Below are 57,671 nucleotides of genomic sequence, written 5' to 3'. Positions count from 1 at the left end.
CCACGCATGCGTTTCAGCTCTGGAAGCATTTGTGAAGCAGTTCATGGAAAAGGAAAAGGTGCCGGGGCTCTCCATTGGCATCTCCCGGGATGGGGAGACCATCTATCAAAAAGGCTTTGGTGTCACCGATCTGGAGACGAATCAGCCAGTAACACCTGATACCATTTTCGGCATTGCTTCGGTTACCAAATCGTTTACGGCTGCAACCATCATGCAGCTCGTGGCAGAAGGCAAGCTGACTGTTGACGACTCGATTCGCAACTATTTGCCTGATTTACAAGTAAAGGGGGACATACATACTGACAACATCACGATTCACCATTTGCTCTCTCACACTTCAGGTGTTCCGCCGCTATTGCGCCGTGAAGAGCTGACGAGACTCCCCGAGCATATTGCCTATTTGAACGAAGTCCAGTTTGCCCCCCTTGGTGTGCCGGGTGAGTATATCAGTTACAGTAATGACATGTTTCTCCTCCTGGGAGCGATTATCGAGCGTGTCACTGGGCAGCGCTATCGTACCTATGTAACAGAACACCTGCTAGCGCCACTCGAAATGAGTCGCTCGACCTTTAACCTGGAAGAAGTCGCTCGCTTTGCCGATGTCTCCGTCCCTTATGTCAAAGGGGAGGATCAGCAATTGAAAAAGGTAACGTGGCCCTCGCTCGGCAACTATGAAGTGGGGGGAGGCATCCGATCCTGCGTCGTTGATTTGCTGAAATACGGACAGCTCTATATTAATGCCGGGCGCTATAAAGAGAAGCAGGTAGCAGATGGAGCCTCGCTTAGCGCCATGTGGCAGCCTGTTCATCGAGTGACAAAGGACGCGTGGTATGGCTATGCGCTCAAAACAACTCCCCATTATGCAGGAATAACGCTAGTTGAGCATGGGGGCGGCCAGCCCGGGGTATCGTCGAACTTCGGGTTTGTACCGGAAAAAGGGCTAGTCGTCAGCGTTCTTTCTAATCTGGAAAACGTGCCGATCCGCAACGTCTGGCTGGCTGTTGTGAATGCTGCCCTTGGTTTACCGCTTGCACACAAAGAAGAGGAACCTCCGCTCTATACGCCAACGAGAGAAGAGCTAGAGAAGCTCGTCGGGACGTACACGTCAGGGGAAGGCGGAAGATTGCGACTCTTCCTTCGAGATGATGCTCCTGTTGCAGAGGTAGCTGATATTGAGTACGAGTTACGGGCCAGCAGCCACGATACGCTGATCGATGTACAAAACGGTCAACCGCTACGCTTCTTTTTCAAAAAACAGCAGCAAGCATGGGCGGTCCTCATGGGGCTGAGGATGCTTTGTAGGAGCGAGTAGGTTATGTATTTTGTTGACATACCAGCGGCGACCTAAGACATGATAATAAAATCTTGGACTCGCCACTGGTATGACTGTATCCTCAGTTTGGTTGGTATTCCCCTCCCTAGGTTAAAAATGATACGTCGAGATTAAAAAGGAGAGAAAGCAAAGAACGAGCGCCGGTATTGCTTTCGGAAAAGGATCTCTAGCAATCACAAGTAGGATGAAGGCAGCTACCAACATGGTCACGCCTAAAAGCAATCCAGATAGTAATGCAACGGTCGAAAACCATATGCCAATAATCAAGCCTATGGAACTGATGATTTCAATAAAGCCAGTTAAGAAGTTAAAGAGGGGAGGGAGTCCAAATCGATCAAATTCATTCGCCATTTTACCGGAAATAATTTTTGTACCTGTAAACATAAAGAAGATCGCAACGATGACTTGCAAAATGATTATGGTCATGACGGCTTCCTCACTTTCGTTATTCAGTATCAAATTCAATATATGCTATAGCATGTATTTGGCGGAGAAAGTATCTGCCTCTCCATTTATTCATCCTTTACTACTTGATATAGTTTGTCGAGCAAAGCATGCAATTCCGCAATCTCTACATCGGTAAGTTTTTGCGTGACATGATTATGCGCTTCGGTAACGACGGGTATAAGCATTGATTTTAACTCCATCCCTTTGCCACTCAGCAACAAGTTATGAGAGCGTCTATCCTCGTCATTTAAAGTGCGAATGACGATTCCCTTTTTTTCAAGCGAGTAAATCATTCTGACGACGGTGGTTTGATCTCGGTCAATAGCATCCGAAAGTTCCTTTTGTGTTATCGCTCTTTCTCCATCCATTACACTAAGAATTCCCCATTGCTCTGGCGTGATCTCAAATTGTTTTAACCTCTTCTTAAAATAGTTCGTCATTTTCATATCTGTGCGGTGAAGAAGAAATCCGGTCAGATTGAATAATTCCATAGAAAATCCAAGCTCCTTTGTTTACATGCTATAGCATATAAAATGCTAGCTTATTTATTCCAGTTAGTCAAATAAAATAGTGTCGGGAAAGCCTCAGTGAAAAAAGAGTAAAGAAAACGAAAAAACTGGTAAAGATATTAAAACTTATAATTCAGAATATTTAATATAATACGAACTATCTCGCAAAAAGATCATGAGGGGGTTCGTGTATGGGATTTCGTTCCTGGATTTCTGTGGCGCTCCAATTAACGATGGCGACAGCATTGCTTGTAGGCTGTAGTCAGCCGGCGGCCACTCCTGACTCAGCATCGCCGTCAGGTGCGAATGGCGTCACGCTAAAAATGGTCGAGAGCATTACTAGCCCACAACGAACTGCGCTGTTAAAAGAAATGCTAGCCCAGTTTGAAGCAAAGAATCCGGGGATCAAAGTCGATCTGATTTCACCTCCCTTTGAAGGAGCGGATCAGAAGATCACACAGATGCTGATGGCAAAAGAAGAGCTGGACGTACTGGAGGTTCGTGAATTCAATGCCAAGCAGTTTTCGATGAACGGCTTTATTGAAAATTTGAAGCCCTACACAGACAAATGGAAAAATTACGATCAGCTGACCGACGTTGCCAAACGTCGAGCCACTTGGGTGGACAAAACTCCTTATTACATTCCGAATGGACTGTACCAGCGCGTCTTATATTATCGGACGGATTGGTTTAAGGAAGCAGGGATCGAGGTGCCGAAGACGTGGGATGAGCTCTTGGTCGCAGCCAAAAAGCTGACGGACCCAGCCAAAAACCGCTACGGGTACAGCTTCCGGGGAGGTGCGACCGGGTGGGATTACGCGCTGATCACCATGTGGGCCTACAACGGGACAGAGGTCGACCCTGACTCTGCCTTTTTCATGAAGGATGGACGCACGATCTTCTCCACGCCGCAATCACTAGAAGCGATGCAGTATTACAAACAGCTTTACAAGGAAGGTTCTCCAAAAGATTCGGTAAGCTGGGGCTTTCAGGAGATGGTACAGGGCTTTGTAGCTGGCTCGACTGCCATGCTGATTCAAGACCCTGACGTCATCGATGGAGCCAAGGAGAAGATGCAGGAAGGGACGTGGGCGACCGCTCCGATTCCGATTGGTCCTTCGGGCGTCGCTCAACAAGTAGTCGGTGGGCCGGGTTGGGGAATGACGTCATACTCGAAGCACAAGGAAGAGGCGTGGAAGCTAATTGAATTCCTCTCTGATCCAGAACAGAGCACTCATTTTGCGAAAAAGACTTCCACGATTCCTGTCGTGAAAAGCGCGGCAGAAGATGAATTTTACAAGACTGGTTACTTCCAGCCGTTTATTGAGATGAGCCAGCAGCCGACGAAGTTCCTCGATGTTTCACGTCCTGTGGACTACAAAGGTTGGGGAGCTTGGCAAAGCACGGCGGATAAAGATATTCAGAGTTTTTTGCTCGATCAGCTCACCGCAGAGTACCTGCTGAAAAAATGGGATCAATACTGGACGAAAGAAAAAGCCGAACGAAAGTAGACGTGGGGGGATGGTAGCTTGGACACACAAAAACCCATCGTCATGACGACGAAGCAGGTTGTGCCGGAAGGGAAGAAATCGTTCCGGATTTCCAAAGAAGGTCGCTTCATATTTTTGTGCCTCTTGCCCGCCATTTTGTTTGTTTCGGTCTTTACGTATTATCCACTCGTGCGTGGAATCATCATGTCTTTTCAGAACTACACGCTCTTTGACTTGATGAATATTCAGTTCATCGGGCTGGACAACTTTGTGAACGTACTGACAAGTCCAGACTTCCCGCGAGTTGCCATGAACAGCTTTTACTGGGTGTTTTTCTCCCTCGTCTTTCAATTGCTGTTTGGCTTTATGCTGGCCCTCTTGATGCGTAAAAAATTTCGTGGAAGAGGGATTTACCAGGCATTTGTTTTTTTCCCGTGGGCGATGTCCGGCTTTCTGATTGGGCTGATTTGGCGGTGGATGTTCAATGCCCAGTTTGGCGTCATTAATGATTTGCTCTTGAAAACGGGTCTGATCGATGCGCCGATTTCCTTTTTGGCGGATGGCACTTGGGTGATGGCTGCCGTCATTATCGCGAATATTTGGTATGGCGTCGCGTTTTTTGCCATCATGATTCTAGCTGCCCTGCAATCGATCCCAGAGGAGCTGTACGAAGCGGCGGCAATGGATGGAGCGGGGCGGATTCAGCAGTTGTGGAGTGTGACACTGCCGTATATCATGCCTACGATGCTGGTGACAATCCTGTTGCGGGTCATATGGATTCTCAACTTCCCAGATATTATTTATGCGATGACAAATGGAGCTCCTGCAGGCTCCACGCATATTTTTGCTACCTACATGATCGATAAAGTCATCTTTGGACAAGACTACGGGCAAGCCTCGGCAGTAGGTGTCATCATCGTGCTGATTTTGATGTTGTTCACGATCTTTTACGTGAAAGCGACCAAAGTAGAGAAGGGAGGGGACTTCTGATGCACCGTGAACATCTAGGGTGGAGGACTGGCAGAGCGATTGTATTGACCCTGTTTCTTGCTTTTGCGATTTTCCCGCTGTATTGGATTATCATTACGTCGCTCAAAGGTCAAAAGGAAATCTTTTCGCTCCCGATTCAATATTGGCCGGAACAGGTGACGTTGATCAACTACTTGGAGATCTTTCAGATTTCCCACTTTCAGGTGTATATCTGGAACAGCTTTCTCGTTTCCTTGGTCGCTTCGGCTATGGTCGTATTCATCGCGATGCTCGGTGGTTACGTATTGGCCCGCTTTTCGTTTAAAGGAAAGCGGCAGGTGATGTTCGGATTTCTCGTCACCCAAATGATCCCGATGTTCATTGGCATGGCGCCGTTGTATATGATGATGTCCAAGATGCACATCTTAAACAGCCTGTTTTCGTTGATGCTCATCTACACGGTCATGCTGATTCCATTTTGTACGATCATCATGTCTGGCTTTTTCCAACGGATACCCAACGCTTTGGAGGAAGCAGCAATGATGGACGGCTGTTCCCGGTTGAGCGCCCTGTTTCGCGTCATCGTGCCGATCATGCTCCCCGGAATTGCAGCCACGTTTATTTTCGCGTTCGTCCAATGCTGGAACGAGCTGATTATGGCAGTTCTGTTCATTGATGAAGAGTCAGTCAAAACGATTCCCGTCGCGATGAATGCCTTCATCAAAAAGTACGATATCGAATGGGGAGCGATGTCGGCAGCTACGGTGCTGTCAGTCATCCCGACGATGCTGTTGTTTGCCTTTTGTCAAAAGTACTTGGTGGAAGGGCTCACACAGGGTGCTGTAAAAGGCTAGAGGTAGTCCCGCATGCCGGCCTGATACGCTGTCTCATCGTTGTTTTCCAGACCGAATAGCGCTTCCTCCAAGGCGAATGTACTACGGTAAAATCGCATCCTTGTCATCACCTGCTCAAGCTGGGGGTACACCGGAGTGAAGTGCTGCAAAAACGGTTCCCCGTAGCTCGCGCAGAGTCCTGCGAGGTCGTATGCCGGATCGCCCACACCCGAGCCACCAAAGTCAATGATGCCTGTGATGCGCTGTTTTATCGGGGAGTACAAGATATTACCTGTGCCAAAATCTCCGTGAGTCAAGCAAGGCTGAAAATCAAAGTGGGCAGGGTTTGCCAGGTACGATTCGAACCGCTCTGCTACATCCTTTTTTGCTTGCTCACGCATAGCTGGGAACAAGTGCGAAACAATCTGTTCATACAGCTCAGTCAACTGCTTGGCCATGTCAAAATCGCCAGGGATGAGCTCCGGGAGCAAGGAGGAGACGGGAAGCTGGTGCAGTTCATGAAGAAATTGTGCCAGTTGGGCAGCGACAGTAGGTACCGAATTTTGACGAGAGGCTACTTGAAAAGCTTCTCGGGTAAAAGGCTCACCTTCGAGTAGCGGATATCCGGCAAACACCCGCCCAGGTATTTCCTCGGCAAAGGACAAATAGATCGGAGTCGGAATCGGCAGGGAGAGGTATGGTTTTACCATGCATAAAATGTTCGTTTCGACCTTCAGTTGCTCGATTCCGGGGGTATATTTCGGGAAGCGAAACACGTACGCGTCATTGACGATGAGCACATCATTGTTTTGGCCCATCTCGTTAAAGTAGGCGGAAGTGATGGCCAATTCCGGATACGTTGCTTGAATGTGTTGGATATACGCTTGCGTTGTCATCATGATTCTCCTTCCAATACTCCGCATTTCGAAAAAAGAGCACTCTCCCCAAAGGAAAGTGCTCTTTCGTATTTACGATGCTGCCAGTTCAAATCTGACGAGCGTTTCTTTGGTGTCTGCGAGCTTTTCTAGTTCAACAATTCGCCAGTTATGGGAGATTGTCCTGCGCATCCACGTCAATGCATCGTCTGGTAAGCGTACGTGGTGCAGCGCTGTTTCCTCAACGTGATAATCGTGCTCTGCTTGGATGTTGTAGCGTTTGTTCAGCAAAAACTTGATCCCGTTAAAAGTGGTGAACTTGATCTGGTAGCCTTCGCGAATCGCAGCTTCCAGCGTAGTGGGATCATTTTTGGACAGTTCAAAGAGATGGGTGTAATCGTACTTGCCGCCCTCCACGTCCGAAAAAGGCGCAGGGTCACCTGTTCTCAGCTTGTGGATGATTTCCTCATCGACGAATCCATGGGCACGGGCTGCCTCTAAGAGCATCGTTTCCCACTGGGATAGTTTTACGGTAGACATGGACTGTCCCCTCCTCTTATCACGATGTAACGGTACAGACTCGCCCGCTTTCTCCTAGTATAAACCAACGAAATTGTACTTCTCAACTACAATTCCGACTATTTTAGTATGAAAAGTACGGCGAACTGCTTTGATTAGGATGAAAGCGAGGAAAGCTTCTTCTTTTCACGCGGCTCCTTTGAGGTTGTGGTCAAGGTCACGCCTGCAATGATGAGAACCGCTCCGAAAAACTGTACAGCCGTTACAGGCTTTGCCAGCAATAGTAAGCCAAACAGCATGGCAATAAACGGTTCCAGATTGGCAAACATCGCGGCTTTGGCAGCGCCTACCTTCTGTAGTTGACTGTTCCAGATTAGGGTCACAATGCCGTGCATGATGACAGCGGTGACAAACAAGAGAATCCAGGATGAGAGGCTGGTGGTTACCGTGGCCGTAGGGATGCTGATCAGGACAAAAGGCAGCATCGATCCGAAGCCGATCAGATTGGATACGAGCGTCGTCACGAGTGGAGGGAGTCGATGTCCCAACAACCTGACAAGTATGATCGAGGTCGCGAATGTCAGCATCGTCAATACAATCCAAAGGATACCTACATCAAAATGCAGCTCTGCCCCTGTATAAATGACGAATAAAACGCCTGATGTACCGATCACCGAACCGATTGCCATGCGGCCAGTCAGTGATTCTTTCAAGAACAAGGCAGCCAAGAGAGCGGTTGTAATCGGCGTCAGCGCCAGGATCAGAGCAGAGGTGGTTGGTTCAGCTGTTACGAGCCCTTTGTAAAAGGACCACTGGTTGATGAATACGCCGACAACTCCCAGTACCGCGAGCAAGAACCAGTCCGTACGAGTGAGCTTTGGCATTTTCAGACGCCCTCTGGACCAAATGAGCAGAAACAGCACGATAAACAAGAGACGCATAGCCGACAAAAAGAGCGGAGAAAACTCTGCAACGAGCATTTTCCCGAAGACGAAATTGCTGCCCCAAGCGGTTACGCAAAAAATGAGCAGCAAGTAGGAGCGTAGCATAGGATTCGTTCCTTCCTGTGGGTCAGCGAGTGTGATCCGGCGTTCGGATGTACCGTTTCCATAGCCAGGTCATGCACAAGTAGGCCGTTAAGACCAGAGCTGTACATAAGGAGGCAATCCAGATTGCCATCATCGGATCGACGTACATCCGGCTGCTATAGCCTGCGACGAATCCCATTACTGCGCTGATCAAAATGAAAGTAGGTGCCTTCCCCTTCGTCAACACGATGACGATGACAGGCAAAAACAGCGAGGCATACATAATGCCAAAGAAGAACAGCAAATCCAGCAAGGTCGGCTGGAAGTAGATCGTCAAACCATACGAAAGCGCACCGATAGCAATGGCAAGGATGTAGCCCAAACGGATTTTTTGCCGTTCAGAAGCGTCTGGGCGGAACAGCTGATAGACGTTGTTGACCATCAGACTGATCATGGAATGAAGACCTGCACCAAAAGCGGACATGATCGCACCGAAGGCACAGAGGACAAATAATACAAGCAATATCATCGTGTCAATCTTGCGTACGAGATCAAACAACAGCGAGTAAATATCATCAAAGCCGCCCGTAAAAAGAACGATGATGATCAGCGAGGAAAACGCCAGTGGTACGGTGGCAAAAATGAGTCCGGACACCAGAAAGGTAGGGACGATCTTTTTTTCTTCCATCATATAGAGCCGCTGCCACGATGCCTGATCGACAAACACTTGACCAAACCCAATCAACAGCCCGGTAATGATAAAAAAAAGACCCTCGTTGTTGTTGAGCACCAGAAGGTAAGGATGGTAAAGACGCAGTCCGTTATAGACATGCTCGACACCTTTACCGACGAAAAAGTAGACGGGAATCAGGATGATGGCCGCAAACGTAATGACAATTTGCACGATGGCAAAACGATGGATCGAGCGAATACCTCCGATGCCTGCAAACAGCACACAAAATCCAAAAAAGCAGAGCAAGCCGAGCGGGATCGGTAAGCCAAACAAGATGTTCAGCAATACGCCACCAGCCATTCCCTGGACGAACATCGCTTCAATCGTGGTAATCAAAAGGATGATGATCATTAGCCAGTAACCAAACGGATGTAGCTTGTCCCGCATGTAATCCCCGATAGTCATCCCTTCTGATAACTCACGGCGGACCTTACGCCCAAGCAGTCCAAACATACTAAGGGCAAATGCTCCCATCAAAGCGAAGCCGATCCCGCCAAATATCCCGTATTTGACGAGTGCTTCTGGTGAACCGAATATTGTGTTTCCAGTCACCCAGCGGGCGAGGATAGAGACGACCCCAAGCCCAATGCCGATCTTTGCTGCACCTACCACGTATTCGCGAAACGATAAGTAGGTCAAGATGCATTCCCCTTGTCCCGGTATTCTTTCGGGGTTTTCCCCACTACCTTGCGAAAAATGGTGCTGAAATAGTGTTGGCTGTTGAAGCCAGTCCGCTCGGCAACCGTCGATATGCTCCAATCAGGATGAGCAATCAGGAACTTCTTCGACATTTGAATGCGGTACTGCATTAAATACTCGGAAAATGAGACACCTACTTCTTCATGAAAACGGCGACTCAAATAGGTAGGATTGATATGGACCTCTGCGGCAAGATCAGCCAGATTCAGCTTCTCCGCGAATTTTTGATGAATGATGTTCATCGCATCGGAAATAATTCGGGTGTAAGCGGAGAGGGCAGGGCTCTTCTGATATTTTTGCAGAATGTCGACCAGCTCGCTCTCAATGACGGGCTTCGTGATGTAATCCACGACACCGAGGCGGATCGATTGCTTGGCATAATGAAAATCTTGATAAGCCGTGACAATGATGAGCTCGATGTCTTTGTGCTGGGCTCTCAGCTCTTCGCCAAGCACCAGCCCGGATTTCCCCGGAAGATTAATGTCCAGAAAGGCGAGATGAAGAGGAACCTTCTGGCTGATCGCCATGGCTTGACTGCCATCTGCGGCCTTGTAGAATTTCCACAAGGGGAACATGGGCTGAATCAAATACTCGAGCTGGTCCAGCTCCAATGGTTCGTCATCCACGAGTAGTACGTTCATCTTCTCACCTCAGATCGATTTGTTCATAAGTACAGGGCCACCTGACAGACACAAGAGTTCCTCCCTCAGATATCGGAGCAAGCTCCAGATGTGCATGATCACCAAAACAAAGGTGGAGCCGCCTGCGGATGTTGTCCAACCCGTGACCGCTCTTCTCATGTGGCTGTTCCGTTTCGATCTCACTTTCATTCTGGAAGGCTGTGAGTCCGGAAGAACCGTTGTCGATGACCGTAAGCAGGACATCGTCATCTTTTCGGCTTATGCGGATGTCTAAGATAGCTTCGCCCATTTTTCTTTCTAATCCATGCTTAAATGCGTTTTCCACAATCGTCTGCAAGACGAAAGGGGGAATGGATGCTTGCAAGAGATCATCTGCACAATCTAGTTGAATCCGGAGCCGATCGCCGAAACGCAGCTTTTGAATCTCCAAATATTGCTCCGTGTACGTAATCTCCCGCGCCAATGAAATCAATGGCTCTGTGGATTTATATTTAAATTTGAGAAACTGGGAGAGGACTTCGAGCGCTCTCACCAGTTCCTTCGTTCGGTTCAATCGCGCCAGACTCAGAATGACATTTAGCGTATTAAACAAGAAGTGAGGCTGGATTTGTTGATTCAACTGATTGTAAAGCGCTTGCTGCAACTCTTTTTCCAGCTCGATCTTCAGATTTTTGTTTTCTAACAGATCAATCCGCTTCTCGAAAATGAACAGAAACAATAAAGCAATAGCTCCTATGATAGGAGCCAAAATAAACAGCAGAATGAGCAATGTGAAACCTTCGAAGCTTATCATGAGATCCCTTCTGTATGGATAGATTTTGCAGTTACCATCATATCATGCTGCTTCGTGATCTCTTGCGTTTTTAGAAAATTTTAATCTCTCTATACTAGACTTGGACGATGTGGCACGCAACTTGGTGTGTGTTGTGCAGGTTGGTCAAGCCAGGCACTTCTGTTTTGCAGCGATCAATCGCATACGGGCAACGCGTATGGAAGCGGCAGCCCTGCGGAGGATTGATCGGAGAAGGTACATCGCCGCGCAGAATGATCCGCTCTTGCTTTTTGCTTACGTCCGGTACCGGGATCGCAGACAGGAGTGCCTGCGTGTAAGGATGCTGCGGGTTGTCGAACAGCGACTTTTTATCCGCGATCTCTACCACTTTACCGAGGTACATCACCATGACGCGATCCGAGATGTGACGAACGACGCCGAGGTCATGAGAGATAAACAAATACGTCAACTTGAACTGCCTTTGCAATGATTTCAGGAGATTCAGCACTTGAGCCTGAATGGATACGTCGAGTGCCGATACGGCTTCGTCACAAATGATCAGCTTCGGTTGCATCGCGAGTGCACGGGCAATCCCGATCCGTTGGCGTTGTCCGCCGCTGAATTCATGCGGGAAGCGGTCAATTTGATCCGGACGCAAACCTACATAGCCGAGCAGCTCGATAATACGCTCGCGGCGTTGATGCGCAGGTACGATATTTTGGATCGCCAACGCTTCCCCGAGAATAGCGGATACCGATTGGCGCGGGTTGAGTGAAGCAAATGGGTCCTGGAAAATGACCTGCAAATGCTTGCGCATGTCGCGCATTTGCTTCTTGGACATCGCCAGCAGATCTTGTCCTTCGAATAGTACCGTTCCGCTCGTCGGTTCATCCAGACGGAGGATGGCACGACCGGTAGTGGATTTTCCACAACCGGATTCGCCTACAATACTCAGTGTTTCACCTTCATGGATCGTGAAGCTAATGTCATCCACGGCTTTTACGTGGTTGACGGTACGGCCTAAAATGCCGCCTTTGATCGGGAAGTGCTGCTTGAGATTTTTTACTTCCAGCAGTGGTTTTTTCGTTGGATTCGCTTGTGTCGTCATCATGGTCATACCCCCACTTCCGTAGCAGTCTTGGTGTCGCCGTCCCACTCAGACGTATACATCCAGCACCGTACTTTGCTTCCGTCTGCATACGCCAAGAGCTCAGGAAGCTTCGTATTGCACAGCTCTGTTGCATGCGGGCAACGTGGAGCGAATCGGCATCCAACTGGCATGTTGAACGGACTTGGTACATTCCCTTTAATCGCTTGCAACTCTTCCACGTCCTCATCCAGACGGGGGAGGGAGTTCATCAGCCCCACTGTATAGGGATGGCGTGGATTCGCAAACAAGTTTTGTGCAGTCGTGTACTCCACGACTTTTCCTGCGTACATGACCGCAACGCGATCGCATGTTTCGGCAACAACGCCCAGATCGTGGGTAATCATGATAATGCTCATGCCCATTTCGACTTGCAGCTTTTTCATCAGCTCGAGAATCTGAGCCTGAATCGTAACGTCCAAAGCGGTTGTCGGTTCATCCGCGATCAAAATTTCCGGGCGGCAGGCGAGAGCCATCGCGATCATGACGCGTTGGCGCATACCCCCAGACAATTCATGCGGCTCTTGAGTCGCGCGTTTTTCCGGGGAAGGAATACCGACCAGACGCAGCATGTCTACTGCTTTGTCCCATGCTTCCTTCCGTCCCATGTTTTGGTGCAGGCGCAATACCTCTGCGATTTGTTCCCCAACCGAATAAACCGGATTAAGCGAGGTCATTGGCTCTTGGAAAATCATCGAAATCTCGTTGCCGCGGATCGTGCGCATGTCTGCTTCTGATTTTTTCGTCAGGTCTTGCCCTTTGAAAAGGATTTCTCCTCCTACAATTTTTCCCGGAGGACTGGCAATCAAACGCAGGATCGAGAGGGAAGTGATACTTTTTCCACAGCCCGATTCTCCTACCAGACCTAGTGTCTCTCCTCTATTTAGAGAGAAATCAACGCCGTCCACTGCTTTACTGACGCCATCGTCTGTGAAAAAATGCGTTTGCAGATTGCGAACGTCCAGGATGATATCTTGTTGTTCCGGCATGGTGATCCCTCCTTAGTTCAGATCAATTCGTTTATTAAAGTAGCGATACAATACATCGACGAGTAGGTTCACGAATACGAAGATAATGGAAGCGATCAGTACGCCGCCTTGTACGACAGGCAAATCACGCATGCGGATCGCATCGACAATCAGACGACCCAAGCCGTTGATGGCAAATACAGATTCTACGAGAACCGTACCACCCAAAAGAAATCCGAACTGCAAGCCAACGACCGTAATAATCGGGATCAACGCGTTTTTCAAAGCATGCTTGTAAATGATGACTGTTTCACGCAGGCCTTTTGCTTTCGCTGTGCGGATGTAGTCTTGACGCACGACGTCGAGCATACTGGAGCGAGTCATACGAGCAACGATGGCAGCCCCAGCGGTACCGAGTGTGATCGCTGGCAAAATCATGTGCTTCCAGGTGCCCCAGCCTGCAACAGGGAAGAGCTGCAGCTTGACGGAGAACGTGTAGATTAAGCTCAAGCCGAGCCAAAAGCTTGGCAAGGATACACCGAGCAAGGCAATAACCATGATCGTAATATCAGCAGCAGAGTATTGCTTGGTAGCAGAGACGATACCTGCGATCATACCGAGTACAACGGTTACAAAAATACTGGCGAGTGCGAGTTCGATGGTAGCAGGCAATCGCGCCATAATCTCATCCCACACGGGAAGATTAGAGCGAAGTGACGTACCTAGATCACCTTGGAACACGTTAAAGACATATTGCGCGTACTGAACCATGATGGGTTGATCCAAGCCGAGTTGTGTACGCATTTTTGCAATCGTTTCTGCAGAAGCGCCTTCACCGGCGAGCAATACAGCCGGGTCGCCAGGAACCATTTGCATGATCAAAAACACGACCAGAATGACACCGAGCAGGACGGGAATCATCTGCAGCAGGCGACGGATAATGTAAACAAACATGAAGATTTCCCTCCTATTGTTTCATTCGTGGATCGAGAGCGTCCCTGAGGCCGTCCCCAAAGATGTTGAAGCCGAGAACAAGAGTTGCAATAGCGAAACCTGGGAACATGGCCAGATGCGGAGCGGTAAACAAGAAGTCGCGTCCGTTACTAAGCATGGCGCCCCACTCCGGCAGAGGAGGCTGTGCTCCCAGTCCGAGGAACGACAGGCCAGCGGCGGATAGAATCGCGGTAGCAAGGCGCATCGTTGCCTGTACGATAATAGGAGACAAAATGTTTGGAAAAATGTGTCTAAAGATAATCGTGAAGTCATTGGCACCGAGTGAGCGGATCGCATCGATGTACTCCAGTTTTTTTACGGTCAAAGTAGAGCCGCGGACGATCCGTGCAAATACAGGAATCGAGAAGATACCAACGGCGATCATAACGTTAAAGAGACTTGGCCCTAAGGCACTGACAATGGCCAGAGATAGCAGGATTCCCGGGAAGGCGAGCAAAACATCGATGATACGGGAGATGACCGTATCTACCCAGCCTCCGTAGTAACCGGATAATAAGCCAAGAATAATTCCGAAAAATGCACCAATAAAGACGGCGACGAATCCGACGGACATCGAGAGCTGCGTTCCGTATAAAAGACGGCTCATTACATCCCGACCTTTGTCATCGGTACCCATCCAGTGCTCAGCAGATGGTGGCTTCAATTTGTTAACCAAATCAATCTCATAGGGATCGTAAGGAGCGATGAATGGTGCCAACAGGGCACTCGCGATGTAAAAAATCACGATACAGCCGCCTACCATGGCGAGTTTGTTTTTTCGTAGTTTCCTGTAAAAAGTCCGCCATCTGCTAGGGCGTGCAGCCGCTGCTTTCGGCGGAAGAGCTTGATTAGTTGGTGCAATCTCAACCTTCATGGTGTAACCCCTCCTTTGCTTACGTCAAAGTTATCAGAAAAATGTACGAAGTAAAGGCAATTTGAACAAGTCGTAAAAATAGTGAAAATAGACGTAAAGATTGTGCAAATCAAGTCTTCCGGCTTCCTAGATAATGGGGGAGAAAGGAATGGAGAGAGACAAAGAGAGGGTGGATAATGGATGGGCGTTACCTATTGGTTGACCAATGTTCGTTTGGAGACGCGCTACCGTCGGGAAAACGGTGTCGTCACGGGGACAGAGGCATCCTTGTTTCACATTTTGGTAAAAGACGGAAAATTCGCGCGTATTGTACCAGCGACAGAGAAGCTTACAGACGGTATTTTGCAAAAGGATGCAAAAGGCTTATTGGCACTCCCATCTTTCGTAGAGAAGCATGTTCATTTGGACAAAACGCTTCTGGGAGAACCATGGCGGGCCGTCATTCCTGTGTCCAATATTATTGAGCGTTGCGAGATTGAGAAGCGCACACTGCCAGGATTGCCGACAACTACACAAGAGCGTGCGGAGAATCTGTTGGAGATCCTCTCGTCTTATGGCTCGACACACGTACGTACACATGTGGACATTTACCCAGAAGTGGGAGTTTCCAATTTGGAATCAGTAAAAGCAGCATTAGCAACCTACGCGGATCGAGTCACCCACGAGATCGTCGCATTCCCGCAGCATGGCTTGTTGCGTACAGATGCAAAAGCACTCTTGCATGAGGCATTGCGCCAAGGTGCGACTCATGTCGGAGGCGTAGACCCAGCTAATGTGGATGGCGATATAGAAGAATCTTTGCACCAGATGATGGAGCTGGCGGTAGAAGCAAACGCAGGTGTGGACTTGCATTTGCATGACCCGGGACATTTGGGAACCTACACAATGAAGCGACTAGCAGCAATGACCGTAGACGCTGGCTGGCAAGGCCGCGTAGCAATTAGCCATGCGTTTGCGCTCGGAGACATCCCTGTGCAGGAAGCAGAAGAGATGGCGACGATCCTGCGGGAAGCGGGCATTACGATCATCACCAGTGTGCCATTTAGCCGCGTTATTCCACCTGTGCAGCTGTTGCACCAAAATGGCGTCGACGTTGCGGTCGGTTGCGACAACATTTTTGACACGTGGCAGCCATACGGAAATGGCGATGTGCTGGAGCGCCTCTGGCGACTTGCTGAACGCAATCGTTGGCTGGACGAGTTGTCTCTGTCACAATCGCTGCGTTTTATCACAGGTGGCAAAACGACGCTGGATGCCAACGGAACACAGCTGTGGCCTGCACAAGGTGAAGACGCTAGCCTGATCCTCGTGGACGCGACCTGCTCGGCAGAAGCGATCGCGCGCCGTGCAGATCGACACGCTGTATTCTTCAAAGGCACTCTCGCTTCTGGTCAAGTGGAAGAAGTGAACGTTTAAGAGGGGGAAAAGCCGGTGAAATCTTCTCCTTATTGGATCGTCAACGCTCGATTGGAAAACGGGTATGAGTGGGAAGAAGGCGTGATCAGTGGAACGCGGACAGAGCTGTGCGATTTGCTCATTGAGCATGGGAAAATTACGCGGATTGTCCCTTCCAGTGAGATTTTGGAGGATGGGCTACCTAAAAAGGACGCGAAAGGCTTACTGATTTTGCCGTCTATGGCCGAGAAGCACATTCATCTGGAAAAAACGTATTACGGCGGCCCGTGGAAGGCAACAACTCCCGTAAAAAACTTGTTCGAACGCCACGCTGAGGACAGAGGGCTGTTGCCAATGTACCTCAAACAGGCTCAGACAGGAGCAGAAAATATTCTCTCGCTGCTGGTGGAAACAGGAGTTACACATGTAAGAACACATTGTCATGTAGACCCACAGGTTGGTCTTGGGTTCTTGGAAGGAATGAAGAAGGCGTTCGAGACGTATGCAGACCGTGTCTCCCACGAAATCGTTGCTTTCCCGCATTATGGCATGCTGCGTACACAAGCGCGAGACATGGTACGTGAGGCACTGCGTCAAGGCGCCACTCATGTAGGCGGCGTCGATCCGGGTGGAGTAGACGGCGACATTGAGCGTTCTCTGCAAACGATGCTAGAGCTGGCAGTCGAAGCGGATGCCGACATTGACATGCATTTGCATGATCCGGGGCATCTTGGCGTATTTACGATGAAGCGCCTCGCTGTTCTGACGGAAGAGGCAGGCTGGCAAGGACGTGTCACGATTAGTCACGCGATGGGATTAGGCGATGTTTCGCAGGAAGAAGCCAGAGAGATGGCACAACGACTCGCCTCCCTTGGTATCTCCATTGCATCGACCGTGCCGATCAATCGCCCGACCATTCCGATTCCGTTGCTGCATCAAGAAGGGGTTGCCGTCATGCTTGGAAACGACAGCTTGACCGACAACTGGACACCCTTTGGCAGTGGAGACTTGTTAGAAAAAGCAGGACGACTGGCTGAACGCTTTCGCTTGACGGATGAAAGATCGTTAGGCGTAGCACTCGGCTTCGTGACAGAAGGGCGGATCACTCTCGATGAAACCGGGAATCGCGTGTGGCCATTGGTTGGAGATGAGGCGAGCCTGATGGCGGTCGAAGCGACATGTTCAGCAGAAGCTGTTGCGAGACGTGCCAAGCGCAAGGTCGTTCTTTTCCAAGGCAACCGGGTAGCGGGTGAGTGGTAGTACTACTTTTAAATAGAAAGGATGTCATGGATAGATGTCTACAGCCTATTGGATTACCAACCTCCGCTTGGAGAGCGGATACCGCAAAGAAAACGACAAGGTGGTTGCTACAGATACTGAAGTGGCGCATCTATTAATCGAAGACGGACGAATTGCACAGATCGTGAGTGGAGCTGCTCCACAAACGGAGCTGCCAACGAAGGATGCCAGCGGTCTGTTGGCACTGCCGTCATTTAGGGATATGCACATCCACATCGATAAAACGTACTATGGCGGTCCTTGGAAAGCCGTGACACCAGTGAAAAACATCTTGGGTCGACTGGAAGAAGAGAGCCAGCTCATGCCGAAGCTGTTGCCAACAGCACAAGAGCGCGCAGAAAAAATGCTGGAATTGCTGCTGTCCGCAGGCTCCACCCATATTCGTTCCCATTGTAATATTGATCCGTACATCGGACTTAAAAACCTGGAAGCGACTATGGCAGCCCTGGAGACCTTCAGCGGCAGATTGCAGTGCGAGGTCGTTGCCTTCCCGCAGCAAGGTCTTCTGCGAAGCAATCAAGTGGAGAACATCCGCCAAGCCTTGAAAATGGGCGCGACCTACGTTGGGGGTGTAGACCCGGCGACAGTGGATCAAAACATCGAGAAATCGCTCGCTACCATTTTTGAGCTGGCAGTCGAAGCGAATGCTCCAATCGACGTTCACTTGCATGACCCGGATCATCTCGGGGTGTTTACATTCAAGCGTCTGGCTAAAATGACCGAAGAAGCAGGATGGCAAGGTCGCGTTACGATCAGCCATGCCAACTCCCTTGCTGACATCAGTCTGGAAGAAGCAGGCGACGTAGCTGAAATGCTCGCTGGATTGGGCATTTCGATCACTTCCACCGTACCGGTGAACAGAGGGACGATTCCCATTCCATTGCTGCATGAAAAAGGTGTCTCCGTCTCTCTCGGAGACGACAGTATTACCGATCACTGGTCGCCATTTGGACAAGGCGATAGCTTGGAAAAAGCAGGTCGCTTGGCAGAGCGCTTCCGCATGCAGGATGAGCGTTCACTGTCCCAAGCACTGGGCTTTATTACAGGCGGGAAGACGCCGCTGGATAAAGAGGGCAACCGCATGTGGCCGAATGTTGGCGACGAGGCGGATATCGTATTCGTTCACGCATCCTCGGCAGCAGAAGCAGTTGCACGCCGTGCGAAGCGTCAAGCGGTCATGTACCGTGGTAATGTTGTTTCCGGGGCTTTGTAAAATCGAAAAGGAAAGAATAAAAAGGCAGAACCACAGGGTTTTGCCTTTTTTCTTTTGGTAAGTGTCTATAGTGGCCATAACGTGGAATTTATTTTCGTTTATATTGGTTTATTCCAATTTTATTAAACAATGGATTTTATTTGAGTTACTATTAGTAAAACTCATATTTTTCAGACATGTTTTTGGGGGTGTCATTTTTGTCGTTCATTGCAGAGACAAAAAAAGTAGAACGTACGTTTGGTAGAGGGGCAACTGCCGTCAGAGCGCTTGCGGGGGTAAAAATGCGTGTAGAATCAGGACGATTGCTCGTACTAAAAGGCAGATCAGGATCAGGAAAAACGACTCTATTAAACCTTTTGGGTGGTCTCGATCGTCCGACGGCAGGAAGCGTGTACTTTCAGGGAAGAGAAATCGGCCAGCTATCGGATCATGAGCGAACGAAGATCAGGCAAAAGAACATGGCATTTATCTTCCAGTCGTTTGGTTTGCTTCCGCTGATGTCAGCCGCTGAAAACGTCGAGTTTGGACTCCGCCTGTCAGGGGTGCCTGCTGCCGAATGGAGGGAGCGTGTTCGCGAATCGCTGGATATCGTTGGGTTGTCCAAACGGGCGCATCATCGGCCGTTTGAGTTGTCCGGTGGCGAACAGCAACGCTGTGCGATTGCCAGAGCTGTTGCGAACAGGCCGACACTACTATTGGCGGATGAGCCAACAGCTGAGCTGGATAGTAAAACGGGTCTGCAAATTAGCCGTTTGTTTCGCCAACTGGTCGATGAAGGTGCTATGAGCATTGTCATGACGACACATGATCCTGGTGTAATGGAGGTGGCGGACGATGTCTATGAATTGGAGGACGGTCGTATCAAGGAATAGCAAAATAAAATGGGCGTACTTGAGCGTTTTCCTTTTATTGACGGGCTGTTCCCTATTCCCTAAGGAAGAGGAGGTTCTGGCTCCGCCATTAGTGGAGCCGTCGCCTATCAAATACGAGGTGGCAGAAGTTTTACAAGGGCCGATCGTAAAAAGTGTGAAAGGAAACGCCTCCTTCACGACCGTGAAAACGGCGGAGCTCTCTTTCCCAGAGACGAAGGGACTGCGGCTGAAGTCGTTCTCTGTCCAAGGCGGCGATCAGGTGAAAAAAGGACAGGTACTTGCTGAATTGGATGCGGCTGAAATGGAGAGGTCGATTGAGTCGGCCCGGTATGAACTGGAGAAGGCAAAGCTGGAGCTGCTTGAAGCCCAGCAGGATAATCACTACGAAGTCGAATCCGCCAAGCTGGACGTTTTGAAGGCAGAGATGAACGCCAAGGTAGACGAGACCAAGCTAGCCAAGATCGAATTGGAAAAGGTTAAGCTAGACTTGGCGAAATTGCAGGATCCCAAGAAGCAGCAGTACGTGGTGGAGCGTGCCAGGCTGAACGTGAAGCAAAAAGAGATGGACTTGAAGAATCTGCAACAGCGTTGGGCTGAGACCAAGCTGATCTCGCCTTTTGACGGAATCGTGCTTTTCGTAAGCAATCAACAGGTAGGGGATGAGGTGGAGGCGCATCAAAAGTTGGTAACGATAGGCGATCCGAACAAGCTGTTCGTGGTGTATACCGCTCCCGAGAAAGAGGCGCTGCAAGATGTTAGGGAAGGGATGAAAGTGATTCTCTCGGGCAAAGACGGCGAAAAAGGCGAGGGGACAGTTGTTCAGACGCCCCTGCATGTCCCTTCCAATTTACCAGAGGATTTGACGAAGCTGTATCAGAGAAGTCTACTCATTACACCGAAAATCCCTCCAAAGGGCTTGGAGATCGGGACAGGAGTCAGTATTGAAGTGATTGTGGACAAGGAGGATCAGACGCTTTTTATACCGAGAAAAGCACTTCATGAATTATCAGGCAGGAAGTACGTTCGGGTGCTCGACGGGAATAGCAAGAAGGAAGTGGACGTGGAGACCGGTATCATGACCCAGACGGAGGTTGAGATTCGCAAAGGTCTTTCGGCAGGCCAACTGGTTATTTTGGAATAGGGGGACAATGTCGTGGCGATGCTGCAAATGATCTTGCGGAAAATGATGAATAACCGCTGGCTGGTCGGCAGTCTGTTGATTGGTCTAATCGTCGCTGTCGGATTGGTATCGAGTATACCCGCATTCACGTCAGGGGTACTCCAACGCATGTTGACCAAGGATATGGAGGAATATCAGAAGAATGTGAACCGCTTCCCCGGTGGCTTGCTGATCGCGGTCAATCAAAACAAACTGGGAAAGAATGGGGCGGTACTTGTAGACGAAATGACCGCTCATCTACAAAACGAAGTAATCGCTGAACTGGATGTTCCGGTGTATGCAGGAGTGACAGTTTTGCGGACCATTCCGTTTCAAGCCATTCAGGAAAACATACAGCCGAAGAGCTTGCTCAGTTCCGACAGTTCGCGGATCTATTCGCTGAGCGGACTTGCGCAGCATATGACGCTTGTCGACGGTCGCCTGCCTGCTGCAACCCCCGTTGATGGCGTGTACGAAGCACTGGTAACAGAAAAAGCGTTAAAGGACCGCCGGATGGTGCTGGGCAGCTTGTATGAGCTGACCACGAACCAGGTAGAGGGACTCAAGGTGCGAATCAAGCCGGTTGGTGTTTTCAAGGAAAAAGAGGGGAACGATCCGTATTGGTTTGCTTCGACCAGTGAATACTCCAGTGGCTTCGTATTGGATGAACGACTTTTTCGGAGTGTGTTTTTGGAAGAGAAAAATCTGGTCATTTCAACCGAGATGTATACGGCCTTTCACTACCAATCTTTTCGGATCAGCGATACAGAGAAGCTGAATTCATTGGTGGCCGGAATCGAAGGGAAGCTGCTACAGCATGGATTGAAAAAAGCGGAGATCAACGTTCAGTTTCCGGCGGCTAGTCTCGTGGGCAAGTACAATGAGCAAGAGAAGCAATTCAAAACCATTCTCTGGTCACTCTACATCCCCATTTTCATTATGCTGGGCCTTTATCTCGTGATGGTTTCGGGATTAATTGTGGAAAGGCAACGAACGGAAATCGCAGTGCTGGGCAGCAGGGGGGCCAGCAGAATGCAGATTTTTTCTATTTATTTCATGGAGATCGCCATTCTTGGGGTATGTGCTTTTCTGATCGGTCCCTTAGTGGGGATTCAGCTCAGTAAGATCCTTGGCGTCTCGAATGGATTTCTCGAATTTGTCGATCGCAAAGGTTTGGATGTCACGATCAGTCCGGAAGTATTCGTGTATGCTGCGTGGATGGTGCTTGCCTGTATCACACTTGTTTTGATTTCTGTGTCTCTGGCAACCAGGCAAAATATCGTCACGCACAAGCAAAACATGGCGAGAATGAGTGGATCCGCCATTTGGCACCGGCTGTTTTTCGACGTATTGCTGCTTGCGATATCGTGGTATGGATGGTATTCCTATCAAAACGCCGCTGAAACCGCAGCAAAAACGAGCGAAGGAGCTACGGCGATCTCGATCGATTTCCTTCTCTTTTTTGTGCCCGTTCTGTTTTCGCTCGGTTTTGGCCTGCTGCTTCTCCGGTTGTACCCGTGGCTCCTGCGTCTGATGTCTTGGGCAGGACGCTCCTTCTTCCCGCTTTCTCTGCATACGACGCTGGTTCAGGTAGGGAGAGCTCCACGTCAGTATCATTTTCTCATGCTGTTTGTGACGATTACGGTCGCAGTAGGAATGTTCAGTGCAAGCATGGCACGGACGATCAATCAAAATGCAGAAGAGAGAATCCGTTACCAAATCGGCGCGGATATTCGTTTGAAGGCAGAGTGGCAGAGCGACAAACCGGAAGTAACGGTCTATCGGGGAGGAAGAAATGCGGAAGAAGGCGAGGAAGCAGAAGTGGAACAAGCGCCTGCAGCTCCTCCCGTTCAGTATGTAGAGCCGGACTTCGAAGTGTACAGTCGATTACCTGAGGTTGAGCATGCAACAAAAGTCTTTGTGAACGGCCTGGCAGAGGCTTCTTTTCGGGGCGATCCTGTGAAGGACGTCACCTTGATGGGGATCGAGCCCAAAGAGTTTGCTAAGACCGCTTGGATGAAGTCTGACTTGCTGCCGCATCACTTCCACGAGTATTTGAATTTGATAGCAAAAGAACCGCGTGCCCTATTGCTGTCTCGCAGCCTCGCTGACAAGCTGCACGTGGTGGAGGGACAAACCATCCTGCTCGGTTGGGGGGATTCTCGCAGGGTTGAAATGATTGTGTATGCCATCGTGGATTACTGGCCGGGATGGAATCCTGCGCCTGTAAAAAGTACATATGGAAGCAGTATGGAAGAACAGTATTTGGCAGTCGCCAATCTCCCGTTTGTGCAAGACAAGATGCGCATGGAGCCTTATGAGGTTTGGATTAAAATGAAAGAGGGATCCTCTTCTGAATCGCTGTACAAAGGTCTGTCACAAGAGGGAGTCAAGCTCGCCATGCTGAATAATGCCAAACAGCAAGTGATCCAGATGAAAAACAGCGCATTTTATTTGGGGCTGAACGGATCGCTGACGCTTGGGTTCCTGCTTTCCATGCTAGTCACCTTTATCGGCTACGTGATGTACTGGGTGCTTACTCTTGGAGCCAGAAAATTGCAATACGGCGTGTTCCGGGCGATGGGAATGCCATTCAGACAGCTTCTTGCCATTCTTGCGTGGGAGCAGCTCTTGACGTTTGGCGTCGCTTTTGCGATGGGAATGACAGCGGGCAAGCTGGCAAATAGCCTGTTTTTGCCTGCACTTAGTCTCTATTTACATGCCGATAAGCAAGTTCCTCCCTTTACCGTTATTTCGATGCTGCAAGATGAACAAATCATTTATACGTTCATTGCCGTGACACTGGTTATCGGAATCGGGATCGTTGGTATTCTGCTGTCACGGATGCAGATCCATCAAGCCGTAAAGCTGGGGGAGGACTAATCAGATGATCGTATGCGAAAATTTGGTGAAAATCTACAAGGCAAATGATCTGGAAGTGGTCGCGCTGCAAGGGTTGGATTTGCGTGTAGAGACCGGAGAGCTGATGGGGATCATTGGGAATAGCGGCAGCGGCAAATCAACGCTTTTGAACATGCTGGGAGGGCTGGACCGTCCCTCGGCAGGAAAACTTTCCGTCGCGGGAGCTGATTTATTTCGATTGACGACTTCCGAGCTGGTTCAGTATCGCTTGCAGACCGTAGGCTTTGTCTGGCAGAACAACGCCCGCAATCTGATCCCGTATCTATCCGCACTGCAAAATGTGGAGATGCCAATGCTTTTGCGGGGCAAGCGAAAAAGGGAACGCGCCCACGAGTTGTTGGAACTGGTGGGACTGGGCCACCGAAAAAAGAACAAGCTGAGCGAACTTTCCGGCGGGGAGCAACAGCGGGTAGCCATCGCGATCGCGTTGGCGAACGAGCCCAAGCTGCTTTTGGCAGATGAGCCGACTGGCAGTGTAGATACTCGAACGGCAGCTATCATTCTCGATTTGTTTCAAGAGCTGAACCGTTCGTTTGGGCTAACCGTCGTCATCGTGACTCATGATTTGGAGCTGGCGCGCAAAGTCGATCGTGTCGTAGCCATTAGGGATGGGAAAACGTCCAGCGAGTTGTTGCGGCGAAAAGGAACAGAAGAAAACACTTCCGAGTCTTCGGATGAGTCAGCTAACGCGGACACTCATGAGGAATTGGCGGTGCTTGATCAGGTGGGGAGGCTGCAGATCCCAATGGAGTACCTCCAGGCGATCCAGGCGGACGGCAAGCTCCGAATTGAGCTGGAAGAAGATCGAATTATCCTAAAGGCGCCTGTAGCCTCCACAAAAACAGACACGTGAATGTGACGTGTCTGTTTTTTGTTCAGCTAGTGGGATATGCCTGTACCTAAAATGCATGGCACCAGCATAAAGGATCATCTCCCCCACAATGAGGGCAACAACCTCCTGTATATCGAAGGCGAATTTGATCTGAATGGAGCACACCATAGTCGGTAATCGGTTCTACGCCCGGGATTGGTTCATCTGGTATCTCGCGCACTTTCATGTCCGACCACTTTCCGCTCCAGGAACATATCCTGCACGTTAATCTCTCAGCTGTAGGGTGCAGCGCATTCTCGATGACGATCATACATTCTTGACTGTTGGTATGACAAGTAGGACAATCGTGAAGCTTCATGATTCATCACCTCTCAAGTTTGCATACATCCCCAAAATAATCGACAACGACATCACGGAAGTCTTGGGCAGCTCGCGAAATGTACCGACTCTTGTGCCATAATAAAGCGATTTCCCGTACCAATTCGTGATTCTCTACTCGAAGATACTTGATTTGTTCACGAGAATCTCTTGCCGTGCTTGGTATGAAGGCTATGCCAATTTCTGCTTCCACTAGCTGGATTAGCCTTGCAGGTTCATCTCCCTCATATACATATTTAGGTGTGAATCCAACCGACTTGCATATAGAGTCTACGAAATCGCGTGTCCCGTACCCTTTCTTTACACCGACGAACCATTCATCCTTTAGATCTGTCAAAGATAGGATGCTTCGGTCTGCTAGTCGATGTCCTCTTGGAACAGCTACGAGAATAGGGTCAATGAAGACGATTTGACATTCAATGCCATCCTCTTGGATAGGAGGAGAGGACAAGCAAAAATCGATTTCTCCTCTATGGAGAAGCGTAACCATTTCCTGCGTGGTGAGCATTTGTACATGAAACTGGATATCGGGTCGCTTTTTCCGAAACTCTCGAAGGATATTGGGCAGCGTGCTAGCCGTAGTCACCGCCAATTCAAGCGTGCCATGTTCCGGGTTGGACAAATCGCGAAGCTCCAGCTTCCCCTGTTCCAATTCAAACAAAGCTCTTTCCACCCGGCAGAGGAATTTGCTTCCGAACTCATTCAGACGCAGCTTTCTCCCTTTTCGATCAAACAGCGGGACTCCCAGATCCTCCTCCAATCGTTGAATCGTTTTGCTTAGGGACGATTGGGTCACATGCAGGCTTCGTGCAGCTTCGGTCACGTGTTCCATCCGAGCTACCGTGAGAAAGTATTGCAGTTGAAGAAGCTCCATTCAGCACCCTCCGTTCATTCCTTCCAATCAATGAAATTATAACGTGAAATGCGTTGGAGTAAATGTTTGATTTCCAGTACGATATCATCAAAACGCTTAAGGGGGCTAAAAAATGGGGGCTCACAGCAGGTGGTTGATGATTTCCGTTGGACTGGGGATATTATTGAACCCATTAAATTCTTCGATGATTTCGGTTGCGATTCCAAGGCTGCAAGATGTGTATCGTCTTGACTTCACGGTTGTCTCGTGGATCATTTTCTCTTTCTACATTGCGAGTGCGATCGCTCAACCTGTTATGGGAAAAGCAAGCGATTTGTTCGGCCGCAAGAAGATATTTCTTACCGGGCTTGTCGTATCCTTCGTAGCCTCAATATTGGCTCCATTATCACCAAACTTTGGATGGCTCATTGTGTTCCGAATTGTGCAATCGATCGGAACCAGCATGATGGTTGCGGTTGGAATGGCTATCGTACGAATTCATATTACGGAGAAACAAGCGACTGCGCTTTCCGTACTGTCCATATTCCTATCCGGAGCAGCAGCGATTGGACCTTTTGTTGGCGGGGTCTTGCTTCATTATTGGGACTGGTCTGCGATCTTTCTCATTAATATTCCGTTCGTGGTGGCGAGCTTGCTATTAGCCTGGAGGATGATTCCAAAGGATGAATCGGCAGCATCTGCTGCACATAACATGTCCTTTCGAAAATGGTTGGATTTGATAGATGCAACAGGGATCGTGCTCTTCGCAGTGGGTCTGGTTGCATCGCTCGTTGGATTACTGTCAGCAAAATCATCGGGGCATGTCTCATGGTGGCATATCATGGTTGGAGGGATCGGCCTCATTACACTGGGGGCTTTCGTACGACATGAGTTAAAAACGACTTCTCCGTTTATTCCTTTCCGGACATTTGCCAAGTATCCTGCGATGACGTGGGTCAACATCGAATTCATGCTCGTTAACGTCCTTTTTTATTCGCTTTTTTTCGGGCTTCCGTCCTACTTGCAAATGGTTCGTCATGTCAGCGAGTTTCATACAGGAATTCTCATGCTCAGCTTAGGTTTATGCTCACTTGTGGTGTCTCCACTAGCAGGAAGATGGATTGATCAATCAGGACCTCGGCCTGCATTGCTCGCATCCGCCATTCTTATGACATTTGGGTCATTGTGGCTCGTGACGTTAAATCAAGATTCACATGTGATTAGTGTATGTGTGGCGTTAGCAGCATTCGGTATTAGCAACGGGTTAAACAATGTAGGAATGCAAGCAGCCTTGTTCAAAAGTTCTCCAAAAGAAATCATCGGAGTAGCATCCGGATTATTTCAAACATCCAGATACTTGGGAACCATACTCTCCTCGTTGTTGATCGGCATTGTAATGGGAGATAAGTTTAGCGCCGAGGGGTTGCAAGTGCTTGGCATTATCCTCACGACAATCGCATTGTCTTTGGTACTGATGAGTTGGCGACGGGAATCAAGGCAAAGGGGGGAGTCGTAGGTTCACCCATCCCTATTCAAAATCGCAGGCATGATTCATCACAAATTGTTTAAATTTTTCAGTGGCAGGTGATAAATATCGCCCTTCTACCCAAGCAATGCCAATGGTACGTTGACACTTCGGGCTTTTGACAGGGATTTGTGTGATCTTACTCTGGTCCGTTCCCTTTAAATTGGGCAAAAGGGAGATTCCCAGTCCAGCAGCGACTAGTCCTGCAACGGTATCTGCTTCCTCTCCTTCAAATGTAATCGGAGGTGTAATGCCCGCTTCTTGAAACAATTGCTCGACGGTAATACGAAGGGAGTACCCTGCTTTTAAATGGATAAATGATTCATCTGCAATCTCTTCCAACGTAATCGAGGTACGATTTGCATATTTGTGGTCTTTCGGGACAATCACAAAAAGTTCTTCATTCCAAAGCGGCTTCCATACAAAGGGAGATTTCATATCCATAGGAGCTAGTAGACAAAGATCAAATTCTCCTCCTTGCAACTGATTCATAAGCGTATGGGAGGGACCTTGTCCGAGTCGAAAATGAATGTTTGGGTAGTGGGAGCGAAAAGAAGCCAGTAAATCAGGGATACGACTGGTACTTAGCGTGTGCAGAAATCCAAGAGACACTTCACCCTTATCTGGATCAAGTAAATCCATGATTTCTTGTTTTCCTTCATGGAATTCCTTCATCATATTTTCGACTCGCTTTAAAAAGAGATGACCATATTTATTGAGCCGAATCGAACGTCCCTGACGGTCAAATAAGGGCACGCCTACTTCATCCTCAAATCGGGCAATCGAACGACTAAGGGCAGACTGGGAAATCGAGAGAGCTTCGGCAGCATGTGTCACGTGTTGGATTTTTGCCAGTGTCTGAAAATATTCAAACTGTTGCCATTCCATTCGAAAGCACCACTTTCCGTTCGGATTTTTCATTACATAAATGCATGAAAAACATGATTATAATGAATTATACATCATAGATAAATGGTGATACCATGAAACCATAATCATCCTGAAATGATATGGTGATCACATGATACAACAAGGCACGCCACTCTTCCGCAAAACCAGCTTTGCTTTCTTTGCCGCTGGTTTCAATACGTTTGCTATTCTTTACTGCGTACAGCCTTTATTACCGGAATTTTCAAAAGAATTTGCGATTAGTCCAACGACAGCAAGCCTTTCCCTCTCCATTACAACAATGGTTCTTGCCGTCAGTATGCTCATTTTTGGTTCGTTGTCTGAAGTATGGGGACGCAAGCCAATCATGATCGTTTCCATGCTCGCTTCATCTGTGTTTTGTATTCTCACAGCATTCAGTTCGAATTTCCATGTTCTCCTAGTATTTCGAACGATTGAAGGAATTTCATTGGCCGGTTTACCCTCCATAGCGATGGCGTATCTTGGAGAAGAAATCGAATCCAAAAGTCTGGGAGCGGCTATGGGTCTCTATATATGCGGCAATTCAATTGGGGCTGTGTTTGGCAGGGTTTTCTCAGGAATGATGAGTGACTACTTCGGCTGGCAGATCGCAATAGGGGGAATTGGTCTCATAAGTTTAGCTGCCACACTGATTTTTTGGAACACCTTACCACCTTCCCAACATTTCAAAGCGCGCCCATTCGTCATTAGAAAGTTAGGTCTGTCTTTAATAGACCATCTAAAGGCTCCACGTCTCATTTGTTTATTTGTCATCGGCTTTTTACTTTTAGGTAGTAATGTAGCGTTGTTCAATTACATCGGTTATGTATTGCTCGAAAAACCCTATTCACTCAGCCAAACCTTTATAAGCTGGACGTTTTTAATTATGATCATCGGAATGTTCAGCTCTGTCTGGACAGGAAAATTAATCGATCGTCACGGTAAGCAAAGGCTGTTATTCATTAGCTTATTCCTTGCATTAATCGGCGTCTGTTTGACCTGGGAAGCGAATCTCCTTATGAAGATAGTAGGGCTTGGATTTTTTACTTTTGGATTTTTTGGAGCTCATGCCGTTGCAAGCAGCTGGGTGGGACAGCTTGCTTTACAGAACAAAGCACAGGCCTCTTCCTTGTACTTGTTTTTCTACTATACGGGTTCAAGTGTAGGAGGAACACTCGGAGGATTGTTTTGGTCCGCATACGGATGGGGAGGCGTCATCAGCATGAATGTCGGCTTTCTCCTAGTTGGCTTCATACTTTGGGCGTGCGTCTCAAAAATGGTACAGAATGCGAAGAAAGTGACGAAAATAGCCAACACTTGTGCCCCAAAATAAAGAAACGGAAAAACTCAGTATCGTTTTTGTGATACGAAGTCTTTCCGTTTCTTTATAGGTCAAAAGATAAGCCGATTGCCAGCGCCAATAAGACGGCGAAAGCACCACCTGCAAGCGATCCGGCGACATTGACGGCATCGTTGTTCCAACCAGCGCGACCGCGGATTCGCACGGCTGGCTTGCCGCAGTGAAGAGCCTGCTCGATTTCACGACCGCAAGCGCCGCAACGGTACATTTGCTGCCAAGTCGCACCGATCCATGAATCAACCAGTGACCCTATCATGCCCGCCAGTCCTGCTATGCCGATCCAAGCTACCAGTCTAAGGGGAGGGGTGATCACATCCGGCGCGGTTTGGCTGGGTAGCGCAAGCAGCAACCACGCTGCACCGCCGATAAATAGGCCACCAGCCAGCGAAGCACCCATGCCCAGGCCAGAAATACCGCCAGAAGTGCCGGGCGGAACACGCTGACCCGTCTTGATCGATCGCGGAGGCTTGCGGCTTAAACCGCCGATTTCTGTTGCCCATGTATCGGCTGTGACCGCCGCCATCACGCCGAGGAACGCGTACCACCAAAGCGGATGCGGCCACGCCCAATTTGCTACACATATCAGGAGCCCGAGCCCGCCGTTTGCTAGCACCTGGCCGGCATCGCGTCTCCCTGTTTTCTCATAACCGCTCTCGGCCTCTTGCTTTTTATGCTTTTTCCACTTGGACAATAAGGTGGACGAGATAAAAAAAGCGATGAGGGAGCCGAACCAGATAGGGCTACCGAGTGCGTACATCACGGTGCCCAGTATCACTGCCGCCAAAAAGCCGGAGCCGGACAGCGACCTTTTTACATAAGCCGCCCCCGCAATCCCAGCACTACAGGCCAGACCGATTAACCACTCCACAGTTTCCCGCCCCCTTTGCTTTGAACTATTATACCTCAACGCAGCAGGCAAAATGAGGGAGTTTATTGCTAGAACGTTACAACATGCAAAAAGTTGGGTATAGATAGACGTGTTGTACGATCGGGTATCTTATTTAGAGAAAGGATGATTTGTTATGAAGACTTCTCTCAAAGAGAATGCGGTGTCGTTTTTGCAACTGGTAGCATCGGGGAATGTGCGAGAAGCATACCAAAGATACACAGCTCCGAATTTCCACCATCATAATCCCTTTTTCCGTGGCGATGCTCATTCTCTTATGCTCGCAATGGAAGAGAACGCCGCAAAGAATCCTCATAAGATTCTCGAAGTGAAACGATCCATCGAAGAGGGGGATATCGTTGCGGTCCATTCCCATGTGAAGCAAAACCAAGAGGATCTTGGGGGAGCTGTGGTCCATATCTTCCGTTTTCATAACGACCAGATCGTCGAATTCTGGGATGTAGGCCAGGCCATACCGGATGATTCCCCCAATGAGAATGGAATGTTTTAAGAACGGTAGCCAATGCATTTGGCTACCGTTTGACCTTACTCAAAGATGGTCATTTCCTTCTGACTGATATCTAACACTTCCATCTTCACCATACCACCAAGATGATGTGGCACTAAATCAGACAATTCTTTTAGCGCCATATGGAATTCATCACTTCTTGATTCATCTATTAATTCCATACAGAGGAATGCATTTTTCGTGTTTTCTGTTAGCATTGTCCTCTGAGCTTCACGCCAATTCCAGCATCTGCATATGGCACCGTCATCATCTTTATAAACAATTTCCCCTTCATAGGGCGGAGCATTTTCATCCTGTCCCAATGGGAGAAACGGTTCGTTGCCATTTGCCTGCGTCAGGCGAATATCGCCTACAAAAGTGTCGATATCTTCTCCACCACACGGAAGTCCATAACGCAATGAAATGGAATTATACATGTCAACAGCGGGTTTATTGTTCCGATGGGGTTGCCATTTTTGACTCTTTTTAATAAAGCTTCAATCGAACACCTTGCGCCTTTCTTTGTCTTGAATTTCTGAAAAGCTTCTCGCCAAACGGAAATGACAGGATTACTACTGAATTCCTCTAGACTTAAGAATTTATGCGCGTCTTTCTCGGCTTCCTTTAGCAGCTTCTCGTAGATTTCAACGTCCCTTATTGAATTATCAATTCCCTGGCAAATCACGATACCTATTTTCGCATGCGGAAATAACGACCAAAAATCATCTTCAATGATAAATCTAGGCATATCCTATCTCTCCATTCTTATGTTTTGGAGGGGCTCGCAAAGGCGGAGAAAATCCCTAGCGCAATATAAAAATAACCAGTTATCCGATTCACTACCTTTGAACTCGCCGTACTACCCACAATCCGCTTTCTCATACTTGCTGCGAGAACGGCATACAGACCATCGCTAACAAAAGCTAGGATAATAAATATCGTTCCTAAAAGCAAAAATTGAACGGTGACTGACCCAGCAGTAGGTGATATGAATTGCGGAAAGAAGGCTAAAAAGAAGAGGGCTGTCTTAGGATTCATTACCTCTACAAGCGCTGATTCGTAAAAAATCTTTCGTAATTTTTTGCGAGGGGCTTTTGGAATTTCGGAATCTGTTCTATCAGCTTTAGAAAATAAAGTCTTACACCCCAGATAGATAAGATAAGCAGCACCCAAGTATTTCACGATATGAAAGGCTGTGGCTGATGTCATAAGGATCGCAGAAACTCCAATTGCTCCAGCTAAAACGTGAACAGAACCACCAAGAGACACTCCTAGAACTGATACCAGACCCGCTTTCTTCCCTTGATCGATACTTCTAGCCATAATATAGAACACGGCTGGTCCAGGTATGATTAACAATGTAGAAGCGGCAATGACAAATAGCCAAATAGTTGAAAACTCCATAAGAAGCAACTCCTTGTTGTATCTATAGGCTGATCATTTAAATAACTCTTTCCGTTGCTCACGCATCCACTGAGCAACCTGAATTTCCCCTTGTTCATTTGATTTTTCAAGCTCTGCCACAATCGATTGATAATCGGTGTTGTTGCGATTTTGGCTCATTTTGGCTGCCCCTTGAATAGAGGTGATTTCAATCTCAAAACCAACGATTCCTTTCATTTCTCTCTCAAGCAGCTCAGGATCAAACGTCTCCCAGAGCCGACCATTTTCCCGGTGAGATTCATAGTGGGTAAGCATCGAATCCAAAGTAGATTTCAGTTCATCCTTCGTAAGGATACGCGCTGTCCCATACGCATGTACAGCGAGATAGTCCCATGTGGGAACCTGTTCACTCTCATACCAGCTTGACGAAATATAAGCGTGCGGTCCTTGAAAAATAAGCAAAACATCCCTATTGTTATCCAAGGTTTTCTTCTGCATGTTTCCGTATGCGATGTGCCCAGTCGCATAGATTTTCCCTTCCTCTTCACGAATTTCCAACGGAATGTGCGTAGCCAACGGGCGGTGTTGATCAACCGTAATCAATAAAGCAAACGGGTTAGACTTCATCATTTGAACTGCCTCATCATGTTTCATCTGATATTGCTTAGGAATGTACACAGTAACCACCCTTTCAACGTGTATTTGAACCAAGCGTATGATACAAACTGACATAAAAAAAGATACAATAACAAATAAATATACATGTCAGGAGGGGTGGTAATGAAAAATACCATTTTTACATTCAAAGATCATTCTCCTAAATACAAACAAATCTATGAGAAATTTAAATCATTTATTGAACAAGGCGATATAAAGGCGGATGAGCTATTGCCCTCCATTCGTCAACTTGCAGATTCCTTACATGTAAGCCGTAATACAACATTAATGGCGTATGAACAACTTGTTGCTGAAGGATATATTCGTGGAGAGGGCCGAAAAGGTTATTTTGTAAATGAGTTAGAGCCTGTTTTATTTCAAGAGGCTCGCAGTTCTTTTACTCACAAACAAACAGAGCAGGTATCACCTGTTCGTATAGATTTTCGCGCAGACGTCGTCGATCAATCGCATTTCCCTTTAAAAACGTGGCGGAGGATTTCGAATCAAGTATTAACGGCAAAGGACAGTTTTCGGTACGGGGAACCTTTTGGTGAATGGAGCTTACGTGAGCAAATCGCAGCATATTTACTCCAGTCTCGTGGAGTGAAAACAGAACCAGATGCAATCATTATCGGAAGTAGTACCCAACAAATGCTTGTGTATCTCGGTCTTGTCCTGAAACATGATTTTTCTAGCGTGATTGTGGAGGATCCTGGTTATGATGGCGCTAGGGAAGCTTTTCAATTAAATAGTTTTATACTGGAAACAGTACCCGTTTATGAGACAGGTGCTGATTTCTCACACTTGGAACAAATGAAATCACGATTGATTTATGTGGCGCCGTCCCATCACAGTCCATATGGGGTAAGCATGTCCATTCAACAAAGGCATACCCTTATCCATTGGGCAAAAAATAGGCAAGGATATATTATCGAAGACGATTATGATAGTGAATATCGCTATACTCAACAACCATTTCCGGCTCTCGCTTCCATCGATTCAACAAGGGTTATTTATCTCGGGAATTTCTCGAAGTGCTTTCTGCCAGGAATTCGTTTAAGTTATATGGTGTTGCCACAGCCACTTATCAACCTTTATAAAAATCAATTCGCACATTTCGAGAGCACCACTTCACTACTTAGCCAATTCGCAATGGCGAAATTTATGGAAGAAGGGGAATGGAATCGCCATATTAAACGCATGCGCCTTATTTATAAACGAAAAATGCAGCACTTCGTTTGTGAATTAAGGAAGCATTTCAAACAACATATTTCTATCATTGGCGAGCAGTCTGGTTTGTACTTATTAGTCAAAGTACACGTGGAGCGTTCAGAAGAATGGCTCATTCAACAAGCGGCCATTCAGGGAGTGAAAGTCTATCCTACTTCACTCTTCTTCATTAAGAACAAAACCGATGAACCAATAATTAAACTTGGCTTCAGTAATTTATCAAGTGATGAAATCCAACGTGGTGTGAAGCTTTTAAAAAAGGCTTGGTTTTAAAATTCATCACACTATTCCATAGACATAAACATATGTTTATATACTTATAAACAACAGGAATAAAGTATACTAGAAAAAGAGAAAGGATGGATTTACCACTAAGGGGGGACTGGAATGGATTGGGCTATGATAGTGGAGTATGGATGGGTGCTACTTGTCCTGATTGGCCTAGAAGGGATCTTGGCGGCAGACAATGCTTTGGTGATCGCAATTATGGTGAAGCATCTGCCAGAGAAAGAGAGAAAGAAAGCTCTATTTTATGGGCTTGCCGGAGCCTTCCTGTTTCGTTTCGGTTCGCTGTTTATCATTTCTTACCTCGTGGACGTATGGCAAGTCCAGGCAATCGGGGCGGCTTACCTCCTGTTTATAGCCATTCACCATATCGTGAAGAAATTTATATTGCGCAAAGATTACAATCAGGGGGCTGCCACTGAGAAGAAAGGCTCTGGATTGTGGATGACAGTACTGAAAGTAGAATTAGCGGACCTTGCCTTTGCAGTTGACGCTATCCTCGCTGCTGTTGCCTTCGCTGTGACACTTCCGGAAACGTCTTTGCCAGATGTAGGTGGATTGGATGGCGGGCAGTTTGGTGTCATTCTCGCAGGTGGGATCATCGGTTTAGTCATTATGCGATTTGCTGCCTCTTACTTTGTCGGGTTGCTGCAACGCAAGCCTGGAATAGAGACAGCCGCATTTTTGATCGTCGGCTGGGTTGGCGTCAAGTTGGCCGTATACACACTGTCGCACCCTGAGCTAGGATATTTGGCAGCTGATTTTCCAAAATCGGTCGCGTGGAAGGCAACGTTCTGGACCGTTCTTCTCTTGATCGCTGTACTGGGTTGGTTCTTATCTAAAGATAAGGAATCTTCCGCCAATCATCCTTCAGCTTAATATCCGACAAGACATAAAAGAGGCTTCGCCCAAATCGGCGAAGCCTTTCCATCTATGATCTGCCCGCTTCCATTCTCTCCAAAGAACCATGCACAATCTTTCCTTTAAACATAACAGCAGCCCGACGAGATTTTCTCGCAATCGCTTCCGCAGAGCAGGAGCTTTCTGCAAGCACGATGCTTGCCTCGTCGCCAACCATTGGCCATGCACGGTTGCCATCTTTATCGAGCGTTGTTTTTCCTCCGGTGATGAAGTACAACGATTGCACCAATGATTTCTCATCGACCCAACGGTAGCGCTCGACCAGACGGTTTAGCTTATCCAGCATATCGCCTGTTCCATATGGCGACCACGAATCGTAGAATCCATCGTAACCAAGTGCGACATGTACGCCTTTGGCATGAAGCATCGGAACAGGTGGCATGGCACGATTAATCGGAACTGTTGTCATAATCATCGTTCCCAGCTGGGACAATCGGTCTGCCATGTCCGAGCTTTCCTCCATCGACACGTCTCCGAGTGCAAAGGCATGACTGATCGCCATACGGTTCTGCCAGCCAGCTTCCTCGGTCAGATCGAGCAGTCTTTTGATCGTATAAAAGCCGAGTGTCCCCGGATCATGCAGGTGAATATCGACATCCGCATCTGCTTCCACCGCAATGTCCATCATTTCACGCAAGGAGCCTTCCAATTCATTGTCAATCCCAGCCGGGTCTAAGCCCCCAACCAGTGTAGCGCCTTCCTTCATCGCTTGTCTCATCAAGGAGCTTGCTTGTGTGCGCAGGAGCCCCTGCTGCGGGAAAGCGACGATTTCATATGTCAGGCGATCGCTGTACTCTTCCAGTGCTGCACGCACACCCTCCAGGTTTTTCAGCCCGATGTATGGATCGATGTTGACGTGTGTGCGCACATGTGTGGCACCGCCTTTGATATGCCACTGGAGCATTGCTTGTGCGCGTTCTTTGGTCGTCCCAGTCATCAGCGGCATTTCTTTTGCTTCGAACTCCAAGCGATCGATCAATTTTTTCGGAGGGAGGCAAGATTTCCAGGTTGCGCCCGCATACGTTTTATCCAGATGGTTATGCTTCTCGACAAAAGAGGGGAGGGCTAATAAACCTTTTGCATCTTCTTGCGGTAAAGTGGTGTCGAGTGGTTCGCTCGCCGATACGATCTCTGCGATTTTGCCGTCTTCGATCTTCAAATGACAGATTTCTGAGATTGTGTGAAAGACGCCGTCGCCTCCTGTTTCAAATCCTTTATCGAGACGAACGTTGGTTAACCAAAAAGCTTGCATCACTAGAAATCAGCCCTTTCTCTATATTGCATTTAGTGGATGAGAGTCCAGTCTAGCTGTCTATGTTAATTGTAGTGAATATTTCGAACAAGGATGTTCATCTTTTTTACTAGTTTTTGCATGATTTTTACGTATTGCTTGGATTTTGCCTGTTTTCGAAAAGGAGTAAAGATTGTGCAAATACACGTAAAAGTTTTGAAACAAATTTTACAGAATATTTCCTATAATAACGAAGGATACAATGGAGTGAAGAGGCCGGAACGAGAAAGAGTAGGGAGGATCATCATGAAAAAGAAAATAACCGCAAAATATGTCATCGGTTTTGACGGCGAAGATCATGTGATTATCACAGATGGGGAAGTCGTTTACGAGAATGACACCATTGTGTATGTGGGGCACCATTTTGATGGCGAGGTAGATGAAGTGATCGATGCTGGCAATGCAGTAGTCAGTCCGGGCTTCATTGACCTGAATGCGTTGGGGGACATTGATCACGACATCGTACATCTGGAGCAAGCTTCTGCTAGAAACAAAAACATGCTTTGGTCGGAAGACTACTACCGCAAAGGCTACCATGAGGTAATGACCCCTGAGGAAGAGGCGTTCAAATCCCTTTACGCTTACAGCCAATTGATTCTAAACGGGGTAACGACAGCGATGCCGATTACATCGGTCTTCTACAAGCGCTGGGCGGAAACGTATGAGGAGCTGGCAGCCGCAGCCGATCATGCAGGACGCTTGGGATTGCGTATGTACATGGGGCCGAGCTATCAATCCGGCATGCGTGTCGTGAAGGCAAATGGAGAGATCGAAGTACTGTGGAACGAAGCAGAAGGACAAGCAGGTCTGGAGCGAGCTGTACAATTTGTCAAAGATTTCGATGGGGCTCACAACGGACTCATCCGTGGAATGCTGGCGCCAGAGCGAATCGAGTCACAGTCTGTAGAGAACTTGATCAACACAAAGCGCTACAGCGAGGAGCTCGGATGTCCTATCCGTCTGCATGCTGCACAAGGTCTCTATGAATATACGGAAATCCATCGTCGTCACAACCAATCACCGATTCAGTTCCTGAATGAGATCGGCTTCCTTGGAAAGAAAACGGCAATTCCGCACGCACATTTCATTCCAGACTTTAGTAAAGCGAAATTCGGAGAGGGAGACGATTTGGCGATCCTGCAAGAGACAGGTACGACCGTGATTCACTGCCCGCTTGTAGTTGGTCGTCATGGCGAGGCACTCGAATCGTTTGCCCGTTACAAGCGTCGTGGCGTCAACATCGCGATTGGAACCGATACGTTCCCGCCTGACTTCATCCAAAACATTCGCACAGCCAGCATGCTTTCCCGCTTGGTGGAAGGCGATGTCGCAGATTCCAGCTACGCGGATATTTACCGTGCAGCGACATTGGGCGGCGCACGTTTCCTTGGCAGATATGATTTGGGCCGATTAGCGCCGGGGGCAAAAGCAGATATCATTGCCATTGATCTGGACGGTTTCCACATGGGTGCGGTTGATGATCCAATCCGTACGATTATCACATGTGGCTCAGGTCGTGATGTGAAACTCTCCATCATCGCTGGACGCACCGTAATGAAAGACCGCCTCTTGCCAGGAGTTGATCTGGAAGAGATCAAAGCAAAGGGACAGCGCTACTTTGACAAAATGCGTCTGGGCTACGTCGAGCGCGACTATCAACAGCTGGGCGAAAAAGAGCTGTTCAAGCCTTCTTTCCCAATCGTGAGCAAACGATAGCCTGAACAAATAAGAAGAAGCACAATCTGCTAGAAACGGCGGATTGTGCTTTTTTCACTTACCGGATGAACCCGCCTTCGGAATGCATAATCTGTCCGGTAATCCACTCCGCTTCGTCACTTGCCAGAAAAGCGACAAGACGCGCTGCATCCTCGGGCTGTCCAATCCGTCCCAAAGGAAATCGTTGCAAAATGTTTTGCTTGATTTCGTCGTTCATCCAGCCTGAGTCGGTAGGCCCGGGATTTACAGCGTTGACCGTAATCCCTCGCGTAGCTACTTCGGCAGCAAGTGTCGTCGTCAGGGCATCCACGGCTCCTTTTGTTGCGGCATACGCGATCTCACCGACCATCGCGCCTTTGGACTGACCAGATGTCATGTTGATGATTCGGCCTCCGCGTTGTTGAGAGAAGCGACGTGCAAATTCCACACTGAGCATTGTGGTTGCCCGCACATTGATGGCATAATGTGAGTCCAAACTGGCGATATCCAGTGCCTCGTAGCCGTCATTTGTGGAGTAGCAAGCGTTGTTGATGAGGATGCTTGGTTCGCCCAGTTGTGCTGTAGCTGCGTCGAGCACCTTCTTGTGGGCATCAGGCAGTGACAGGTCGATCTCGATTCCCGCACATCTGACTCCGTAGCGTCTGATCTCTTGCTGCAAGATGGCGGGTTCATCCTTTTGAATCCCATGCGCCATGGATTGGTCATAGGCGGTCCAATACGTATGGAAAATATCGGCGCCGTGTGAGGCCAGCATTTTACAGATAGCAGCCCCAATCCCTTGAAGGCGGCTGGCTCCTGTTACGATGGCAATTTTTCCGTGCAAGCGAAGGTGTGTGCTCATACATATCCCTCCTCATTCTGTCCCTATACATTCTTTTCGGGGTACCTATTCCTTTCATCCTGCCTACGAAGAAAAAAATCGATCACGAAAATTTTGCGAAGTTTTCGCTAAATAACCATAAATTGTAGGGGTAGCAGAAACTTACGCTGGAAATCATGCAAAATTGTTGCTATTTTGTATATATAGGAAGTTGTTCAAATAGTGGATTTAATACTAAGGGAGATGTAGAAGATGGAGTGTCAGTTAACAATTACCCGGACAGAACAGAAAAAAGAGAAACCAGCTTCTGACAAGCTGGGGTTCGGTGTTCATTTTACCGATCATATGTTCACCATGGATTATACAGAAGGTAAAGGATGGCATGATCCACAAATCGTCCCATACTCTCCGCTGACATTGGACCCGGCAGCAATGGTTTTCCATTACGGGCAAGCTGTATTTGAGGGCTTGAAAGCTTATCGCAATGAAGAGGGCAAGGTTAGCTTGTTCCGACCTGATCAAAATTTCAAGCGTATGAACCGTTCACTGGAGCGTATGAGCATGCCGTTGATCGACGAGGATTTCATGGTCGAGGCATTGAAACAGCTGGTAGCGGTAGATAAAGAATGGATTCCAACAGAAAGCGGACAGTCTCTCTATATCCGTCCCTTCGTAATTGCGACAGAGCCATGCTTTGGTGTGCGCGCTTCGCATACGTACAAATTGGTGATCGTGTTGTCGCCAGTTGGAGCGTACTATGCGGGTGGCATGAAGCCTGTGAAAATTTACGTAGAAAACAACTACGTTCGTGCGGTAAGAGGCGGAACAGGAAACGCAAAAGTGGCAGGTAACTACGCAGGCGGTCTGAAAGCACAAGTAGAAGCAAAAGAAAAAGGCTATGAGCAAGTGCTGTGGCTCGATGGTGTAGAGAATAAATATATTGAAGAAGTAGGCAGCATGAACGTGTTCTTCAAGGTAAAAGGGGAAGTGTGGACCCCAGCATTGAACGGCAGCATTCTCGAGGGTATCACGAGAGATTCGACCATCCAATTGCTCAAGGACTGGGGAATTCCAGTCGTAGAGAAGCGGATTTCCATGGAAGACCTGCATACCGCTTATGTCAACGGTGAGTTGGAAGAAGCATTCGGTACCGGAACAGCGGCTGTTATTTCCCCAGTCGGTGATCTGAACTGGAACGGACATCAGATGATCATTAACGGTGAAAAAACCGGGGAATTGACAACGAGACTGTACGATGAGATGACAGGAATCCAGTACGGTGAGCGTGAAGACAAGTTTGGCTGGTCGGTAGAAGTGACAGAATAATCACGCCAGTAACACAAGAGGCATAGCCTTCTCTTTATCGGAAGAGGGCTATGCTTTTTTTGATCGTGTAGGAAAGTTCAATCACTTCATCTCTTGACAGGGGGTTGTGTAAAATACTACCATTTGTGGTAATACCACAAAAAATGGTTGTAGGACCATCATTGCGGGGAGGCGACAATGACAGCGGAGAAAAAAGGGGGAAAGAAAGGACGCTCGTCGGATCAAATTGAGATGAAATTAATCAAGGCAATTTTGACTCGAGAGTATCCTACAGGAGGTACGCTGCGGCCGGAACGGGAGTTGGCAGAATACTTCGGGGTAGGTCGGCCAACTGTTAGAGAAGCACTGCAACGCTTGGAAAGAGATGGCTGGATCACTGTCCGGAAAGGACATCCGGCAATTGTCAACGATTATTGGCATCAAGGCAATATAATGACCCTTGTCCATATCATTCAAAACCAAGACGATGTTACGGATGAGTTTATTTCGCACTTGCTGGAACTGCGGATATCGTTGGCGCCTGTTTACATTCGTAACGCAGTTGCTGCTCATCAGCCTAAGGTAGTCGCATTGCTTGCCAATCTCGATCAACTGAAACCTGATGCTGATTCTTATGCAGCGTTTGACTGGGATCTGCAGAAAAATCTGACGAGACTTTCCCCAAATCCTATCTATTTACTGATTGTAAACAGTTTTGATTCCTTTTACCTAAATATGGCACGAAAGTATTTTTCTATCCCGGAACACCGCGAGGCATCTTGGCACTATTACCATGAACTGTTGAACGTAACTTTACAGGGGGATTTCATCGAAGCAGAGCGTGTAGCCAGAAAGGCAATGGAAAAAAGTTTGGAGCTGTGGAGAAACCGAACCGTGATGGAACAAGGTAAGTGAAGGAACACAAGAGGAGGGCGTTCTGTTGAAGGCAAAGTTTCTGAAAGAATTCTTTACGTTTCCAGATATCCTCATCATGAGCATCCTATTCCTGATTAGCTTGTCTTTCACTATTTCTGAATGGTACGTGTTGAAAACATGGGTGGCACTTGTGGCGGGGATGATTGGATATGCGGCAAGCGAATACTTGATTCATCGATTTCTCTTTCACCTCAAACCGCCTCGAAATCCATTTTTTCTCCAAATGTTAAAGCGCTTACATTATGATCATCATGCCGATCCGAACAACTTGCACCTGTTGTTCTTGCCCGTGTGGTATAGCTTGCCGCTCATTGCAGGAACCGCAGCCATTTGTTTTCTGCTTACTTCCGACTTGATTGTGACCAATGCCTTTGTTACAGGCGTGATAGGATTTCTACTATTTTATGAATGGAAGCACTATATCGCCCATCGCCCGGTTCAACCGATATCTCCATGGGGGCGCTGGATGAAAAAGCTCCATCTATGGCATCACTTCAAAAATGAACATTATTGGTACGGTGTTACCAGCCCTGTTTTTGACGTCATGCTGGGAACTTACAAGAAAGAACAGGATGTCGAGAAAAGCTCGACGGTGAGGGATCTGGAAAGACAGTGGGACAAAGATGTTGATCTGTAAATGGCATATTTCTACCTCTTTTGCACGACCATCCCTTTTTTGAGGGATGTTTTTTTTCTTTCTAAGTTTTAGAAGGTATCGATAAACCGCCAAAGCTGATGAGAAGAAAAAGCACAGAGCTCGTAGACCTTGACAACGCCTACCCAGTCGGAACTTCAAAAAGGGGACCACGCTTGTCGAACACTTCTTCCTTGAGAAACGTCCGCCCGAGGGTGGCTTTGGCTCGACGGTCCCCATTTTTGAAGTGGAGACGGCCAGAGAATCCCCCTGCTAGCGTGTCAGAGTCGAAGAGAACTGTGCTTTTTCTTCTCCTCCACTATGATATGTAGCTAGCTTCAATAGAGTTATTTTGAACATTCAAAAACGACATGGTAAAGAAAGTGAAAAGAAAGGTAAAGATAATGAAAAGATTAATAGTAAGAAAATTAGTAATATTTAGTCATGCCATATTCTTTTCATTCTATCATCCAGAATAAGGGGGCATTCACAGTGAAGAAGAAGCACATGCTAGGATCTATTCTTGCCCTGTCTGTCTTGCTTTCCACAGTTTTGGCAGGCTGTGGTGGCAGTCAGACATCCAGTGGGACGAATTCCGCGTCCAACTCCAATCAAGCTTCGACTAGCCCCGCGTCTTCATCGGCCGCAGCGGGTGGAGGCGGTACCTTGATTATTGCGCGCTTGTCCGATGCGAATAATCTGGACCCGCATTTCAGTACCCAGATTAATTCCATGGCAGTGACGCAGCACAAGCTCTATGAAGGTCTGGTCATGATGGATCGGAATAGTGAGTACAAACCTCTTTTGGCAAAGGAATGGAAGCAAAAGGACGATGTTACCTGGGAATTTACACTGCGTGACGGTGTTACCTTCCATGATGGGGAACCCTTCAATGCGGAAGCTGTGAAAAAGACAATCGACCGTATTTTGGACAAAGACAATCCGACTCCGAAAGCAAACATGTTTGGCATGATTAAAGAAGTGAAGGTCATCGATCCATTGAAGGTAGATATTATTTTACATTATCCGTTCGCAGGGCTCTTGTCCGTACTGGCGAGTGCCGAGGGTGGTATCATCAGTCCGAAGGCGATGAAGGAATTTGGCAAAGAGTTGTCCAAGAAACCAGTAGGAACGGGGCCGTTCATCTTTGAATCATGGACGCCTGGACAAGAAATCGTCATGGTGAAAAACGAGAAGTATTGGGGCAACCAACCGAAGCTAGAAAAAGTCGTTTTCAAGACCATTCCTGAGGATGCGACACGTGTAGCCATGGTGGAGACAGGTGAAGCTCATGTCGCAGAACAACTACCGGTCACTGAACTGGAAAGGGTACAGAACTCGCAGAGCATGTCTTTAGGCCGGTTCGAATCATTCGCAGTTGACCACATCGGGATGAACGTCAAGCAGAAGCCTTTTGACGATGTTCGCGTCCGTCAGGCCATCGCCCATGCGATCGATAAGGAAGCGATTATTAAAGGGGTTTATAACAATGTCGGAAAAGTAGCCATCTCGTCATTAGGGCCAAAAGTCATCGGCTACAGCCCAAATATTAAAACGCCGGAATACGATTTGAACAAAGCGAAGCAATTGCTCACCGAAGCAGGCTACGCCAACGGATTCAAGGCAACCATCTATCTCAATGACAACAAGGCACGGATTAATGTGGCAGAAGTGCTGCAATCCCAGCTGAAGGGAATCGGCATCGACTTGCAGATTCAAGTGATGGAGTTCGGTGCGTACCTGGAATTGGCGGCAAAAGGTGAAGCGCAAATGTTCATTAGTGGCTGGGGCAATGCGACCGGGGATGCAGATTACAACCAGTACAACCTCTTCCACAGCACGTCAGCAGGTGTGCCAGGCAACCATTCCTTCTATAACAATCCGAAAGTCGATGCGTTGATTGAAGCGGGGCGTAAGGAGAAAGATCCAGAGAAGCGCAAGGAAGTCTACGCAGAAGCACAGCAAATCGAGATGGAGGAGGTGCCATTGCTGCCATTCCGCAGCAGTGAAAACCTCGCGGCCATTGCGAAAAATGTGCAAGGAGTGTATATCAGTCCGTCCGGGTACATTGACGTGAGCCAAGTGACGATTCAATAGCAGGAGCTTGAGACCTTCTCAAACAGAGAGGGTCTTTTTTAGTGGTTGTTCAAAAGGTCGACTTTTTGAATACGCACTGTTCGCATAAAAGTAGAAAAAGTGAAAAAAAGAGTAAAGAAAGTGAAAATACAAGTAAAGAGAGTGAAAATACAATGACAGAATAGTGGGTAAAATGAAATATGTGCGAATGGTCAAAATATTAAAGTGCATCTGGCGCAAAAAACGGTCACGACCGTTTTTTTGACCGCAAGCGGTCACATCAACATTTATGAAAAACGTCGAGACGTTTTTCAAAAAAGAGGGGGATCACTACATGAAAAAGACGCGCTTTTTCCAGACGCTGCTTGCCATGACCGTTGCGGTTTCTACAGCGTTGGCAGGCTGCTCACAAGCACCTGAAGCAGGAGGGAGTACCAATTCTTCAGGGCAAACCAATGCTTCTGCACCAGTCGGCAAAGAAGGCGGGACACTCGTCATCGCCCGTTTGTCTGATGCGAACAACCTTGACCCGCATTTTTTAACGCAAATCAACTCTGCTGCCATCATTCATCACAAGGTATACGAGGGTCTTGTTCGGATGGACAAAGAAAGCAAATATGTAGGTTCACTCGCTTCCGAATGGAAGCAGCTCGATGATGTGACATGGGAATTCAAGCTTCGCTCTGGTGTGACGTTCCACGATGGCACGCCATTCAATGCGGAAGCTGTGAAAAAGACGATTGCTCGTGTCCAAGACCCGGCCGTAGGCTCTAACCGCGCCAATTTGTTTGAAGCCATCAAAGAAGTAAAGGTCGTGGATGATACAACGGTTCAATTCATCCTGCACTATCCATACGCACCACTCCTGTCGGTGCTCGCCAGTGCAGAGGGTGGCATTTTGTCACCAAAAGCGATCGAACAGTATGGGAAAGAGTTGACCAAGCATCCAACGGGAACAGGGCCTTACAAATTCGAATCATGGACACCTGGTCAAGAAGTCGTCCTGGTGAAAAATGATAGCTATTGGGGCGATAAACCGAATCTGGACAAAGTCGTATTCAAGACTGTTCCAGAGGATACGACCAGACTCGCGATGGTCGAGACAGGAGAAGCGCATATAGCTGAGCAATTGCCAGTGACAGAAGTCGATCGGGTGAAAAATTCTCCAAGTATGGCACTTGGTCGCTACCCTGCATTCGCTAGCGATCATATCGGGATTAACAACTCGAAGAAGCCATTCGATGATGTACGCGTTCGTCAAGCGATTGCACATGCGATCGATAAGAAAACCATCATTCAAGGGGTCTACAACGATGTCGGGACGGTTGCTCATTCTTCCATTACCCCGTCCATGGTTGGTTACAGCCCGAATGTAAAAGACTTGCCTTACGATCTGGAAAAATCCAAAAAGCTGTTGGCGGAAGCTGGATACGCGAACGGTTTCAAAGCAACCATTTACTTAAATGATAACAAGGCACGGATTAGCTTGGCAGAAGTGCTGCAGCAACAGCTGAAACAAATCAATATCGATTTGGAAGTGAAAGTGCTAGAGTTCGGTGCTTATATTGAAGCAGCTAACAAAGGCGAAACAGAATTGTTCCTCAGTGGTTGGGGCAATGCCACAGGAGATGCAGACTACAACCAATACAATCTGTTCCACACGAAGTCGCAAGGGGCAGCCGGTAACCACGCTTTCTACAGCAATCCGGAAGTGGACAAGCTGATCGATGAGGGCCGCAAAGAGAAAGACGAAGAAAAACGGAAGCAAATCTACGAAAAAGCACAGCAAATCGAAATGGACGAAGCGGCAATGGTACCGTACCGCTTCTCAGAAAACCTCGCAGCGATTCAAAAAGGTGTAGAAGGAGTTTGGATCAGTCCAGCAGGACACATTGAGATCGACAATATATCATTGCCATAATTTTCAGCAAAAAATGCTTCATGATCAGCATAGCTTCGCCCACTGGGAACGAGCTATGCTGATTGATTATACAAAGAAGAAGTAAATGGGGGCGAGTCTATGAAAAAACAGAAGATGCTAGGTTCAATGCTGGCAAGTATCCTGAGCGTTGGCCTCGTGCTTACAGGCTGTTCATCGGGTACAGAGCAAGGTGCGGCAGGAACTCCGACTGCGAAGGAAGCTCCGGCAACAGATCAGACGCTGGTGATTGCACGCCAGTCAGACGCAAACAATCTAGACCCGCACTTTATTTCAGCGATCAATGCAGCGAGTGTGGTCCATCATAAAGTGTACGAAGGCCTCGTCCAGCGAGATGATAACATGGCATTCAAACCGATGCTAGCCACGGAATGGAAGCAGTTGGACGATGTCACCTGGGAGTTCAAGCTGCGTCAGGGAGTTAATTTCCACGATGGTACGCCGTTTAACGCCGAGGCGGTGAAAGCAACGTTCGCACGGGTCCTCGATGAAAAGGTCGCCTCTCCACGCGCGTCTCAGTTCAAGATGGTATCGGAAGTCAAGCTAGTGGATGATTACACCGTACATTTCAAGCTAGCCTACCCGTATTCCCCATTACTGTCGATCCTCGCCAACCACGAAGGCAGTATCATTAGTCCAAAAGCAATTGAGAAATACGGCAAGGACCTGAGCAAACATCCCGTCGGTACAGGGCCGTTCGTATTCGAATCGTGGACACCTGGCCAAGAGATCGTACTCGTGAAAAATGACAACTACTGGGGAGAAAAGGTAAAATTCAAGAAGGCCGTCTTCAAAGTCGTACCAGAGGACACGACACGCGTAGCCATGGTCGAGACGGGAGAGGCGCATATCGCTGAACCATTGCCGGTGACAGAGATTGACCGTGTCAGTAATTCCCCTCATATGAGCTTGTACCGGACAGAGGGCTTGGGGACAGATTTCATCGGGTTCAATACCAAGAAAAAACCGTTTGACGACGTCCGTGTTCGCCAGGCGATCAACTATGCGATTGAGACCGATGCGATCATCAAAGGTGTGTACAACGATGTCGGAACGAAAGCGAATTCTGCAATGAGTCCGAAGGTTCTGGGATACGATGAGGCGTTAAAAGGATACGAGTTTGATCCGAACAAGGCGAAGGCCCTGTTGAAAGAAGCAGGTTATCCGGGCGGCTTCAAGACAACCTTGTGGACAGGCGATCGCAAGGAACGAATTAATGCCGCGGAAGTGATCCAGTCCCAGTTAAAGGGGATCGGTATCGAAGTAGAGGTAAAAGTGCTTGAGTACGGAGCTTATTTAGATGCAGAAGACAACGGTGAAACAGAGCTGTTCATCAGTGGCTGGGGCAATGCCACTGGCGACGCTGACTACAACCAGTACAATCTGTTCCACTCCAGCTCTCTGGGCAAAGGCGGAAACACAACATTCTACGTGAATAAAGAAGTGGACAAGCTGATCGAAGAGGGGCGCCACGAGCAGGATACGGAAAAGCGCAAGCAAATCTATGCAAAGGCGTTGGAGATTGAAAAGCAAGAAGCACCAATCGTCCCAATCCGCAATCTTGAGCATGTCGCTGCAATCAGCAAAAACATCAAAGGCTTCTGGATCAGCCCTTCTGGGTACATGATGATAAACGGCATTACGATTGAATAACGCAAACATTTAGATAGAAAAGGATGGAGACGGAGCATGAACGAAAGCTTGTGGATCAAAAATGCGAGTCTGGAATGTGGTTATACAGAGGCGAATGGCATTGTCACGGGAACAAAGACGGGGAGTTTTCATGTCTTGCTCACGGACGGTCGCGTGGAGAAAATCGTACCTGCTTCGGTGGATATACCTGATGGGGTATCTGTATGGGATGCACAAGGTCTACTGATGCTTCCTTCTTTCCGGGAAATGCACATTCATTTGGACAAAACATTTTATGGAGGTCCGTGGCAAGCTGTTCTTCCTGCTCCCAATCGTTTTTTTCGAATCGAACAAGAGCAGGAACTGTTGCCTCGGCAGCTTCCCGTCGCCCGTGAGCGTGCAGAAAAGCTGTTGGAGTTAGTGCAATCGCACGGTGCTACTCACGTGCGAACCCATTGCAACATTGACCCGGTCATTGGGCTGAAAAACCTGGAAGCCACATTGGATGCATTGGCAACTTATCGTGAAAAACTTTCCTGGGAAATTGTCGCGTTTCCCCAACATGGTTTGCTGCGCAGTGATTCTGTTTCCCTCGTTCGCGAGGCGATGAAGCATGGAGCTGGTCTCGTCGGTGGTGTCGATCCTGCCACGTTTGACGATGATATCGAGAAATCTCTTGATACGATGATGGACATAGCGGTAGAAGCGAATGCAGATGTTGACTTGCACTTGCACGAGCCTGGACATTTGGGTGTTTATATTATGAAAAAACTGGCTGTTATGACGAAGGATGCGGGATGGCAAGGTCGAGTCACTGTCAGTCATGCTTACGGGCTAGGAGAGGTTCCGACTGCTGTGGGAGAAGAGGTTGCGGAGCTTTTTGCCGAGCAGCAAATCGCTGTCATGTCAGCTGTGCCCATTGATATGCCGACTATCCCGATTCCAATGCTTCATGCCAAAGGCGTCCATGTTGGATTGGGCAATGACAACATCACCGATCACTGGGACCCATTTGGAACCGGAGATATGCTGCAAAAAGCAAATCGTTTGGCTGAACGGTTCCGTTGGATTGATGAGCGATCTCTATCGCGAGCACTGGGATTCGTTACAGGTGGCGTGACTCCACTGGACCAAGTTGGGAATCAGGTTTGGCCGAAAGTCGGAGATGAGGCAAATGCGGTTTTCGTCCGTGCCAAATGCTCCGCCGAGGCTGTTGCTAGACTATCTCCGAAGGAAGCGGTGGTTTTCTCGGGCAAGATGGTTTGGCAGAAACAATCATAAAGATAGTAAGAGTGATCCGATCTTCCAAGGTTTCTTGGGGAGGTCGGATTTTTCATTTGTTAATAAAAGTGGCCGTAGCGAAGGAAGAAGTGCATTTCCAGTCTACGCTTCGGCCTCCGCCCCGCAAGGGGGGATTGACTGTCCGCTTCAAACCAGAAAACGCTAAAGCGTTTTTGTATGTAATAAAAGCTGAAATTCCCCGCCATTCATTCCTACGCTGAGAGGGCTCCAGAGGCGCTTGGACTGGAAATGCACTTCTTCCGGCGTAGCTTTGATTAATTACTTGAAAGTCGATTCAAGATGGTTACTTAACTAACTATGAATTGTTATCATATCAGATCCATTCATCAGAATGCTTAATAAGGACAATCATGAAGAACCTTCAATCATTTTCTTGTTGCCCTTTATATACAGATCGGAAAATCAGTAAAAGCAACGCCAAAGAAGCGTGTTTCCAGTCACAGCGCCTCTGGAGCCCGACCGAGCGGAGGGATGAATGACGGGAGCGATTTTAGCTTCAACGTGCGAATACATCATTGAGGCTACCACTTTTGAAGCGGCTCCCGTCATTCATGCCGGAGCGGACAGTCATTACCACTTGTGGGGCGTAGGCCGAAGCGAAGACTGGAAATACGCTTCTACACCGAAGCTACGAAATAGAGTATCTTTTCATATTTTTCCATCTGCGTGAAATTAAATAAAAGTAAAAATATTATAAATTGATGTAAAGATGCTGAAAGGTTCGATTGAAAATCTACCGTATAATGCAAATAAGAAATACATTCAGAATTTTCGACAGTATTCTACAGGGGGTAGACACAAATGAAGAAAACGCGCATGGTCGGTTCCTTGTTGGCTCTGACATTGACGGTTAGTGTTGCGCTGACTGGATGTGGTGGTGCAAGCTCGGAGCAATCCGGTTCGACAAATACAACTGCTGCAGAAGCTCCGAAAGAAGGGGGAACCCTGATTGTAGCCCGCAAAGCAGACGCCAACAATCTGGACCCGCATTTCATCTCCAATATTCCTTCGGCAAACTATGTGTATGGAAAAGTATATGAGAGTTTGGTTTCTCGCGATAAAAACGGCGAGTACAAGCCTACACTCGCTACTGAATGGAAACAGCTCGACGACTTGACATGGGAGTTTAAGCTTCGTGAGGGCGTTACGTTCCACGATGGTACACCGTTTACAGCAGACGCTGTGAAAAAGACGTTCGAACGTGTACTCGATCCAAAGGTTGCATCACCGCGTGCATCCAACTTCTCCATGATCAAAGAAATCAAGATTGTGGAAGACAAGACTGTACATTTCGTGCTGGAGTATCCTTTTGCACCGCTGCTCTCCATCTTGGCTAGCTCAGAAGGAAGTATCATCAGCCCGAAAGCAATCGCAGAGCATTCCGATACATTGGCGAAGCAGCCTGTGGGAACCGGGCCTTTCAAATTCGCATCGTGGGCACCGGGCCAAGATATGAAACTCGCAAAAAATGTTACCTACTGGGGTGAAAAGCCAAAGGTAGATGAAGTATTGTACAAGGTCGTTCCAGAAGATACGACCCGTGTAGCGATGATCGAAGCAGGCGAAGCGCACATCGGCGACCAGCTTCCTGTGACAGAAGTAGAGCGCGCACAGGCATCTCCTGGCATGAACATGGTACGTGCAGAAGGCTTGGGTGTGGATTATATCGGCTTTAACGTGCAGAAGAAGCCATTTGATGATGTACGCGTACGTCAAGCTGTCGCGCATGCTATCGAAAAGCAAGCCATTGTACAAGGGGTATACAACAATGTAGGGACACAAGCGGTTTCCTCGATGTCGCCAAAAGTAATTGGCTATAACCCGAATCTCCAGGATTACTCGTATGACGTCAATGCAGCAAAAGCACTGCTCGCAGAAGCAGGTTACCCGAACGGCTTCAAAACGTCCATCGTGACAGATGACCGTAAAGAGCGCATGAACGTAGCAGAAGTCATCCAGTCACAGTTGAAAGGTATTGGCATTGATTTGGAGATCAAAGTCATGGAATACGGTGCGTATCTGGAGCACACAGACAATGGTGAGCATGCGATGTTCATCGGGGGCTGGGGCAATGCAACAGGGGATGGCGACTACAACCAGTACAACGTCTTCCACAGCACTTCGAAAGGCAGCGCAGGTAACATGGCGTTCTACAACAACCCAGAGGTAGACAAGCTGATTGAAGAAGGACGTCGCGAAAAAGATACGCAAAAACGTAATGAAATTTACGCAAAGCTGCAAGAAATCGAGCTGAAGGAAGTACCGATCCTTCCCATCCGCACGATTGACCATGTGGCGGTTACATCCAAGAATGTAAAGGGCTTCTGGCTGAGCCCTGTTGGCTACTTGATGCTAGATGAAGTATCGATCAACTAATGGTGATAGAAGGGATGGCGGTTGTCGCTGTCCCTTCTTTCGTCCATAGAGAGGAATTCACGATCTGGACCGGGAATGTAACTTGGGGAAAAGAAAAGCGCAAGAGACAAGTCATGGGGTGGAAAACATGCAGGAAGAGCAGCTAGACATATTTGACGAAGCAGGGCAGCACATCGGGGTAGAAGCGCGTAGCGAAGTACACCGCTTGGGACTGTGGCACCAAACCTTTCACTGCTGGATTTACCGTGTAGTAGATGAGCAGATCGAATTGTTGTTCCAAAAAAGACATCCACAAAAGGATACTTGTCCGAACTTGCTCGACATTACCTCTGCCGGTCATCTTCTCGCTTCGGAACAGCCATGTGACGGCGTGCGGGAATTGGAGGAGGAGCTGGGCTTGTCCGTGGGCTTTGAGGAATTGGACAAGCTAGGCGTGATTCGTGATGTAACGGTTGCACCCTCCATCATTGATAAGGAAATGTGCCATACCTTTTTGTATGAATGCGATCAACCCTTACGTGCGTACCGTGTACAGGAAGAAGAAGTCACGGGGCTGTTTTGGGTCAATCTGCAAGAGCTCGAGCGGTTGTTTGCGGACGAAATCGGGCAGATAACGGTGATTGGATTTTTGCTATTGGAAAATGGTGAGCAAAAAGATACAGCGATGATCGCGTCAAAACCTGACTTTGTTCCACATGAAGTGCATTATTACCAGCAGGTGTTTGCAGCAGTGAAACTACGCGCAGCCAATCGATAACCCTGATCGGAAAAACAATGCCTCGCTTGTCATCGACAAGACGAGGTTTTTCGTTGGGCGAGAAAGATTGGCGAAGACACGTTCTCTAATGTGATATACTAGACAATGCTTTTTCACTGCTCGCAATCATGCGTAGATAGAGAGAGGAGATCGAGATGAGACTACAGATTATGATTGCCCTAATGCTCTCGACATTCCTTGCTGCGATGGAAGGAACGATTGTGAGTACAGCCGTACCACGCATTACGAGTGATTTGGCAGGCTTTGAACAGGTGAGCTGGGTATACGCCATCTACATGCTTGCCACTGCCGTATCTGCTCCCATTTACGGCAAGCTGGCTGATTTATTTGGCCGAAAAAACGTATTGTTAATCGGTATCGGTATCTTTTTGTTAGGTTCCACGCTCTGTGGAGTGGCGACGTCGATGTGGCAGCTCATTGTTTTCCGTGCCATTCAAGGCTTGGGTGCAGGTTCAGTCATGCCGATTACGATGACTATCATCGGAGATTTGTACACCGAGCAGACTGCCAGAGCAAAAGCGCAGGGCTGGATTAGTGCTGTATGGGGACTTTCCGGTGTGGCAGGTCCGTTGGTCGGAGGATTTTTGGTCGATACATTGACGTGGCGTTATATCTTTTTTCTTAACTTACCTTTTGGCCTCGTATCGTTTTTCATGCTCGTCTTTATGTACAAGGAAAAGCTTGCCGTCAAAGAAAAGCGCCATATCGATTATCCGGGCGCGCTTATTTTTTCGGTCGGGACCATCGCCTTGTTGTATGCCTTGTTAACAGGTAGCCAAAATCAATCCTGGACCAGTCCGGTGACGATTTCCTTGATCGTATTTGCATTGGTGAGCTATCTAATCTTTGTATCAGTGGAAAAGAAATCGCCTGAGCCGCTGATTCCGCTTTCGCTTTTTACCAATCGAAACGTGACCATGATCAATTTGCTGACACTCTTGACCAATGGAATTGTCATCAGCATGGTGGTTTACTTGCCGATCTGGAGCCAGGGAGTCTTGGGAGAAAGTGCGACAATGGCTGGCTTTGTCCTGACACCGATGCCGGTTTGCTGGACGATAGGCTCTATCCTTGCAGGGAACTTGTTAGGCAAGCTGCGAGCTGAACAGTTGTTTGTCGCAGGAACTGCCGTTCTGACGGTAGCGACAACATTGTTGAGCTTCCTGTCCGCTCAGTCAGCGGGATACCTCATTTATGTGGCTGTAGGCTTAATTGGTTTGGGAATGGGACTCATTTCTCCGATCATCATGGTAAAAATTCAATCGTCCGTTGCAGTCGACAAGAGGGGGACAGCGGTTGCCCTCAATACGTTCACGGGTACATTTAGCCAAACCTTCGGGGCAGCTGTATTCGGAATGTTGTTCAACATGGTGACTGTAGCAAGTGGTCATGCGAATTTAGGGGCCTCGTTTGAACACGGATCGATTCCAGTGGCACAGCTGGCACAGATCCGAGACTTGTTGGCTAGTGGTGTTCATGTAGTCTTCACAGGCACCTTAGTGCTTGCGATAGCCAGCTTTGTTCTGACGCTTGTGATCGCAAAAGGAAACCGAGTCAAACAGACACACTAAATTCAAAGACGTCCGCCGAGTGCGGGCGTTTTTCAAATAATTGGTTACAGTTTTCCAAAAAATACAAACTACATATTGCCAGTTGGAACATTCATCGATACTATTTTCCTAGATGCCCAAATTCTTGCGGACAGGAGTGCATGGGACGATGGAGGAGGTTCGACCAGTTTCCATTGACGATATCGATGAGGTCGTTAGGATTGCAGCGATGAGCTACCCTGGAAGCAATCTACTGGGTGCAGAGAGCAGACAGCGATTTGCCGAACGCGTAAGGGAGACGATTGAAAACGACCCACACGTCAGCTACCACGGATGCTACCGTGATGGACGAATAGTGGGGATTATGAAATGGTACGATTTTCCTATGAATGTTCACGGCACACCGCTTTTGACTGGCGGGATTGGGCTGGTCGCCGTAGACCTTTTGCATAAAAAGGAAAAAGTGGCCATGTCGATGCTGCGAGGTTTTCTTTCCAGCTATCGGGAGCGGGGAATCTCGCTGGTCTCTCTCTATCCGTTTCGTGTTGATTTTTACAAGCAAATGGGTTTTGGAGTAGGGACCAAGGTTCACCAATACAAGTTCAAGCCGTCCAGCCTGCCGTTTGTAGGCAAGGACAAAATCGTCTATATAGGAAAAGAGGACATAGAAGAACTGTCTGCTTGTTATCATCGAATCGCCCGTCAAACACATGGCATGATTAAGCGAACAGAGCGGGACTGGGACAGACTCCTCGATGTTCCAGAAATGATTGTCGTCGGCTACAAAAAGGAAGGAAGGTTAGAAGGCTATCTTGCTTTCCAGTTCCAGGGCGCCCATGAAAAAAACAAACTCTTCAACAACATAGAAGTAAGAGAGCTTCAGTATGAGAACCGCGAAGCACTCGCGCAATTGCTCTCTTTCCTTCGTAGTCAAGCCGATCAGATTCAACGGATTGAGTTCACGACGCCGGATGAAGACTTTCACTTGTTGTTATCTGATCCGGGTAATGGAACGGATACAATGTTGTGGAGCATATATCATGAGAGTCATGCATCTGGAGTCGGTCTGATGTATCGGATCATTGATGTGCCGGGATTTTTCCGTCAGCTGTCCCACCACCATTTTGGTTCGGAAACGGTAAATGTGAAGCTGACGATCCGCGATTCGTTTCTGCCTGAGAATGCAGGAACATGGCTCATCAAGTTTATCGATGGTCGTCCGGAACTAGGGGAGGCAGTGGAGCCTGACATTGCGGTGCAGCTAGATATTTCGGATTTTTCTTCACTCGTGATGGGGGTAGTAACTGCCCACAAGCTGTATCAATACGGCCAATTGGAGCTGGATGCTCCAGAAAAGCTTCCCATTTTGGATAGGCTGTTTGCTGTTCCCGAGAAGCCGCGATGTGTGACTACCTTCTAAACAAGAAGGTTTGTCACGTTTTTGACACATTTGGTTATCTTATTTTGCTTCCTCCCATATGTTGTTAGTAAATGGGAGGAGGCAGGTTATATGATCTTTCTTACACTGGTTATCTTTTTTGCGTTTCTTTTGATTGTTTGGGTGGTCGTTAGACTCCTCTTCCGGCTGGAAAAGCATGATTCCATCACACATGATGAGAGAGAATTATGGAATCGCTTTCAGGTGAAAGAGCAGGAGATCAAATACCGAAAGCCCAAAAAATAAAAAGAAAGGCGCCAAGGTGACAGGCGCTCTTTCTTTTGCGTATTACCCACTATGAGAAGAGAAAGAAGGAGAAGACAATGCCAGGTAGATCAGAGGGGCATCAACGTGAATTTTTTCGCTTACGTCTAGAATACGCCCTCTGTGCAGACATGACTATTGTGCTGATCAAAGGGAAAACCATGGAGATTGGGAGCACACAGGTATTGATCGAGGATATCGGAGCAGGTGGACTTCGATTTCTCTCTCATCTCAAAATGCCAGCCAATGACCAGCTCGTTCTGCAGTTTGCGACGGAATTGTGCGGACAGGCTCTGAAAATGTACGGCCACGTCGTTCGCACGATTCCGTGGGAAACGGACTATTACGAATACGCCGTACGTTTTACAATGGAAGAGGAACAGCATCTGGAGATCAATCGTATGGTAAACCGCTTGGCGATCCGCTATCGGCAAAACCGGACATCAACAGAGGGGCGTTTCTATAAAGGCGATCGCCAGGCATTTTTAAAAGAGCTAGCCCAAGCAAGTCTTGCGATGCGAGCAAGTGAAGCATAGACAAAAAGGCTTTCTGTTGTGCAAATACACAACAGGGAGCTTTTTTGTTTGACATAAAACAAACGTAATGATAAGTTATCTATAATAAATCAAACGATTAAAGGTTGTGTTTATATATGAGTCTTCATGAGGCATTTTGGAGCGCTTCCCTTCAAGAATGGAAGCAAGGTTACATCGAACAAGACGAACATTATATGTGTTTGCTCTGTGGGGAACAGGTGGAGAAAGGAATTATTTATCCAGTGGAGGGTGCCCTGTACGAAGCGTCCCGCTTTATGCGCCATCACATCGAGGCTGTGCACGGTTCTGTCTTTACTCACTTGAGCCAGTTGGATAAACGATTGACGGGCTTGTCTGATCATCAGGTTAATTTGCTTCGCCTCTTTTACCAGGGCAAGACAGACGCCGAGGTTCAAAATGAAATGGGGATCGGCAGTGCATCGACGATCCGTAATCACCGCTTTGCACTCAAGGAAAAAGAACGTCAGGCCAAGGTATTTCTGGTCATGATGGAGTTATTGCATGAAGCGGATAAACATCAAACGACCAACGATGCCAGATCAAGCAAGCAAAAGAATACCTCGAAAGATGGCGATGCCGCAGAGTATTCCGCGATCGTAAAGAAACTCTTGCCGAATGGACTATCAGGTCGATTAGAACGATTCCCGCGCAAGCAAAAGCATAAACTCATCTTACTCGAAGAGATTTCCAAAAAATTTGAGCTCGATCGTTTCTACACGGAGCGGGAAGTGAATGAGATTTTGGAAGGTCTCTACGACGATTATGTGACCTTGCGGAGATATTTAGTCGATGTTGGTTTGATGGATAGACAGGCTGACGGCAGTCAATATTGGCGGATCGCAGTGGAAAATGAAGGAGAGGAACGAGGGGCGCAACAGATGAATCGCAAGCAAGAGCTCAAGCAGATGTACAAGGAAGTAGAAACCGATGCAGGCGTTTATCAAATTAAGAACAAGCAAAATGACAAAGTGTTCATCGCCAGCACGAATAACTTAAAAACGATCAACGGTAGAAAGTTCATGCTTCAGCATGGTTCGCATCCTAATCGTGAGCTGCAAAAAGACTGGGATAAATACGGTTCGGACGCTTTTGAAATCGAAGTATTAGAGAAGGTTGAGAAGAAAGACCATCCGTATTTTGATGGGAAGGATGCACTGGCAAAACTCGAAGATAAATGGATGAAAAAGCTGGCGCCATATGGTGATCGAGGCTATCACGTGCAAAAAGATCCGTCCTAGTCTCGTCCATCATCCAGCATACGGAAGCGCTCCAAGTGATCCCACAAACCTTCCTTATGCAAAATCTGAATTTGTTTTTCACCAAGTAAATCAAAATGTGGGAAGGGTGCTCGGTTATGAATGTAGACAGGATCGAGTCCGTTGGCAAGGCACCAGTCTGTCAGTAACGAATAATTGGCACAGCCTACTTTTGTAACGGTTTTGATTCCAGGAAACCGTGGGTCCAGCCAATAGTGGGTGAGAAATGCCAATTCGCCTCGACTAACGGCTTGCTTCCAACGGTTCAGTTCGTCTCGTGTAATCCCAAATGCCACTCTTCCTCATCCTTTGCAAAGCAATCGTGTTTCTCACTCATTAATAGCATGGAATTGTGTAAACGTCAAAAAGACAGTTCTCCCCCGG

The 57,671-nt window shown here is 47.9% G+C and carries 52 protein-coding genes and 1 pseudogene (1 of these 53 running past the window's edge); 32 read left to right on the top strand and 21 right to left on the bottom strand.

What is annotated here, in order from left to right; genetic code table 11:
• Nucleotides 1-1,312, top strand: the 3' portion of a protein-coding gene (locus POF51_RS29285) for a serine hydrolase domain-containing protein (protein ID WP_069845701.1). 5 nt of this gene lie to the left of the window's left edge; only the last 1,312 of its 1,317 coding nucleotides appear in the window; its start codon lies off the left edge, out of view; the stop codon is at nucleotides 1,310-1,312.
• A 111-nt stretch (nucleotides 1,313-1,423) separates the two neighbouring features.
• Here POF51_RS29285 and POF51_RS29280 read toward each other — a convergent pair whose 3' ends face one another.
• Both POF51_RS29280 and POF51_RS29275 read right to left on the bottom strand, forming a co-directional pair.
• On the bottom strand, nucleotides 1,424-1,759 hold the full coding sequence (locus tag POF51_RS29280; RefSeq protein WP_069845699.1) for a DoxX family protein: 336 nt from the start codon (nucleotides 1,757-1,759) through the stop codon (nucleotides 1,424-1,426).
• A gap of 86 nt (nucleotides 1,760-1,845) precedes the next feature.
• Nucleotides 1,846-2,271, bottom strand: a complete 426-nt coding sequence (locus POF51_RS29275; RefSeq protein ID WP_069845697.1) for a MarR family winged helix-turn-helix transcriptional regulator — start codon at nucleotides 2,269-2,271, stop codon at nucleotides 1,846-1,848.
• A 209-nt stretch (nucleotides 2,272-2,480) separates the two neighbouring features.
• Between POF51_RS29275 and POF51_RS29270 the strand changes: the two genes are divergently transcribed.
• Genes POF51_RS29270 through POF51_RS29260 form a run of 3 tightly spaced genes read left to right on the top strand, consistent with a single transcriptional unit; the run spans nucleotide 2,481 to nucleotide 5,602 of the window.
• On the top strand, nucleotides 2,481-3,800 hold the full coding sequence (locus tag POF51_RS29270; RefSeq protein WP_069845694.1) for an ABC transporter substrate-binding protein: 1,320 nt from the start codon (nucleotides 2,481-2,483) through the stop codon (nucleotides 3,798-3,800).
• An 18-nt stretch (nucleotides 3,801-3,818) separates the two neighbouring features.
• Nucleotides 3,819-4,769 (top strand): carbohydrate ABC transporter permease, encoded by a 951-nt coding sequence (locus POF51_RS29265; protein ID WP_271756571.1) that lies wholly within the window; start codon nucleotides 3,819-3,821, stop codon nucleotides 4,767-4,769.
• On the top strand, nucleotides 4,769-5,602 hold the full coding sequence (locus POF51_RS29260) for a carbohydrate ABC transporter permease (protein WP_017250969.1): 834 nt from the start codon (nucleotides 4,769-4,771) through the stop codon (nucleotides 5,600-5,602). Before POF51_RS29265 ends, POF51_RS29260 begins: the two co-directional genes overlap by 1 nt.
• Here the strand turns inward: POF51_RS29260 and POF51_RS29255 are convergent.
• The 10 genes from POF51_RS29255 to nikC form a co-directional block, all read right to left on the bottom strand.
• The gene (locus POF51_RS29255; protein ID WP_083261590.1) at nucleotides 5,599-6,477 is read right to left on the bottom strand and encodes a phosphotransferase family protein; all 879 of its coding nucleotides are present in this window, start codon (nucleotides 6,475-6,477) and stop codon (nucleotides 5,599-5,601) included. The two genes, POF51_RS29260 and POF51_RS29255, sit on opposite strands and share 4 nt — an antisense overlap.
• Nucleotides 6,478-6,549: 72 nt before the next feature.
• The gene (locus tag POF51_RS29250; RefSeq protein WP_069845688.1) at nucleotides 6,550-6,996 is read right to left on the bottom strand and encodes a hypothetical protein; all 447 of its coding nucleotides are present in this window, start codon (nucleotides 6,994-6,996) and stop codon (nucleotides 6,550-6,552) included.
• Between the two features lie 134 nt (nucleotides 6,997-7,130).
• Nucleotides 7,131-8,024, bottom strand: a complete 894-nt coding sequence (locus POF51_RS29245; protein ID WP_069845686.1) for a DMT family transporter — start codon at nucleotides 8,022-8,024, stop codon at nucleotides 7,131-7,133.
• A 22-nt stretch (nucleotides 8,025-8,046) separates the two neighbouring features.
• Nucleotides 8,047-9,375: a sodium:solute symporter family transporter gene (locus tag POF51_RS29240; RefSeq protein WP_069845684.1), complete on the bottom strand. Its 1,329-nt coding sequence runs from the start codon at nucleotides 9,373-9,375 to the stop codon at nucleotides 8,047-8,049.
• The gene (locus tag POF51_RS29235; protein WP_069845682.1) at nucleotides 9,372-10,076 is read right to left on the bottom strand and encodes a response regulator transcription factor; all 705 of its coding nucleotides are present in this window, start codon (nucleotides 10,074-10,076) and stop codon (nucleotides 9,372-9,374) included. The genes POF51_RS29240 and POF51_RS29235 overlap by 4 nt, the downstream gene beginning before the upstream one ends.
• A 4-nt stretch (nucleotides 10,077-10,080) precedes the next feature.
• Entirely contained in the window at nucleotides 10,081-10,869 is a 789-nt protein-coding gene (locus POF51_RS29230; RefSeq protein ID WP_017250975.1) for a sensor histidine kinase, read from the bottom strand.
• 94 nt (nucleotides 10,870-10,963) lie between these two features.
• The gene (locus POF51_RS29225; RefSeq protein ID WP_069845680.1) at nucleotides 10,964-11,959 is read right to left on the bottom strand and encodes an ABC transporter ATP-binding protein; all 996 of its coding nucleotides are present in this window, start codon (nucleotides 11,957-11,959) and stop codon (nucleotides 10,964-10,966) included.
• Between the two features lie 2 nt (nucleotides 11,960-11,961).
• Complete coding sequence (locus POF51_RS29220) at nucleotides 11,962-12,984, bottom strand: ABC transporter ATP-binding protein (protein WP_069845678.1); 1,023 nt, start codon at nucleotides 12,982-12,984, stop codon at nucleotides 11,962-11,964.
• 12 nt (nucleotides 12,985-12,996) lie between these two features.
• A complete protein-coding gene (gene nikB / locus POF51_RS29215) occupies nucleotides 12,997-13,917 on the bottom strand; it encodes a nickel ABC transporter permease (protein ID WP_017250978.1) in 921 nt (306 codons plus the stop codon).
• A 13-nt stretch (nucleotides 13,918-13,930) separates the two neighbouring features.
• Nucleotides 13,931-14,830 (bottom strand): nickel transporter permease, encoded by a 900-nt coding sequence (gene nikC / locus POF51_RS29210; protein WP_271756570.1) that lies wholly within the window; start codon nucleotides 14,828-14,830, stop codon nucleotides 13,931-13,933.
• Between the two features lie 180 nt (nucleotides 14,831-15,010).
• On the opposite strand from nikC, the gene POF51_RS29205 reads away from it, so the two are divergent.
• The 7 genes from POF51_RS29205 (at nucleotide 15,011) to POF51_RS29175 (ending at nucleotide 24,543) form a co-directional block, all read left to right on the top strand.
• Entirely contained in the window at nucleotides 15,011-16,246 is a 1,236-nt protein-coding gene (locus POF51_RS29205) for an amidohydrolase (RefSeq protein WP_271756569.1), read from the top strand.
• 15 nt (nucleotides 16,247-16,261) lie between these two features.
• Nucleotides 16,262-17,485 carry an amidohydrolase gene (locus POF51_RS29200; protein WP_069845673.1) on the top strand — a complete coding sequence of 408 codons (1,224 nt, stop codon included), beginning with the start codon at nucleotides 16,262-16,264 and terminating at the stop codon, nucleotides 17,483-17,485.
• 34 nt (nucleotides 17,486-17,519) lie between these two features.
• Nucleotides 17,520-18,737 (top strand): amidohydrolase family protein, encoded by a 1,218-nt coding sequence (locus POF51_RS29195; protein WP_069845671.1) that lies wholly within the window; start codon nucleotides 17,520-17,522, stop codon nucleotides 18,735-18,737.
• 197 nt (nucleotides 18,738-18,934) lie between these two features.
• The gene (locus POF51_RS29190; RefSeq protein ID WP_083261589.1) at nucleotides 18,935-19,609 is read left to right on the top strand and encodes an ABC transporter ATP-binding protein; all 675 of its coding nucleotides are present in this window, start codon (nucleotides 18,935-18,937) and stop codon (nucleotides 19,607-19,609) included.
• Nucleotides 19,572-20,750, top strand: coding sequence for an efflux RND transporter periplasmic adaptor subunit (locus POF51_RS29185; RefSeq protein WP_069845666.1), 1,179 nt, complete (start codon nucleotides 19,572-19,574; stop codon nucleotides 20,748-20,750). The genes POF51_RS29190 and POF51_RS29185 overlap by 38 nt, the downstream gene beginning before the upstream one ends.
• Before the next feature lie 18 nt (nucleotides 20,751-20,768).
• Nucleotides 20,769-23,651: an ABC transporter permease gene (locus POF51_RS29180; RefSeq protein WP_244521723.1), complete on the top strand. Its 2,883-nt coding sequence runs from the start codon at nucleotides 20,769-20,771 to the stop codon at nucleotides 23,649-23,651.
• 4 nt (nucleotides 23,652-23,655) lie between these two features.
• Complete coding sequence (locus tag POF51_RS29175) at nucleotides 23,656-24,543, top strand: ABC transporter ATP-binding protein (RefSeq protein WP_069845662.1); 888 nt, start codon at nucleotides 23,656-23,658, stop codon at nucleotides 24,541-24,543.
• Between the two features lie 343 nt (nucleotides 24,544-24,886).
• Here the strand turns inward: POF51_RS29175 and POF51_RS29170 are convergent, their stop codons facing one another.
• On the bottom strand, nucleotides 24,887-25,774 hold the full coding sequence (locus POF51_RS29170) for a LysR family transcriptional regulator (protein ID WP_069845660.1): 888 nt from the start codon (nucleotides 25,772-25,774) through the stop codon (nucleotides 24,887-24,889).
• Between the two features lie 112 nt (nucleotides 25,775-25,886).
• Here POF51_RS29170 and POF51_RS29165 point away from each other — a divergent pair, with 112 nt between their 5' ends.
• Nucleotides 25,887-27,269, top strand: coding sequence for an MFS transporter (locus POF51_RS29165; protein WP_069845657.1), 1,383 nt, complete (start codon nucleotides 25,887-25,889; stop codon nucleotides 27,267-27,269).
• Nucleotides 27,270-27,281: 12 nt separating this feature from the next.
• Here the strand turns inward: POF51_RS29165 and POF51_RS29160 are convergent, their stop codons facing one another.
• Nucleotides 27,282-28,166, bottom strand: a complete 885-nt coding sequence (locus tag POF51_RS29160) for a LysR family transcriptional regulator (protein ID WP_069845655.1) — start codon at nucleotides 28,164-28,166, stop codon at nucleotides 27,282-27,284.
• 133 nt (nucleotides 28,167-28,299) lie between these two features.
• On the opposite strand from POF51_RS29160, the gene POF51_RS29155 reads away from it, so the two are divergent.
• On the top strand, nucleotides 28,300-29,520 hold the full coding sequence (locus POF51_RS29155) for an MFS transporter (RefSeq protein WP_069845653.1): 1,221 nt from the start codon (nucleotides 28,300-28,302) through the stop codon (nucleotides 29,518-29,520).
• A 52-nt stretch (nucleotides 29,521-29,572) separates the two neighbouring features.
• Here POF51_RS29155 and POF51_RS29150 read toward each other — a convergent pair whose 3' ends face one another.
• Nucleotides 29,573-30,415: a DUF92 domain-containing protein gene (locus POF51_RS29150; RefSeq protein WP_069845651.1), complete on the bottom strand. Its 843-nt coding sequence runs from the start codon at nucleotides 30,413-30,415 to the stop codon at nucleotides 29,573-29,575.
• A gap of 154 nt (nucleotides 30,416-30,569) precedes the next feature.
• On the opposite strand from POF51_RS29150, the gene POF51_RS29145 reads away from it, so the two are divergent.
• On the top strand, nucleotides 30,570-30,944 hold the full coding sequence (locus tag POF51_RS29145; protein WP_069845649.1) for a nuclear transport factor 2 family protein: 375 nt from the start codon (nucleotides 30,570-30,572) through the stop codon (nucleotides 30,942-30,944).
• A 35-nt stretch (nucleotides 30,945-30,979) separates the two neighbouring features.
• On the opposite strand, the pseudogene POF51_RS32135 reads toward POF51_RS29145, so the two are convergent.
• The 3 genes and pseudogenes from POF51_RS32135 to POF51_RS29125 form a co-directional block, all read right to left on the bottom strand.
• A pseudogene (locus POF51_RS32135) lies at nucleotides 30,980-31,689 on the bottom strand (B3/B4 domain-containing protein).
• Nucleotides 31,690-31,706: 17 nt separating this feature from the next.
• Nucleotides 31,707-32,345 carry a LysE family translocator gene (locus POF51_RS29130; RefSeq protein ID WP_069845646.1) on the bottom strand — a complete coding sequence of 213 codons (639 nt, stop codon included), beginning with the start codon at nucleotides 32,343-32,345 and terminating at the stop codon, nucleotides 31,707-31,709.
• Nucleotides 32,346-32,378: 33 nt separating this feature from the next.
• Nucleotides 32,379-33,002, bottom strand: coding sequence for an FMN-binding negative transcriptional regulator (locus tag POF51_RS29125; protein WP_334312685.1), 624 nt, complete (start codon nucleotides 33,000-33,002; stop codon nucleotides 32,379-32,381).
• A 102-nt stretch (nucleotides 33,003-33,104) separates the two neighbouring features.
• Between POF51_RS29125 and pdxR the strand changes: the two genes are divergently transcribed.
• Together pdxR and POF51_RS29115 are read left to right on the top strand one after the other, a co-directional pair.
• Nucleotides 33,105-34,484, top strand: a complete 1,380-nt coding sequence (gene pdxR / locus POF51_RS29120) for a MocR-like pyridoxine biosynthesis transcription factor PdxR (RefSeq protein ID WP_069845642.1) — start codon at nucleotides 33,105-33,107, stop codon at nucleotides 34,482-34,484.
• A gap of 114 nt (nucleotides 34,485-34,598) precedes the next feature.
• Nucleotides 34,599-35,375: a TerC family protein gene (locus POF51_RS29115; protein ID WP_069845640.1), complete on the top strand. Its 777-nt coding sequence runs from the start codon at nucleotides 34,599-34,601 to the stop codon at nucleotides 35,373-35,375.
• Between the two features lie 52 nt (nucleotides 35,376-35,427).
• Here the strand turns inward: POF51_RS29115 and POF51_RS29110 are convergent, their stop codons facing one another.
• A complete protein-coding gene (locus POF51_RS29110; protein WP_069845637.1) occupies nucleotides 35,428-36,672 on the bottom strand; it encodes an amidohydrolase family protein in 1,245 nt (414 codons plus the stop codon).
• A 282-nt stretch (nucleotides 36,673-36,954) separates the two neighbouring features.
• On the opposite strand from POF51_RS29110, the gene POF51_RS29105 reads away from it, so the two are divergent.
• On the top strand, nucleotides 36,955-38,424 hold the full coding sequence (locus POF51_RS29105; RefSeq protein WP_069845635.1) for an amidohydrolase family protein: 1,470 nt from the start codon (nucleotides 36,955-36,957) through the stop codon (nucleotides 38,422-38,424).
• Nucleotides 38,425-38,482: 58 nt separating this feature from the next.
• On the opposite strand, the gene POF51_RS29100 is transcribed toward POF51_RS29105, so the two are convergent.
• Nucleotides 38,483-39,265 (bottom strand): SDR family oxidoreductase, encoded by a 783-nt coding sequence (locus POF51_RS29100; protein WP_069845633.1) that lies wholly within the window; start codon nucleotides 39,263-39,265, stop codon nucleotides 38,483-38,485.
• A 231-nt stretch (nucleotides 39,266-39,496) separates the two neighbouring features.
• On the opposite strand from POF51_RS29100, the gene POF51_RS29095 reads away from it, so the two are divergent.
• The 15 genes from POF51_RS29095 to POF51_RS29025 all read left to right on the top strand — a co-directional run bounded on the left by POF51_RS29095 (nucleotide 39,497) and on the right by POF51_RS29025 (nucleotide 57,269).
• On the top strand, nucleotides 39,497-40,570 hold the full coding sequence (locus tag POF51_RS29095; protein WP_069845630.1) for a branched-chain amino acid aminotransferase: 1,074 nt from the start codon (nucleotides 39,497-39,499) through the stop codon (nucleotides 40,568-40,570).
• A 177-nt stretch (nucleotides 40,571-40,747) separates the two neighbouring features.
• On the top strand, nucleotides 40,748-41,464 hold the full coding sequence (locus POF51_RS29090; RefSeq protein ID WP_069845628.1) for a GntR family transcriptional regulator: 717 nt from the start codon (nucleotides 40,748-40,750) through the stop codon (nucleotides 41,462-41,464).
• A gap of 25 nt (nucleotides 41,465-41,489) precedes the next feature.
• Nucleotides 41,490-42,122, top strand: coding sequence for a sterol desaturase family protein (locus POF51_RS29085; protein ID WP_069845625.1), 633 nt, complete (start codon nucleotides 41,490-41,492; stop codon nucleotides 42,120-42,122).
• Between the two features lie 489 nt (nucleotides 42,123-42,611).
• Nucleotides 42,612-44,216: a glutathione ABC transporter substrate-binding protein gene (locus POF51_RS29080; protein ID WP_069845623.1), complete on the top strand. Its 1,605-nt coding sequence runs from the start codon at nucleotides 42,612-42,614 to the stop codon at nucleotides 44,214-44,216.
• 313 nt (nucleotides 44,217-44,529) lie between these two features.
• On the top strand, nucleotides 44,530-46,116 hold the full coding sequence (locus POF51_RS29075) for a glutathione ABC transporter substrate-binding protein (protein ID WP_017251006.1): 1,587 nt from the start codon (nucleotides 44,530-44,532) through the stop codon (nucleotides 46,114-46,116).
• A 99-nt stretch (nucleotides 46,117-46,215) separates the two neighbouring features.
• Entirely contained in the window at nucleotides 46,216-47,787 is a 1,572-nt protein-coding gene (locus POF51_RS29070) for a glutathione ABC transporter substrate-binding protein (RefSeq protein ID WP_069845621.1), read from the top strand.
• A 36-nt stretch (nucleotides 47,788-47,823) separates the two neighbouring features.
• On the top strand, nucleotides 47,824-49,047 hold the full coding sequence (locus tag POF51_RS29065) for an amidohydrolase family protein (RefSeq protein WP_069845619.1): 1,224 nt from the start codon (nucleotides 47,824-47,826) through the stop codon (nucleotides 49,045-49,047).
• A 496-nt stretch (nucleotides 49,048-49,543) separates the two neighbouring features.
• Complete coding sequence (locus tag POF51_RS29060; RefSeq protein WP_069845617.1) at nucleotides 49,544-49,738, top strand: hypothetical protein; 195 nt, start codon at nucleotides 49,544-49,546, stop codon at nucleotides 49,736-49,738.
• A gap of 131 nt (nucleotides 49,739-49,869) precedes the next feature.
• Nucleotides 49,870-51,444, top strand: a complete 1,575-nt coding sequence (locus tag POF51_RS29055) for a glutathione ABC transporter substrate-binding protein (RefSeq protein WP_069845614.1) — start codon at nucleotides 49,870-49,872, stop codon at nucleotides 51,442-51,444.
• Nucleotides 51,445-51,571: 127 nt separating this feature from the next.
• Nucleotides 51,572-52,201, top strand: coding sequence for an NUDIX hydrolase (locus POF51_RS29050; protein ID WP_069846564.1), 630 nt, complete (start codon nucleotides 51,572-51,574; stop codon nucleotides 52,199-52,201).
• Nucleotides 52,202-52,356: 155 nt separating this feature from the next.
• Nucleotides 52,357-53,793, top strand: coding sequence for an MDR family MFS transporter (locus POF51_RS29045; RefSeq protein WP_069845612.1), 1,437 nt, complete (start codon nucleotides 52,357-52,359; stop codon nucleotides 53,791-53,793).
• Between the two features lie 148 nt (nucleotides 53,794-53,941).
• Entirely contained in the window at nucleotides 53,942-55,192 is a 1,251-nt protein-coding gene (locus POF51_RS29040; RefSeq protein WP_069845609.1) for a GNAT family N-acetyltransferase, read from the top strand.
• A 90-nt stretch (nucleotides 55,193-55,282) separates the two neighbouring features.
• Nucleotides 55,283-55,456 (top strand): hypothetical protein, encoded by a 174-nt coding sequence (locus POF51_RS29035; protein WP_007728597.1) that lies wholly within the window; start codon nucleotides 55,283-55,285, stop codon nucleotides 55,454-55,456.
• Between the two features lie 77 nt (nucleotides 55,457-55,533).
• Nucleotides 55,534-56,010, top strand: a complete 477-nt coding sequence (locus POF51_RS29030) for a PilZ domain-containing protein (RefSeq protein WP_069845607.1) — start codon at nucleotides 55,534-55,536, stop codon at nucleotides 56,008-56,010.
• A 116-nt stretch (nucleotides 56,011-56,126) separates the two neighbouring features.
• Nucleotides 56,127-57,269, top strand: coding sequence for a DUF2087 domain-containing protein (locus POF51_RS29025; protein WP_069845604.1), 1,143 nt, complete (start codon nucleotides 56,127-56,129; stop codon nucleotides 57,267-57,269).
• Here the strand turns inward: POF51_RS29025 and POF51_RS29020 are convergent.
• Nucleotides 57,266-57,583 carry a hypothetical protein gene (locus tag POF51_RS29020; protein WP_017251017.1) on the bottom strand — a complete coding sequence of 106 codons (318 nt, stop codon included), beginning with the start codon at nucleotides 57,581-57,583 and terminating at the stop codon, nucleotides 57,266-57,268. The two genes, POF51_RS29025 and POF51_RS29020, sit on opposite strands and share 4 nt — an antisense overlap.
• Nucleotides 57,584-57,671: the final 88 nt, after the last annotated feature.

Source organism: Brevibacillus sp. AG, assembly GCF_028369215.1.
In the GTDB taxonomy this organism is placed as follows: Bacteria; Bacillota; Bacilli; order Brevibacillales; family Brevibacillaceae; genus Brevibacillus; species Brevibacillus porteri.
Note: the sequence above shows the minus strand (reverse complement) of the source record. Positions and strands in the feature narration are given on the sequence as shown.

Bases quoted from the DNA above. Each gene is read 5' to 3' on its own strand.
- POF51_RS29280 (WP_069845699.1), bottom strand. From the start codon at position 1,759: ATGACCATAATCATTTTGCAAGTCATCGTTGCGATCTTCTTTATGTTT.
- POF51_RS29275 (WP_069845697.1), bottom strand. From the start codon at position 2,271: ATGGAATTATTCAATCTGACCGGATTTCTTCTTCACCGCACAGATATG.
- POF51_RS29270 (WP_069845694.1), top strand. From the start codon at position 2,481: ATGGGATTTCGTTCCTGGATTTCTGTGGCGCTCCAATTAACGATGGCG.
- POF51_RS29260 (WP_017250969.1), top strand. From the start codon at position 4,769: ATGCACCGTGAACATCTAGGGTGGAGGACTGGCAGAGCGATTGTATTG.
- POF51_RS29255 (WP_083261590.1), bottom strand. From the start codon at position 6,477: ATGACAACGCAAGCGTATATCCAACACATTCAAGCAACGTATCCGGAA.
- POF51_RS29250 (WP_069845688.1), bottom strand. From the start codon at position 6,996: ATGTCTACCGTAAAACTATCCCAGTGGGAAACGATGCTCTTAGAGGCA.
- POF51_RS29245 (WP_069845686.1), bottom strand. From the start codon at position 8,024: ATGCTACGCTCCTACTTGCTGCTCATTTTTTGCGTAACCGCTTGGGGC.
- POF51_RS29235 (WP_069845682.1), bottom strand. From the start codon at position 10,076: ATGAACGTACTACTCGTGGATGACGAACCATTGGAGCTGGACCAGCTC.
- POF51_RS29230 (WP_017250975.1), bottom strand. From the start codon at position 10,869: ATGATAAGCTTCGAAGGTTTCACATTGCTCATTCTGCTGTTTATTTTG.
- POF51_RS29225 (WP_069845680.1), bottom strand. From the start codon at position 11,959: ATGATGACGACACAAGCGAATCCAACGAAAAAACCACTGCTGGAAGTA.
- POF51_RS29220 (WP_069845678.1), bottom strand. From the start codon at position 12,984: ATGCCGGAACAACAAGATATCATCCTGGACGTTCGCAATCTGCAAACG.
- nikB (WP_017250978.1), bottom strand. From the start codon at position 13,917: ATGTTTGTTTACATTATCCGTCGCCTGCTGCAGATGATTCCCGTCCTG.
- nikC (WP_271756570.1), bottom strand. From the start codon at position 14,830: ATGAAGGTTGAGATTGCACCAACTAATCAAGCTCTTCCGCCGAAAGCA.
- POF51_RS29205 (WP_271756569.1), top strand. From the start codon at position 15,011: ATGGGCGTTACCTATTGGTTGACCAATGTTCGTTTGGAGACGCGCTAC.
- POF51_RS29195 (WP_069845671.1), top strand. From the start codon at position 17,520: ATGTCTACAGCCTATTGGATTACCAACCTCCGCTTGGAGAGCGGATAC.
- POF51_RS29185 (WP_069845666.1), top strand. From the start codon at position 19,572: ATGTCTATGAATTGGAGGACGGTCGTATCAAGGAATAGCAAAATAAAA.
- POF51_RS29180 (WP_244521723.1), top strand. From the start codon at position 20,769: ATGCTGCAAATGATCTTGCGGAAAATGATGAATAACCGCTGGCTGGTC.
- POF51_RS29175 (WP_069845662.1), top strand. From the start codon at position 23,656: ATGATCGTATGCGAAAATTTGGTGAAAATCTACAAGGCAAATGATCTG.
- POF51_RS29170 (WP_069845660.1), bottom strand. From the start codon at position 25,774: ATGGAGCTTCTTCAACTGCAATACTTTCTCACGGTAGCTCGGATGGAA.
- POF51_RS29165 (WP_069845657.1), top strand. From the start codon at position 25,887: ATGGGGGCTCACAGCAGGTGGTTGATGATTTCCGTTGGACTGGGGATA.
- POF51_RS29160 (WP_069845655.1), bottom strand. From the start codon at position 28,166: ATGGAATGGCAACAGTTTGAATATTTTCAGACACTGGCAAAAATCCAA.
- POF51_RS29155 (WP_069845653.1), top strand. From the start codon at position 28,300: ATGATACAACAAGGCACGCCACTCTTCCGCAAAACCAGCTTTGCTTTC.
- POF51_RS29145 (WP_069845649.1), top strand. From the start codon at position 30,570: ATGAAGACTTCTCTCAAAGAGAATGCGGTGTCGTTTTTGCAACTGGTA.
- POF51_RS29130 (WP_069845646.1), bottom strand. From the start codon at position 32,345: ATGGAGTTTTCAACTATTTGGCTATTTGTCATTGCCGCTTCTACATTG.
- pdxR (WP_069845642.1), top strand. From the start codon at position 33,105: ATGAAAAATACCATTTTTACATTCAAAGATCATTCTCCTAAATACAAA.
- POF51_RS29115 (WP_069845640.1), top strand. From the start codon at position 34,599: ATGGATTGGGCTATGATAGTGGAGTATGGATGGGTGCTACTTGTCCTG.
- POF51_RS29105 (WP_069845635.1), top strand. From the start codon at position 36,955: ATGAAAAAGAAAATAACCGCAAAATATGTCATCGGTTTTGACGGCGAA.
- POF51_RS29100 (WP_069845633.1), bottom strand. From the start codon at position 39,265: ATGAGCACACACCTTCGCTTGCACGGAAAAATTGCCATCGTAACAGGA.
- POF51_RS29095 (WP_069845630.1), top strand. From the start codon at position 39,497: ATGGAGTGTCAGTTAACAATTACCCGGACAGAACAGAAAAAAGAGAAA.
- POF51_RS29090 (WP_069845628.1), top strand. From the start codon at position 40,748: ATGACAGCGGAGAAAAAAGGGGGAAAGAAAGGACGCTCGTCGGATCAA.
- POF51_RS29075 (WP_017251006.1), top strand. From the start codon at position 44,530: ATGAAAAAGACGCGCTTTTTCCAGACGCTGCTTGCCATGACCGTTGCG.
- POF51_RS29070 (WP_069845621.1), top strand. From the start codon at position 46,216: ATGAAAAAACAGAAGATGCTAGGTTCAATGCTGGCAAGTATCCTGAGC.
- POF51_RS29065 (WP_069845619.1), top strand. From the start codon at position 47,824: ATGAACGAAAGCTTGTGGATCAAAAATGCGAGTCTGGAATGTGGTTAT.
- POF51_RS29060 (WP_069845617.1), top strand. From the start codon at position 49,544: ATGACGGGAGCGATTTTAGCTTCAACGTGCGAATACATCATTGAGGCT.
- POF51_RS29055 (WP_069845614.1), top strand. From the start codon at position 49,870: ATGAAGAAAACGCGCATGGTCGGTTCCTTGTTGGCTCTGACATTGACG.
- POF51_RS29050 (WP_069846564.1), top strand. From the start codon at position 51,572: ATGCAGGAAGAGCAGCTAGACATATTTGACGAAGCAGGGCAGCACATC.
- POF51_RS29045 (WP_069845612.1), top strand. From the start codon at position 52,357: ATGAGACTACAGATTATGATTGCCCTAATGCTCTCGACATTCCTTGCT.
- POF51_RS29040 (WP_069845609.1), top strand. From the start codon at position 53,942: ATGGAGGAGGTTCGACCAGTTTCCATTGACGATATCGATGAGGTCGTT.
- POF51_RS29035 (WP_007728597.1), top strand. From the start codon at position 55,283: ATGATCTTTCTTACACTGGTTATCTTTTTTGCGTTTCTTTTGATTGTT.
- POF51_RS29030 (WP_069845607.1), top strand. From the start codon at position 55,534: ATGCCAGGTAGATCAGAGGGGCATCAACGTGAATTTTTTCGCTTACGT.
- POF51_RS29025 (WP_069845604.1), top strand. From the start codon at position 56,127: ATGAGTCTTCATGAGGCATTTTGGAGCGCTTCCCTTCAAGAATGGAAG.